This is a genomic window from Pseudonocardia adelaidensis (assembly GCF_039543345.1).
GTDB classification, from domain to species: Bacteria; Actinomycetota; Actinomycetes; order Mycobacteriales; family Pseudonocardiaceae; genus Pseudonocardia; species Pseudonocardia adelaidensis.
The window spans coordinates 113,019-161,260 of sequence record NZ_BAABJO010000018.1 but is presented as its reverse complement, the minus strand read 5'-3'; the positions used below and the strand labels follow the sequence as shown (position 1 = coordinate 161,260).

The following is a 48,242-nucleotide window of genomic DNA, read 5'->3' as shown; positions in this document are numbered from 1 at the left end:
CCAGGTTCTCGCTGCGTGTGCCGGGCGGCGGCCCTCGTACCGGGCGTACTCGGGACGTCGGCCGGTGCGCGCAGCGTGGGGCTGGGCCGCCGAATTGTTCGGCGGACTTCCGGCGGGGGGCACTAGCTCGCCACACCGGTAGCGCGGGCGGCCGAACGCCGCACCGGCTCAGGACGCGTCGAGGACGTCGCACATCACTTCGGAGCCGGGGCGCCGATCGGCAACCGCGGTGCACCGTGCCGCATCGACAGCGTCGGCGCGTCCTGCCACCGTCGGCGCGGTGAGCACCTTCGACGCGGGCCCGGACACCGAGCTGTGCCCCGCCCGGGGTGAACCGGTGATCTCTGCCATCATGGACCGCGCGGTTCCGTGAACCGTCCACCGATGGATCTGCAGGGGGGCAGGATGCGAGCGGCAGGTATCGCGGCAGGCTCTGCGGTGGTGGCGGCAGGGCTGTTCCTCGGGTCGGGCACCGCAATGGCCGCCCCGGTCACGACGGCACCCGTCGCGGCCACGGCGACCTCGGGCGGCGGCACGGGCGGTGACGCATGCGCGCAGCTGCCGGCAAGCATGCAGGACCTGCTCTGCCCGAGCGCGGACGCGGAGGACCAGGGCAGCTCCGACAGCGGCAGCGGTGACGGCGGCGGCGCCGCGGCCGGCGGCACCGGCGGCGGCTCCGCGTCATCCGCACCCACCGGCGGCACGGCCGGCACCGCTGCGACGCCCGCTGCTCCAGGGTCCGGTGCGGCCGCCCCGGGCGGGCCGGTCAGCAACTTCCTGACCTGGCTCGCGGGCCTGTTCCAGTACATCGGCCTGTGACCGACGTCGGCGTGTCCGTCCAGCGGACATAGGAGTTCCGCCGCGGATCAGACGCGCGCCGGGTGCTCGTCGAGACGTTTCCCGGGACGAGGCCCGCCGATGGTGGGCTCAGGCCTACCGACTTCGTCGGTACTCGCACGTATGTTCGAATCATGCCGCGGGTGGTGGAGCTGATCGATCGGGCGGTGGGGTTGCCGCCGGGCCCGCGGCTGTCCGCCGTGCTGGCCGAGTTGCCCTGGTCGCGGCTCCCGAACGCGCGGCTGGTGGAGGTGTTGGGGGGCCCGGTCCCGGCAGCTGGCGCACGAGCAGGCGAACCTGTGGGCCGGGATGGTGGAGATCGCCCGCGCCGTCCCGGTGGCCGGGCTCTCGGATGGGGCGGTGGCCCGGGCCGGGGATGATTTCGAGTGGGCCTCGCTGGACCTGCGCATCCTGTGGAGAGAGGCCCGCGACCCGGCGCCACCGCCACCCGACGCCGAGGGAGCACCGCCCTTCCAGTGCTACCGCTGGAGTTCGTGATCGTTACTCCCCATGAGGCCGGTCGGACCCGGGGCGGACGGAGGGGGTGACCGGCCGGATCGCGACCCGAACCGCGCCCCCCGCGGCTCAGGACCCGATCCCGACGATCACCAAGACGCCGCTCACCTCCCGCGGTCGCCACAATCGCGACATCCGCTGCACCGGCGTGAGCTCGCCGGGTCAGGTACCCGAGCACGCTCAGATGTGTGGCGCCCGACCGTGGCGGTCTCGTCGGGAACGGGCGTGCCTGCGGGTCGGGACGGCGCCAGGGCGACCACGGAGTTCGCGGATCAGGAATCGCGCTTGGCGGACACGGGTGGCGTGGGCAGCCAGGCCTCGCCCGGCTCGACGACGAAGGTGTACTCGAGGCTGTACCAGGGCTCCGCCACGTCCGGGTCCGGCGCGGACTCGTTCTCGTGGCGCACGTACGTGCCCACGAGGGCCTGCACCACGCCGAACTGGGCGTCGGTCTCCAGCATCGGGTCGTCGTGGCTGTAGAGCTGGGACGCGATCGTCTTGAAGCCCGGCTTGTAGATCAACGCGTGCAGGTGCGCCGGCCGGAAGGGATGGCGCTGCAGCGCGGTCAGGAACTCGCCGACCGGCCCGCCCATCGGCACCGGATAGCCGGACGGCTTGACGCTGCGGAAGGAGAACACGCCGTCGGCGTCGGTGCGGAACGTGCCGCGCAGGTTCCACTCGGCCTGCTCGGGGTCCTGGTTCTCGTACCGGCCACTCGGCGACGCGTGCCAGACGTCGACCTCCGCGCCGGAGACGACGGCGCCGTCGGTGTCGACGACGCGGCCGGTGAAGAACAGCGGCGGCCCGGGCGTGGGGGAGCGGACGATCGAGTCCCCGTTCTCCATCGCCGGGCTGCCCTTGCGCCAGAACGGGCCGAGCAGGTTCGCCGAGGTCGGCCGGTCGTCGGTGCCGTTGTTCATCAAGGACACCAGCGTCGACAGGCCCAGCGACCCCGCCATCAGCCGGACCTCGTTGTGGCTCGGCGTCGTGAGTTGACCGAGCCTGGCCACGGTGGTGATGGCTGCGTCGAACTCGGCCTCGGTCAGGCGCACCTCGCGGGCGAAGTCGTGCAGGTGGCGCACCAGCGCCTGGATGATCTCCCGGAAGCGCGGGTCGCCCGCCTTCTCCGTCTCGGCGAGCACCGCGGCCGTGAGCTGGTGCTCGTCCCGGATGATCATGTCAGCGTCCCGTTCACCCGGGCCGAGTGTGCCAGCACGCCACCGGCCGGGCCGATCAATCGGGGCAGAACTCGTTGCCCTCCGGGTCGGCCATCACGATGTGGCCGGCGGCCAGCGGGGGTTCGGGCTCGTGGCGCTGGAGCCGGGTGGCACCGTGGGAGACGAGCCGCTCGGCCTCCGCCTCGAGGGCCGCCATCCGCGCCTGTCCGTCGAGCCCGGGCGCGGCGCGCACGTCGAGGTGGACGCGGTTCTTGGCCTGCTTGCCCTCCGGCACGCGCTGGAAGAACAGCCGGGGCCGCGAGCCGTCCGGGTCGATCACCGCCGCGGCGTCGTTGCGGCGCTCGGGCGGCACGCCGAACGCGTCCAGGGCCTGCTCCCACGAGTCGAAGCCCGGTGGCGGCGCCTGCAGCCGGTAGCCGAGTGCCTCGGCCCAGAACGCCGCCAGCGCGGCCGGGTCGGCGCAGTCGAACGTGAACTGGACGTCGCGGGCCACGTCAGCTCGCCTCCCGCCGGGTGTGCAGGTACAGGTCCCGGAGCACACAGACCTCGGACAGGTGGTGGATCATCTCGCGGTTGATGTGCAGCACCAGCGCCGCCAGCGGGAGCTCGGCGTACGCCCCCTCGGCCTCCCCGCACGGGCGGGAGAGGCCGTCCTCGCCGAGGGACTCGACCCCGGCCATCCACGTGGCGTACTCCGCGTCGAGCTGGGCCAGCGCGTCGGCCGCCGTCGGGGCGTACTCGAACGACTCGTAGTCGGTGGGACGGCGGCCGAAGTGGGAGGCGTTGCGCATGGCGAGCACGCCGACGATCACGTGCCCGAGCCGCCACGCGATCGTCGTGAACGGCGGCGGGTCGGGGACCGGGAACGCGAAGTCGATGGTCACCGCGCCGGATCCGGCCTGCACGGGCGCGGTGCCGGTGCCGCGTCGCCGCACGTTCCAGCAGCCGGGCACCGGCTCCCAGAAGTACTCGTCGTCGGTGAGCCCGTCGAGGCGGTCGCGCAGCTGGTGGGTCCAGTGCCAGGAAAGCTGGTCCCGGAGCAGGGAGTTCCAGGTCTGGTCGGTCATGTGATCAGCCTGCCTCGGATAGCGGACAGGATCGTTCCGTGATTCGTGGAACTATGAACATGTGACCGTCGAGGCGACCACCGAACGGGTGCTGCGGTTGCTGGCCCTGCTGCAACGGCGGCCGTCCTGGACGGCCACCGAGCTCGCCGCCGAGCTCGGGGTCACCGACCGGTCGGTGCGCCGCGACGTGGAGCGGTTGCGCGCGCTCGGCTACCCCGTGCACGCCACGGCGGGCGTCGGTGGCGGCTACACGCTCGGCGCGGGCACCCGCCTGCCGCCGCTGCTCCTCGACGACAAGGAAGCGATCGCGACGGCGGTCTCGTTGCTGTGGGCGGGGTCGTCGGGCGGCACGGTCGCCGGGGCGGGTGAGGCGGCCCTGCGGGCGCTCGCGAAGCTCGACCAGGTGATGCCGCCCCGGCTGCGCGCCGAGGTCAGGGCGGTGCACGGCGCCACCGACACCCTCGTCGGACCCGGGATCCAGATCGACGGTGAGCTGCTGGTGACGCTCGCACGCGCCTGCCGCGACGCCGTGCGTCTCCGGTTCCGGTACGCCCCGCGCGACCGCGAGGAGCACGAGCGCACGGTCGAACCGGTGCGGATGGTCGCCACCGGCCGCCGCTGGTACCTGATGGCGTGGGACGTCGATCGTGCCGACTGGCGCACCTTCCGGCTGGACCGGATGCGCGACGCGGTGGCGACCACATGGCGCTTCCGCCCGAGGGAGCATCCGGACCCGGCCTCGTACGTACAGCGGTCCGTGACCGAGGCGCCGTACCGGTACCTCGCCAGGGTGCGGCTGCGCGCCGCGGCCGAACGGGTGCGGGAGCTGGTGCCGCCACAGGTGGCGCGCGTCGAGGACGACCGCGACGGGTGGTGCGTGCTCAGCGCGGGCGGGGACAACCTCGACTGGCTCACCGTGCACATCGCCCGGCTGGGCTTCGAGACGGAGGTGCTGGAACCCCCGGAGCTGCGGGAGGCCGCCGCCGTCCTCGCCCGCCGCGTCGCGGCGATGGCGGGGACACCGCATCAGACGGAGGGGATCTCCTCGTCCTCGGCGTCGTAGGCGTAGATCCAGCCGTTGGCGACCAGCGGGTCGGCCTGCGCCAGCGCGGCGTCCCTGGCTTCCTGTTCCGGCCCGTCCGGCAGGTGGTTGACGTGCGCCCGGGCGTGGCTGACCTCCTGCAGCCGCGTCGTGCGTCCGATCCGGAGCGACTCGTAGCGCCGCAGCGCGTCCGCCGGCGACGACGGGGCCCGCGCCAGGCAGCGGGCGAGCACCGCCGCGTCCTCGATCGACTGCGCGGCTCCCTGGGCGAAGAACGGGAACATCGGGTGCGCGGCGTCGCCGAGGAGGGTGACGGGACCCGCACTCCAGCCCCTGAGGGGTGCGCGGTCGAGCAGGGCCCACCGCCCGGGCGTGCCGACGCCCAGGATCAGCTCCCGCAGGCGCGGATCCCACCCGGTGAACTCGGCGAGGAACTCCGCCCCGCTCGCGGTGGCGCTCCACGACTCGACCGCGTAGTCGCCGGCCGGGGCGAAGGCGACGAGGTTGATCGCGGCCCCGCCGGAGATCGGGTAGTGCACCAGGTGGTGGGCCGGGCCGATCCACAGCGTCTGGGCGCGCCTGCGGGCGAACCCGGGTGCCCGGTCGGTCGGCACGATGCCCCGGAAGGCGCATACGCCCGAGTAGGTCGGGGGCACGGGTTCGGTGACCGCGCCGCGCACCGTGGAGTGCACGCCGTCGGCGCCGACCACGACATCGGCCTCGGCGGAGGTCCCGTCGGCGAACGACAGCAGCGCGGCGTCGGCGAACACCTCGACGGAGGTGCAGCGCTTCCCCAGCCGGAGTGACCCCGGAGGGACTGCCGAGGCGATCGCCTGGGCGAGGTCGGCCCGGTGGACGGTGTAGGTGCGCTCGCCGTACAGCTGTTGGCACGATTCGGCCAGGTCCTCCGCCGACAGGACCTGCCCGTCCTCCCAGCGGCGGAACTCCCACCCCACGTCCAGCGGGACGGCGCGTCCGACCAGCCGGTCCATCACGCCGATCCTGCGCAACAGCCGTACCGCGTTGGGCGCCAGCACCAGCCCGGCGCCGACCTCCGTCAGCTCGGCGGCCTGCTCGAAGACGACGCTCCGCACGCCCCCGCGGTGGAGGAAGGCGGCCGCGGCGAGCCCACCGATCCCGCCGCCGACGACCGCCACCCGCGATCCGATCACGGGGACATCGTCGGCGAAACGCCGGCCGGTGGCGAGGGTTGCCTACCCGTCGATCTCCGCCAGCGCCTTGCGGGCCTGCTCGAGCTCGGCCTCCAGCGCGGCGACGCGGGCCTGGCGCTGTTCCCGCGCGGCGAGGATGACGGCGTCGATGAGGCCGGCGAGCTCGGCGTGCAGCTCCTGCGCCGCCCGGGACACGGCGGAGGCCGACACCGGCAGGCCGCGGTTGAGCCACGTGTTGCCCTGCTTGAGCTCGGCCTGCCAGTCACCGTCGGCGGTGCCGGTGACCGTGAGCGTGAGCTCGATGGTGCGGGTGGAGCGGGCGCTGGATCCCTTCGGCCGGCCGCGGCGGGGCGTCGCGGGCTCGGGGGTGTCGGGCGCTTCCCGCGAGGGCTGTGGTGATGATTCGCTCGCAAGCTCGCTCATCGCTGCGGCGTGCTCCTTCGTGACGGCGTGGGGTGAGCAGATCGTAGAACACATGTTCGGTACGCCGGTCGTCGGGCCGAGGCGGTCGGATGCCGCGACCCGTGCCCGAACTAGACATGCAGAAGTGCGCATGTTTCGATGTATGTGTCCGGGGGGCGATCGGAGGCGTGATGGGGCACGGGCACGGGCATTCGCCGGAGGGCGACCGCACGCGGCTGGGCATCGCGCTGGTCGTGACGCTCGGGGCGACGTTGCTCGGCGCGGTCGGTGCCCTGCTGACCGGGTCGTTGGCCCTGCTCGCCGACCTCGGGCACCTGCTCACCGATGCGGGCGCGCTGGCGGCCGCGCTGGTGGCGTCCGTGCTGGCCGCGCGTCCGGCGAACACGCGCCGCACCTACGGACTGGGCCGGGTGGAGGTGCTGGTCGCCGGGCTGAACGGCATCGCGCTGATCGCGGTCGTCGTCTGGGTCGGCTACGAGGGCGTCAACCGGTTGTTCGAGCCCGTGCGGATCCCCGGCCTGCCGCTGCTGGTCATCGGTGCGCTGGGTCTGGCCGGCAACCTCGTGTCGCTGTTGGTGCTCGCCGGTGGGGACCGGCGGAACATGAACTTGCGGGGCGCCGCGCTGCACGTGCTGGGCGACGCGCTCGGCTCGGTCGGGGTGCTGGTGGCGGCGGCGGTGCTGCTCCTCACCGGCTGGCCCTACGCCGACACCGTCGCGTCACTGTTCATCGTCGCGCTGATCGTGCCCCGCACGGTCGGGCTGCTGCGCGAGGTCGGTCACGTCCTGCTCGAAGGCGCGCCGAAGCACATCGACGTGGGTGAGGTGCAGGAGGCGCTGCGCGGCGTGCCGGGCGTGCGGGACGTGCACGACCTGCACGTCTGGGCCATCAACGACCGCAAGCCCAGCGTCTCGGCGCACGTCGTGGTGGACGAGGACGGCCACGGGCCGTGCGGGGAGGGCTCGGTCCTCGACCGGGCGGCGCGTCTGCTGCGGGACCGGTTCGGCCTGGCGCACAGCACGCTGCAGGTCGAGCAGCACTCCCACTCCGGGCACGAGGAACGCTGCGACTGACGGATCCCACCTGCGCGCGCGGCCGGATCAATTCCGGCCGCGAATTGTCGTTTTCAGCGCTCGCCGGCGTCGTCGGCGGGGCACTCGCCCCGATCATCGCGACGGCGCTGCTGAGCAGCTTCCAGAACTCGGTCGCCGTGTCCGTCTACTCGGTGGTGGTTCTGCTGCTGACGCTCGCCTGCGTCGCCCTCGCGCGCGAGACCGCCAATGTCGACATCGACGCCGTCGAGGCGGACGCGGTGGCCGGAGAGCACGTCGTCGCGGCGCAGCCCGGCTGACCGGACCGTCCACACCGGCCGACCCGGCCGACTCCCGCCCGGTCCACGCCCAGCGCGTCGGCGGGCCGGTCGGGCAGCCCCTGCCGCGGCACGCCGAAATCCGAGGCCGGCGTGCCGCGGCAGCGGGCTCTTCGGGTGGGAGCGCGCGTCCTTCCCGCGATCGTGGACAGCCGTGCGGCACGCCCCGTATGGTGAACGGCGAGTTCGCATTTCGAACGATGCGGAGGCCGAACATGCGTCCAGATCGAGGGGAGCCGGCGTGATCGCCGCCGACCGGGTGATCATCAGCACCGCGGTGACGGGGTCGGTCCACGTGCCGTCGCAGAGCGACCACCTGCCGATCACGCCGGAGGAGATCGTCGCGGAGTCGCTCGCCGCGGCGGAGGCCGGAGCCGCGGTCATCCACCTCCACGCCCGGCATCGCGAGGACGGCAGACCGGCGTTCGAACCGGCCGTCTTCGAGGAGATCATCCCGCCGATCGCGGCCGGGTGCGACGCGGTCGTCAACATCACGACCGGCGGGGCGTCGTCGATGACGATCGAGGAGCGGCTCGCCGCGGCCACCCGGTTCGGCCCCGAGCTCGCCTCGCTGAACATGGGATCGATGAACTTCGTCTTCTCGGGCATCGCCGACCGGGTGACCCGGTGGAAGCACGACTGGGAGAAGCCGTACGTGGAGAACACCTACGGCCATCCGTTCATCAACTCCTTCCAGCAGATCGAGTACGCGTTGCGGGAGCTGGGGGAGAAGGGCGGCACCCGGTTCGAGTACGAGTGCTACGACATCGGGCACCTGTACACGCTCGCCCACTTCGCCGACCGCGGGCTCGCCAGGCCGCCGTTCCTCATCCAGGGCGTCTTCGGCATCCTCGGCGGTATCGGCGCCGACCACGCCAACCTGACGCACATGGTCGCCATCGCCGACAAGCTCTTCGGGGCCGACTACCACTTCTCCGCCTTCGCCGCGGGGCGCCACCAGATGCAGTTCTGCACCCACAGCGCCTGGCTGGGGGGACACGTGCGGGTGGGCCTCGAGGACAACCTCTACATCGGCAAGGGCGAGAAGGCGAAGAGCAACGCGCAGCAGGTGAGCAAGGTCCGGGAGGTAGTCGCGGACCTCGGCAAGCAGATCGCGACCCCCGCCGACGTCCGGCGGATGCTGGCGCTGAAGGGTGCGGACAAGGTGGGGCTGCAGCGATGACCGGAGCAGGGCTGCTCACCGGCAAGGTCGTCCTCGTGGTCGGTGGGAGCACCGGCATCGGGGCCGACTCCGCCCGGGTGTTCGCCGAGGAGGGCGCCTCCCTCATGCTCGCCGCGCGGTCGGAGGACGCGCTCGCGGCGCTCACCGGCGAGCTGGCGAGCGGGGGGTGCGACGTCGCGTACACCGCGGGCGACGTCAGCGTCGCCGCCGACGTCGCGCGGTTCGTCGACGCCACGGTCGAGCGGTTCGGCCGGCTCGACGGAGCGTTCAACAACGCGGGGATCAGCCAGCAGGGCCGGCTCGACGAGGTGCCGGAGGAGGACTTCGACCGGGTCATGGCCGTGAACGTCAAGGGCATGTGGCTGTGCCTGCGCGAGGAGATCCGCGCGATGCGCGACTCGGGCGGGTCGATCGTCAACACGAGCAGCGTGGGCGGGTTCCGGGGCAACACCGGGCTCGGCGCGTACCAGGCCACGAAGCACGCGGTCATCGGCTTCACCCGAACCGCGGCCCACGACAACGGCCCGCTCGGCATCCGCGTCAACGCCGTCGCCCCCGGGCCGATCGAGACCCCGATGCTCACCCGGTGGCGGGAGAGCGACGCCGCCGCCGTGGAGCGCCGGATCGCCGCGGTCCCGCTGCGGAAGGCCGGCACGACCACCGAGGTCGGCAATGCCGCCGCATGGTTGCTGAGCGACCGCGCGAGCCAGATCAGCGGCGTGGTCCTGCCGGTGGACGGCGGGTACTCCGCCTGATCGGCCCTGCCCGAACGGCACCCCCATCGGACAGGGGTGCCGTTCGGGCATCCGGGAGCGGACGGCGAACTACCCCTCGGGCGGAACCACGCCGAACACCGACAGCTGCGTGGCGACCTGGTCGTAGTAGCCCACCAGTGCCACGAGCTCGAACAGCTTGCGCCGCCCCAGCCCGGCGACGGCCGCGGCGTACTCCGCGTCGTCGAGGGTCTGCCGGTCGAGGATCGCGAGGGTCGCGGTGAAGACGTGGCGCTCCTCGTCGGAGGAGAACGACGGTGGGGTGCGGGTGGCGAGCCCCTCGACCTCGGCGTCGGTGAGGCCCGCGGCGCGACCGGCCCTCCGGTGCGCGTACAGCTCGAAGGGGCTGTCGCGGTGGAAGGCGACGAGCAGGATCGCGATCTCGCAGGCGCGGTCGGAGAGCTCCAGCCCGTACCGCATCGTCCAGCCGACCCGTTCGAACACGCGGGCCAGCGGAGGGCTGAGCAGCCAGGCGTTCGGCGGCCCGATCAGCCCGCCCTCGGGGTGCAGGAGCGAAAAGGACGCCCCGGGAGCGGCGCGCTTGCCGCCGGTGAACTTCGCGTAGACCTCCGCCTGCTCCGGTGTCATCTCGTCCGGGGTGATGCGGGACAGGCGCTCGGTCACAACGGTTCTCCCTCGACGATCTCGTAGCGGTAGCCGCCCGCCGGGTCCGTGACGACCCGGCCCGGTGCGGAGTCCGGGAAGTGCGCCGGGAAGAGCAGGACGTCGCGGTCGGCGATGTCGCGCAGCAGCTCCTGGCGAGCTGCGCTCGCGCGTGCGTGGTCGACGCAGAAGTCGGTGCTCCGCTCGGGGAAGGCGAGCTGCAGCGCGTGGTGCACCATGTCGCCGGCGAACACGGCCCGCCGCCCGTCCGAGTTGACCTCGACGCAGACGTTGCCCGGCGTGTGCCCCGCCGCCGGCAGCAGCCGGATCTCCTCGTAGATCCGCAGGTCGGGCTCGACGAGGTCCAGGAGGCCCGCGTCGCGCAGCGGGAGCACGCTGTCGCCGACGTAGTCGCCGAGGCGGGCGACGTCGCCTGCCGCCGCCGCGCCGGTCCAGTGCGCGAGCTCGGCCGCCGTGGTGAGGTGCCGGGCGTTCCGGAACGCAGGCACCCAGGCAGACCCGTCGAAACGGGTGGCGAAGCCGACGTGGTCGACGTGCAGGTGGGTGAAGACGACGGTGTCGACCTCGTCCGGCGTCGCGCCGGCCCGCTGCAGCGCGGCGAACCACTCGTCGTCGCGGCCGGTGAAGAGCGGGTTCGGCCGGCTCTTGCCGTTGCCCACACCGACGTCGACGAGAACGGTCCGGTCCGGGGTGCGGACCAGGAAGCCGCCCATGTCGATCACGAGGAACCCGTCCTCGCAGTACGGCGGCCGCCAGTACCAGCCGTCCCCGTCGAACGTCTCGAGGTCCGGGAAGAACCTCAGCGGGTGGACGCGGTAGTGGAACTGCACGAGCGGCGTGATCGTGACCGCGCCGACGCGATACCGGCGCAGCGGGGCCGCGCCGTCGCGGGCGCGCGCCCTGGCGGGCGCCGTCACCGCTCGACCGCCGTCTCGCGGATCCCGATCCGGGCGAGCAGCCGGGTGACGAGCAGGTACTCGAGGTGGGTGCCGGGCCACTGGGTGATGTTGGCGCCGCCGGGTGAGTGGTAGTAGTTGCGGCAGCCGGACTCCATCGCGTTGGCCTTCCTGGCGATCTGGTCGTCGATCCACCTCACGTACCGCTGCTGGATGCGTTCGTCGGTGTCGACGTAGCCCGTCCCGAACTCCAGCCTGCGCACCGCCTTGGCCGCCACCTCGGCCTGCCGCTCCAGCTGGGCGATGATCGAGAACCCGCCGTTGGTGTTGGGGCCGTACAGGATGAAGAAGTTCGGGAAGCCGGCCACGGTGACGCCGAGGAACGCCGATGCCCGGTCCTGCCACGCATCGTGGATGCTGCGCTTGTCCAGGCCGCGGACGTCGAGGCCGGCGAGGAACCTCGTCGGCTGGAAGCCGGTGCTGGTGATCAGGACGTCGATCTCGTGGTGGACGCCGCGGGCGTCGACGATGCCGTTCTCGGTCACCGACGTCACCGGGTGCGGGACCAGGTCGACGTGGGGCAGGTTGAACGCCTCGTAGAAGGTCGAGGCCAGCACCGGGCGCTTGCATCCCCACGGGTAGTCCGGGGTGACGGCGTCCCGGACGGCCGGGTCCCGGACCGTGCGGCGGATGTGGTCCAGGCAGCTGCGCCGCTTCTCCTCCTGGGCCCGGCTCGTGGCGTCGTAGGCCTTGAAGCGGGCGATCGACTGGTAGAACAGCCAGCCCCGGTGCAGCCACTGGGCCCCGGGCACGTGGCGGTAGACCCAGCGTTCGCGCGCGCTGAAGGCGCGTTCCCGCTTCGGCTCGACCCACCCGGGCTCGCGCTGGAAGACGAGCAGGGACGCCACCGAGCCCGCGATGCCCGGCACGATCTGGGCTGCGGTGGAACCCGTGCCGACCACGGCCACGCGCTTGCCGGCCAGGTCCAGTTCCTCGGGCCACTGAGCGGTGTGGAACCGGGTGCCGCGGAACCGGTCGAGGCCGGGCCAGTCCGGGTGGTTGGGGACGTTGAGCAGCCCGAGCGCGGAGATCACGACGTCGAACGTGTCGCTCTCGCCGGTGGCCGTGCGCACCTCGTACGTGAGCTGCGCCTCGTCCCAGAGGACCTCGGTGACCTTCGTGTTCAGCCGGATGTGCGGCCGCAGCCCGAAGGTGTCGACGATCTCGTTGGCGTAGCGCAGCAGCTCCGGTTGCCGCGCATGGGTGTGCGACCAGTCGTAGCGCAGGAACGAGAAGCTGTAGGCGTGCGAGGGGATGTCGACCTCGCAGCCGGGATATCGGTTGTCGTACCAGGTGCCCCCCACGCCCGCCGACTGCTCGAAGATCACGAAGGTGGCCGATGTCCGCTGCCGGAGCTTGATCGCGGCGGCGATCCCGCCGAAGCCCGCACCGATGATGGCGACCCGGATCGACCGCCGGGGCACGCGACTCATGATCCGGTCCCGTTCGTCTCGGTGCCGTTCGTCTCGGTCCCGTTCCTTTCGGCGAGCACCCGCTCCGCGAGCCGGAAGGCCTGCAGGGCGGCGGGCGCGCCGCAGTAGGGCGCGGTGTGCAGGAGCAGCTCCTGGATGTCGGAGACGGAGCAGCCGTTGGCGAGCGCGCCGCGCACGTGGGACTCGAACTCGGTCGTGCGGCCCTGCGCGGTCAGGATCGCGAGGGTCACCAGGCTGCGGGTGCGCCGGTCCAGCCCGTCGCGCGTCCAGACGTCCGCCCACACCGCGCCGCTGATCCAGTCCTGCACCGGCCGGTGGAAGTCGGAGGCGTTCGTGTGGTTCCGCTCGACGAGCTCGTCACCGAAGATCGCGCGGCGGACGGCCAGACCGTCGGAGATGCCCGCGTCGTCGCCGTCCCGCATCAGCTCACGCCGATGCGGGAGACGGCGGCCACCAGCTGTTCGGAGACCACGTCGTCCTCCTCCTCGGGCATGAACACGGCGAGGCCGACGACGGCGAGCGTGGCGACGATGGATCCGTCGGCGGTGAGGATCGGGGCGGCGACCGTCTTGAACCCGCCGCCCGCGTAGACCTGCCGCGCCGTCATCAGTCCGCCGACCGGCCGGAGGTCCTCGTCGTCGATGGTGCGCAGGCGTCCGGCGCCCCGGCCGAGCTTGTGGTAGGCGGCGAAGAGGCGCGACTGCGCGGCGTCCGGCGGCAGCGAGCGGCCCACCTCCACCGAGATCGTGGTGATCCGGCTGTTGTCCGGTACCACGCGCGCGATGACCGGGGCCCGGCCGCCCCACACGCTCAGCACCACGGTGTTGCGGATCGCCCGGCACAGCTCCTGCATCACCGGGCCCGCGGCGTCCAGCACCCCGAGCCGGGACAGCGCCAGGGTGCCGAGCCGGGACAGGACCGGGCCGAGCTCGTACGTCGTGGCGTCGCGCCTGCGCAGGAGGCCGCGCTTCTCCAGCGACACCAGGTACCGGTGCGCGGTGGAGCGCCCGACGCCGAGCGCCTTGGCCGTGATCTGCGTGTCCAGGTACGGCGAGTCCGGGTCGAGGCAGTCGAGCAAGGTGGCGATCCGGGCGACGACCTGGATGTCGCCGCCGGACGCCTCGCCGTCCACGGGTACCTCGGCGTTCCCCACACGGACCTCCGCGCCGTCGCGTATTCCGGGACCATCGTCGCGCGATACGCGACGACCGATGACGCTAGTTCAGCCCATCGCCATGGTCAATGCTCTTCAGGCACTATTTGTCAGGCAGTCCGACGATCTGGAGGAAGCGAATGAGCGAACGAGTCGCGCTGGTGACCGGGGCAGCGGGTGGGGTCGGGAGCGCTCTGGTCGAGCTGCTCGCCGGCCGCGGCTACGTCGTGGTCGCCGCGGACATCTCGCCGGACGTCTCGTCGACCGTGGGGGAGCTCGCGGGCGTCGTGCCGGTGGTGGGCGACGTCGCCGACAGCGCGTCGGCCGAACGGGCCGTCGCCGTGGCGGATCGCGAGTTCGGCCGCCTCGACCTGCTCGTCAATAACGCCGCGCGGTTCCTGCGGAAGCCGATCGGGCAGTCGACCGACGCCGACTTCGACCTCCTGTTCGCCACGAACGTGCGCGGAGCCTTCGTGCACTCCCGCGCGGCCGCCGAGCCGCTCGCCCGGACCCGGGGCGCGATCGTGAACGTCACGTCGATCTCCGGGCTGGTGGGCATGCCGAACCAGCGTCCGGGTGAACGCCGTCGCCCCGGGTGCCGTGGACACCGACTTCATCGCGGAGGCCAGGGCTGCCGACCCGGACCCCGAGGCGACGGCGGCCGCCGTGCTGGCCCGCCATCCGCTGGGCCGGATCTCCACGCCGCTGGACGTCGCGAAGGCGATCGCCTTCCTCGCGTCGCCCGAGGCCGAGGGGATCACCGGCACGATCCTCGGCGTCGACGGCGGATACGTGGCCCAGTAGCCGCTCTGTCGCGCATTGCGGGACACGAGCGGGCACTGAATCGATCCGCGCGGCGGACTCCGGGCCGGCCCTTGCGCAACGGAAGTGCAGGATGCCAGTCTGCATCGCGAACACGCTGTTCGTAAATTGAACAACAAGTGAGCCGGCGCGCAATCGATGGAGATCTGCCCATGGCCATGTTCCGAGAGCTGCTCCGGTCCTCCGACGGGCCGGTGGTCGGCACCTTCGTCAAGATCCCGGCGCTCGAGGTGGCGGAGATCGTCGGCGAGGCGGGGTTCGACTTCGTCGTGATCGACACCGAACACGCCCTGCTCTCGGTGCGGGACGTCTACTCCCTGGTGGTCGTGTACTCGCGAATGGGCGTCGCGCCACTGGTCCGCATCACCGACCACGGCTACGGCGACGCGCAGCGCTACCTCGACGCGGGTGCCGCGGGTGTCCTCGTGCCGCACGTGTCGAACGCCGGGCAGGCGAGGGACACCATGCGCCAGTTCCTGTTCCCGCCCGAGGGCACCCGCGGCATGGGGTACGCGTCCCGCGCCGGGCTGTGGGGGAGCCTGCCCGGCGGTGCCGGCGAGTACGTGCGCGTCGGACGGGAGGACGTCGCCCGGATCGCCATGGTCGAGGAGAAGGAGTCCGTCGACGACATCGCGGGGATCCTGGCGGCCCCGGGCGTCGACGCCGTCTTCATCGGCCCCGGCGACCTGTCCCTCTCGATGGGGGAACCGGGCGGCTCACCGGCCGTGCACGACGCGGTCACCAAGTGCATTGCGGCGGCGGTGGAGGCCGGGGTTCCGGTCGGCACCGTGGTGGCCGGCGAGGACCAGATCCGGCTGCGCGCCGAACAGGGCTGCCGGTTCGTCCTCGTCGGGAACGACACCGGCATGCTCGGCGCGGCCGCCCGACGAACGATGGCGACGGCCCGTTCCGCCCTCGCCGCCCTCACCGTCGACGAGGAGGACTGAACACCGATGGCCTACACGAAGGACGACCCGCGCTCGGCACTGGCGGCGCCCAGGGCGGCGGCACCTGCCGCGGGGGACGGGATCGCCGCCCCCCAGTTCCTCGACTTCTCCGTGCTCCCGCCGGACGCGGTGTCCGCCGACGGCAGCAGCCAGTGGATCGTCCGGGGCCAGAACTTCGTGCTGATCTACACGGAGCCAGCTGCGGGCGACCTCGTCTGGAAGTCCACGCTCCGCTCCGAGCAGGTGCTGCTCCTGATCGACGAGAACAGCGCCGTCAGCGGCACGACCGGCACCGGTGACTCCCACGAGGTGACGGGTCCGGCCCTGGTGGTGGTGCCGCCGGGCGAGAGTGCGATCACGAGCACCGGCACCGGCCCGATCGCCGCGCTGCTGCAGTCCGACGAGGCCGAGTGGGCCGCGAAGGCGTCCAACGCCGCGGCGTACGAGACCCCGGCCCCGCACGTCGCGCCGCTCGAGCCGTGGCCCGAGCCCGTGGACGGCTACCGGTGGCGGACCTACCTCATGTCCGACGTGCCGGACGACCCGAAGCGCTTCGGGCGGATCTTCCGGACCCGCGCCTTCATGGTGAACTTCATGCCCGCCAGGCCCGGTCCGCGTGATCTCTCCGCGATGTCTCCGCACTTCCACGACGACTTCGAGCAGGCCAGCCTGGTGGTGGCGGGCACGTACATCCACCACATCCAGACCCCGTGGGGCACCGACGGCCGGAAATGGCGGCCGGAGGACCACGCGCAGGTCGGCAGCCCCTCGGTGACGATCATCCCGCCGCCGACGATCCACACGTCGCAGGGCATCGGATGGCGGACGAACCACCTCATCGACATCTTCTCCGGCCCGCGCCGCGACTTCTCGGCCCGACCCGGGTGGGTGCTCAACGCCGACGAGTACCCGGGCCCGGACGACTGATTCCGGCGCAGTTCCCGAGGTAATTGCGGTCGGGCTGGAAAAGGCCCGGCGAAGTCAGCGGTAGTAATCGGCAGTAGAAATCGGCAGTGCCTTGCGCGGTCAAGCTGTCTTTCAGCGTTGAAGGAGACTTGTCATGTCCGAGAGCACGTCCGGCCCGGCGGCCGAGCTGGATCCCGCCTTCCGGGCGCGGCGGAAGCGGGCGGTCCTGAGTGCGTGGGCCGGCTTCGCCGTCGACTCGTACTCGATCTACATCGCATCGTCGGTGCTGCTGCCCGCGCTCGTCTACTTCCAGGGCGACATGTCCGCGGAGGCCAAGTCGATCTTCGCGGGCATGACGCTCGCCGTGACCCTGCTCGGGCGCCCGCTCGGCGGCCTGATCTTCGGGCACTTCGCGGACCGGATCGGCCGCCGCCGCATCGGCGCCATCACGATCTTCGGGTTCGGCGCGGTCTCGCTGCTCATCGCCTGCCTGCCGGGCGCGGAGCTGATCGGCGCGATCCCGGCGACGACGCTGCTGCTCGCGCTCCGGTTCATCGAGGGCATCTTCCTGGGTGGCGAGTACACGGCGGCCACCCCCATGGCGCTCGAGTACACGCCGGCCCACCGCCGCGGCTTCGTCGGCGCGTTGATCCAGTGCGCGGCCAGCGGTGGCCCGCTGCTGGTGGCGGTCTCGATGGCCCTGACCCTGATGATCGCGCCCAGCGGCGGCGTCGACTCGCCCTACGTGCAGTGGGGCTGGCGCCTGCCCTTCGTCCTCGGCTTCGTGCTGTCGTTCCTGGTGGCCTGGTTCCTGCGCCGCAGGGTCGACGAGTCGGAGATCCAGAAGGAGGCGGTGGCCCAGGCCGGGACGCAGACGAAGTCGCCGCTGCGGATCATCCTGCGCGGCAAGCCGGGCCGGGCGTTCGTCCAGGCGTGGGTGACGATGACCGGCCTCTTCTTCGTGGTCACGATCAACAGCAGCGTGCTCAACCAGTTCCTGCTCGGGAACGAGGGCTACACGCCCGCGGACCTGGCCAACACGCAGCTGATCATCCCGGTCGCGATGGCCTCGTACGTCCTCTTCGGATGGCTCTCCGACCACATCGGCCGCAAGCGGGCCCTGTACATCGGCAGTGCGCTGCAGATCGTGCTGTACCCCGTGGTGATCACGGCCATCGGGTCCGGGACGGTCAGCGGCTGGTTCAACCTGACCCTGCTCGCGGTGGCCGGGCACTGCCTCACCGTCGCCCCGTTCGGCGTGCTGCCCGCGTACATCAACGAGCGCTTCGCGACCATCGTCCGGTCCACCGGGTGGGGCGTGGCCTACGGCACCGCGGTGATCATCCCGTCCTTCTTCTCGTACTACATGATCTGGCTCAGCGCCGTCGTGCCGTTCGTCTACACCGCGGGCATCCTCGCCTCGTTCGGCGGGATCCTGATCCTGGTCGCGACCCTGTGCGGCCCCGAGACGCGGGGTGTCGACCTGCGCGAGGCGGGCCGGGACGAGGAGCCTGCGCCCGTCGTGGCACCGCTCGCCGCCGCGTCCACCCCGTCCCTCACCCCGGCGAAGGAGCAGGGGTGACACCGACCTACGAGGAGCTCACCCGGCGCGTGGACGCTCCACCCGGGTCGTCCTGGGGGCTGTTCGGCCGGTGCGACCAGCTCGGGACGCTGAACTTCCTCACCGAGGACCGGACCGCGGCCGCCGCCGGCCTGGTGCGCCGGGGCGCGACGTTCAACCTCGACTACCCGCTCAACACGTTCGTGCCGAGCATCTCCGGCACCCGGCCCGCCACCGAGCACCACATCTTCTCCAACAACCCGCACCACCGCGACGACTGGCTCGACTCGTTCTACCTGCAGTCGACGTCCCAGGTGGACGGCCTGCGGCACATCCGGCACCCGCGTCACGGCTTCTACGGCGGGGTGCCCGACGGTGCCGTCGCCGAGGGCACGGCCGACCTCGGCATCCACCTGCTCGCGGAGAAGGCGATCGCCGGGCGCGGGGTCCTGCTGGACGCCGTCCGCTACCACGACAGCATCGGCGACCCCCTCACGCTCGGGAAGCTGACCAGGTTCACCCCCCACGACCTCGACCGCGTCGCCGAGCACTGCGGCGTGACGGTCCGGCCGGGCGACATCGTGCTCCTGCGCACCGGGTTCGCCGAGAGCTGGCTGCAGCTGCCGCCCGAGCGGCGCGGCGATCGGGGCGGCGGCGGGGCGGGCCTCGACCAGTCCGAGGAGATGCTCGCCTGGCTGTGGGACCACCGGATCGCGCTGATGGCCTCCGACAACGGGGGCCTGGAGTCGTACCCGGTGAACCGGGCGTCGGGATGGGTCGACCCGGACGAACCGCCACCCCCGCGGGGCCCCTCGCACAACGGGATGCTGCACCGCCCGCTGCTCGCCCTGCTCGGAATGATCATCGGGGAGCTGTGGAAGCTCGACGAGCTCGCCGCGGACTGCGCCGCCGACGGCACCTACGAGTTCCTGGTGACGGTGAAACCGCTGAACCTCGTCGGCGGGGTCGGCTCCCCGCCCAACGCCATCGCGATCAAATGAGAAGGGGAGTCCTATGACCCAGACAGCTTCCGGCCTGTGGGACGAGACGCTCGACGCCGATCGGCTCGTGCCCGACGCCGAGGCCGACGGGTTGCTCGCCGGTGGCGTCGACCTGCACACGCACCCCGGCCCCAGCCCGTTCCCGCGCCGGATGTCGATCCTCGACGCGGCCAGCGACGCGGCAACGGTCGGGTTCCGCGCCATCGTCTGCAAGTCCCACCACCACAGCATGCAGACCGACATCCTCGCGCTGCAGTCGGCGGGGCTCACCGAGACCGGCGTGCAGGCCTTCGGCGGCATCGCGCTGAACCGGACCGTCGGCGGGCTCAACCCGTACGGGGTCGAGCTGGCACTGCGGATGGGAGGCCGGGTCGTGTGGTTCCCGACGATCTCCTCCACCGCGCACCTCGAGTTCCACCAGCACAACCACAACAGCGGCTTCCCGGTGGCAGGCATCCCGCTGCGCGACAACGAGCCGATCAGCGTGGTCGGCGACGACGGTGCGCTCGTGCCGGAGGCGCAGGACATCCTGTCGGTGATCGCGGCGGAGTCGGCGATCCTCAACTGCGGGCACCTGCCTGCCGACGAGATCGACGTCCTGATCCCGGCCGCGATCGCGGCCGGCGTCGAGCGGATCGTCGTCAGCCATCCCGACTTCATCGTCGGGGCCTCGCCGGAACGGGTCGGAGGGTGGTGCCGCCAGGGCGCCAACGTCGAGCACTGCCTCGCGATGGTGGTCAAGAACCCGGCCGACGGGTCCGGTGCGGAGAAGGTCGCCGCCTTCCTCCGCGAGACGGGCGTCGGGCACACCATCTTCTCCTCCGACCTGGGGCAGAAGAACAACCCGCTGCCGATCACCGCGTACCGGCGGATGGTGCGCAGGTTGCTGGACGCCGGCACCGCGGAGGACGACATCAGGGCGATGGTGGGCGGCAACGCGGCGCAGCTGCTTTTCCGATGACTGCTGCGACCGCGAGCGCCGGGTCGTGCTGGGTATAGTCGCTGGACCCGCACGCGGAGGAGGACGGTTGACCAGCGGCTCGGGCGGCACCGGCGAGATCCAGGCGGTGCAACGGGTCGGTCAGCTGCTGGCCCTGTTCACCGTCAACCGGCCCCGGCTCACGGTGGCCGAGGCGGCGTCCCTCGTCGGGCTGAACCGCAGCACCGTCAGCCGCTACTTCGGCTCCCTCGTGCTGGCGGGCGTCCTGGAGCGCTCACGCGATGAGCAGGCGGCCTACGAGCCCGGCCCGTTGCTGATGCAGCTCGGCGCCGTGGCGCAGGGACAGCGCCGGGTGCTCGACCTGGCGCCGACCCACATGCGCAGGCTGGCCAACGAGACCGGGCTGACCACCGTGCTCTCGCTGCGGGGCTCGGACGGCCCGGTGGTCTCCCTCGTCAGCGAGGTCGGCACGAGCCCGATCCTGGTCACGGTGCGGGTCGGCACCACACTCGGGATGGACTCGGCCCAGGGACACCTGTTCCTGCGCTTCTCCAAGGACCGCGAGGCGATCGCGCGGTACTGGGAGGGCCTCGACCCGGTCAAGCGGCGGCGCGTCGAGGCCGAGGTGGAGGCCGCGGGGGCGGCCGGGCTGGCCCGCGCACTCGCGCCGATGGGCGGCCTGGGCATCCTCGCCGCCCCCGTGTTCGACGATCACGACGTCGCCGCCACCATCGCGCTGGTCGGCGTGGAGCCCGAGGCCCCCGAGATCGCCACCGCGCTGCGCCGCTGCGCGTTCCGGATCACGGCGGAGATGGGCGGCACCGACGTCTGGCGGTCGCTCATCCCGGGCGACTTCGACGAGGTCGCCCGCTCCGTCGAGGCCTCGTAGCCAGCGCGGACCACCCGGGCTGGCTACCCGCCCCGTCTTGATTCGTTCAAGGGACTGGGCCACGCTGGGACGGGTGCCAACGACGTCGGACTTCGAGCACATGCTGCGCGGGGCCGCGCTGCGAGTCACGCGGCCTCGGCTGGCGGTGCTGTCCGCGGTGCACGATCACCCCCATTCCGACACGGGCTCGATCATCGGGCTCGTCCGGGACGACGTCGGCGAGGTGTCCCACCAGGCCGTCTACGACGTGCTGCGCGCACTGACCGCGGCGGGCCTGGTGCGGTGCATCGAGCCGCCGGGCTCGGTGGCGCGCTACGAGGCTCGGGTGGGGGACAACCACCACCACGTCGTGTGCCGGTCGTGCGGCGCCATCGCCGACGTCGACTGCGCCGTCGGTGAGATGCCCTGCCTGACCCCGTCCGAGGACCACGGCTTCGCGATCGACGAGGCCGAGGTCATCTACCGGGGCCGGTGCCCCGAGTGCGTCGCGGCACGCGGCTGAGCGCAGCTTGCGGAGCGAACGTCGAGACAGCGCGAGACCGACACAGCGCGAGACAGCGCGAGATAGGAGATGTAGCGGACGTGACCGAGAGCATCAGCGAGACCGAGAACCCCTCGATCCCCTCCCCGACCCCCGAGGTGACCCGGCCCAGGACGAACCGGGACTGGTGGCCGAACCAGCCGGACCTGACGGTGCTGCACCAGCACTCGGCCCGGGCGAACCCCTTGGGCGCGGACTTCGACTACGCCGAGGCGTTCAGCACGCTCGACGTCGAGGAGCTGAAGCGCGACGTCGTCGAGGTGATGCGGACGTCGCAGGACTGGTGGCCCGCCGACTACGGCCACTACGGGCCCCTCTTCATCCGGATGAGCTGGCATTCCGCCGGCACCTACCGCATCCACGACGGCCGGGGTGGCGGCGGTCAGGGCGCCCAGCGCTTCGCGCCCCTCAACAGCTGGCCCGACAACGCGAGCCTCGACAAGGCGCGCCGGCTGCTGTGGCCGGTCAAGGAGAAGTACGGCCGGAAGATCTCGTGGGCCGACCTGCTGGTCTTCGCCGGCAACGTGGCCATCGAGGACATGGGGCTCCCGACGTTCGGCTTCGCCTTCGGGCGGGAGGACATCTGGCAGCCCGAGGAGATCTTCTGGGGCTCGGAGGACACGTGGCTCGGGGACGAGCGCTACAGCGGCGAACGGGACCTGGCCGAGCCGTTCGGCGCGGTGCAGATGGGCCTGATCTACGTGAACCCGGAGGGGCCCAACGGCAACCCGGACCCGCTCGCGTCGGCCCGTGACATCCGGGAGACGTTCAAGCGCATGGCGATGAACGACGAGGAGACGGTCGCGCTCATCGTCGGCGGCCACACGTTCGGCAAGTGCCACGGTGCGGTCGACCCGCAGTACATCGGCCCGGAGCCGGAGGCGTGCCCGGTCGAGCACCAGGGCATCGGCTGGAAGAACCGGGTCGGGACCGGCGCCGGTCCGCACGCGATGACCAGCGGCCTCGAGGGTGCCTGGACCACCGCGCCGACCACGTGGGACAACGGCTACCTGGACAACCTGTACGGGTACGACTGGGAGCTGACGCGCAGCCCCGCGGGCGCGCACCAGTGGACGCCGAAGAACCCCGAGGCCCAGGGCACGGTACCGGATGCGCACGACCCGTCGAAGCGGCACGCGCCGATGATGCTGACCTCGGACATCGGGCTGAAGGTGGACCCGATCTACGGACCGATCACGAAGCGCTTCCACGAGAACCCCGCCGAGCTCGCGGACGCGTTCGCGAGGGCCTGGTACAAGCTCCTGCACCGCGACATGGGGCCCGTCTCGCGCTACCTCGGCCCGTGGGTGCCGGAGCCGCAGCTGTGGCAGGACCCCGTCCCGGCGGTGGACCACGAGCTGATCGGGGACGCCGAGATCGCGGCGCTCAAGGAGAAGGTCCTCGCCTCGGGGCTGTCGGTCTCCCAGCTCGTCTCCACCGCATGGGCGTCGGCGGCGAGCTTCCGCGGTACGGACAAGCGCGGCGGGGCCAACGGCGCCCGGATCCGCCTCGCGCCGCAGAAGGACTGGGAGGTGAACAACCCGGACGAGCTGGGCGAGGTGCTGCAGACCCTCGAGCAGATCCAGCGGGACTTCAACAGCACGCAGGCGGCCAAGCGGGTCTCGCTCGCCGACCTCATCGTCCTGGGTGGGGGCGCGGCCGTCGAGAAGGCGGCGAAAGACGCCGGGCACGAGGTCACGGTCCCGTTCGCGCCGGGTCGCACCGACGCCTCGCAGGAGCAGACCGACGTGGACTCGTTCGCCGTGCTGGAACCGAAGGCGGACGGTTTCCGCAACTACCTGCGGGCCGGGGAGAAGCTGCCGCCGGAGACGCTGTTGGTGGACCGCGCCTACATGCTGACGCTCTCCGCTCCGGAGATGACGGTGCTCGTCGGCGGCATGCGGGCCCTGAACGCCAACGTCGGGCAGAGCGCGCACGGCGTCTTCACCGACCGCCCCGGGACGCTGACCAACGACTTCTTCCGCAACCTGCTCGACATGCGGACGGAGTGGAGGGTCTCGGACGCGGAGAACGTGTACGAGGGGCGGGACCGGGCCACCGGCGAGCTCAGGTGGACCGCCACCGCGGCCGACCTCGTCTTCGGCTCGAACTCCCAGCTGCGCGCGATCGCGGAGGTGTACGCGTCCGCCGACGCGAAGGAGAAGTTCGTGCGCGACTTCGCGGCCGCGTGGGACAAGGTGATGAACCTCGACCGGTTCGACCTCCGCTGACGGTGCCCGGGCCGGCCGCTCGCCGGCCGGCCCGGCGCCGCGCGGCACGTAGCCTCGAACCATGAGTGTCACCGCCGGACCGCAGCTCGAGCTCGACAGCTCCTTCGCCCGCGAGCTGCCCCGCCTGTCGGTGCCGTGGACGGCTGCTCCGGTCCCGGCGCCCACCCTGCTCGCACTGGGCGAGGAGCTGGCCACCGAGCTGGGGCTCGACGCCGCAGCGCTGCGGGAGCCCGCCGGTCTCGCGCTGCTCGTCGGCGCGGAGCTGCCCGGCGGCGCGCGCCCCGTCGCGCAGGCCTACGCCGGTCACCAGTTCGGCTTCTACCAGCCGCGGCTGGGGGACGGGAGGGCGTTGCTGCTCGGCGAGCTCGTCGACCGCCGCGGGCAGCGCCGCGACCTGCACCTGAAGGGCTCGGGCCGCACCCCGTTCGCCCGCGGCGGGGACGGCAAGGCCGCCGTCGGCCCGATGTTGCGCGAGTACCTGATGGGCGAGGCCATGCACGCGCTGGGCATCCCCACCAGCCGGGCGCTCGCCGTGGTCGCCACCGGCGAACAGGTCGTGCGGGAGACGCTGCTGCCCGGTGCGGTGCTCGCGCGGGTCGCGGCGAGCCACCTGCGCGTCGGCACCTTCCAGTACGCGGCCGCGGCCGGCGACCCGGCGCTCCTCCGGGAGCTCGCGGACCACGCGATCGCGCGCCACCACCCCGGCGCGGTCGACGCGGACACCCCCTACCTGGAGTTCTACCGCCGTGTGGTCGACGCGCAAGCGTCGCTCGTCGCGCGCTGGATGCTCGTCGGGTTCGTGCACGGAGTGATGAACACGGACAACACAACGATCTCCGGGGAGACCATCGACTACGGCCCCTGCGCGTTCATGGATGCATTCGACCCCGCCACCGTCTTCAGCTCGATCGACCACGGCGGCCGCTACTCCTACGGCAACCAGCCGGGCATCGCGCAGTGGAACCTCGCCCGGCTGGGCGAGGCGCTGCTGCCGCTGATCGACGAGGACACCAACGTGGCGGTCGAGGCCGCCACCGAGGTGGTGCGCTCCTTCGCCGAGCGGTACGAGTGGTACTTCGCGCACGGCATGGCGGCGAAGCTCGGGCTGGAGGCACCGGACGAACCTCTCGTCCGGGACCTGCTTTCGCTGTTGCACGCCCAGCACGTCGACCACACGCGGTTCTTCCGGGCGCTGTCACGAGGTGACGCGCGCTCGCTGTTCGCCGAGCCGGAGGCGTTCGACGCCTGGGCGCAGCGGTGGGAGGCCCTGCTGCCGCCGGACCGCGCCGCTGCGGCGGCGGCCATGGACCGGGTCAACCCCGTCTACATCCCGCGCAACCACGTGGTGGAGGAGGCGTTGACGGCGGCCACCGCGGGGGACATGGCGCCGTTCCACCGCCTCGTCGAGGTCGTCTCCGACCCGTTCGCCGAACGCCCTGGTCTGGAGCGCTACGCCGAGCCGGCGCCGGCGGGTAGCCGGCCCCACGTCACGTACTGCGGGACCTGACGAACCGCGCAGATCGGGTCCGGCCGGCACCTCGCACCGCAGCCGCCGCGCGGGCCCAAAACCCACACTTTCCGGGCAAATGGGGTAATAGCTCCAATTCACGCAGGACGGCGGCCGAAATGCGTTTCTCCGGCCCCCGCGGGTACCCCTCCATCCTCTCCATGCGCAGTCGGCAACGAAAGGGGCTGACGATGGCTTCCCAGGGGACGGAAACACACGCGGGCTTCGTGCCGCGCCAACGTGAGCCCGAGGCCGGCCCACCCTCGGCGCCGGGTCCGGAGGCCCCGCCGACCAGGATCGAGCCCACTCCCGTCGCCGATCCCGCCGGCCTGGGGCTGGCGGCGTTCGCGCTCACGACATTCCTGCTGTCCGCGGTGAACGCGGGCTGGACCGCAGCGGCCGTCTGGGTGGCTTTCGCCGCCGCCTACGGCGGCCTGGTGCAGTTGCTCGCCGGCATGTGGGAGTTCCGCAACCGCAACGTCTTCGGGGCGGTGGCGTTCTCCACCTACGGCGGGTTCTGGCTGGGCATGGCCTTCTTCGCCCGGCTCATCGAGCCGACGCTCGCGCCGGGGCAGGCGGCCGTCAACATCGGCTGGATCCTCATCGCCTTCGCGATTTTCAACACGTACATGTTGTTCTGGAGCACGCAGGTCAACACCGCCGTGTTCCTCGTCTTCCTCACCCTGGAGGCCACCGAGATCGTTCTCGCCGTCGCGGCGTTGGCCGGCGTGGCCGTCCTCACCGTCGTCGGCGGATACCTGGGGGTCCTCACGGCGCTCGTCGCCTGGTACACCTCCGCAGCGATCGTGATCAAGGGGACCGCGGGCCGGACGATCCTGCCTGTCGGCGGGAAGATCTTCGACCTGAGCCCGATGGCACGCCCACCGGCCGCGACGCGGGCGGGTCAGCCGCTTCCGCAGTGAACCGGCGAGCAGCGAGAAGGCGGTGACCCGTGACCACCGAGTCGACGAACATCGATGCCCTGCTGCGCGAGGAGCGGACCTACCCCCCGCCCCCCGATTTCGCGCGCGAGGCCAACGCGCAACCCGACATCTACCGTCGTGACCCCGATGAGTTCTGGGAGACCGAAGGGCGGGAACGGGTCACCTGGTTCACGCCTTTCGAGCAGCTCAAGCAGTGGGATCCGCCGTACGCCAAGTGGTACCTCGGCGGAAAGCTGAACGTCTGCTACAACTGCGTCGACCGCCACGTCGAGGCCGGCAACGGGGACAAGATCGCCTACCACTGGGAGGGCGAACCCGCGGACACCCGCCGCGACATCAGCTACGCCGATCTGCAACGCGAGGTGACCCGCTTCGCCAACACGCTGCGCAAGCTCGGTGTTCAGCGGGGGACGCCGGTCGCCATCTACCTCGGAATGATCCCGCAGCTGCCGATCGCGATGCTGGCCTGCACCCGGATCGGTGCTCCGCACACCGTCGTGTTCGGGGGCTTCTCCGCGGAGTCGCTCGCCGCCCGGATGAACGACATGAAGTGCCAGATCCTCATCACCCAGGACGAGGCGCTTCGCCGGGGCAGACCGGTGTCCCTGAAGTCGATCTCGGACGAGGCGATGGCCGCGGCATCCGGCGTCGAAACCTGCGTGGTGGTGCGGCGCACCGGCACCGAGGTCGCCATGACCGACGGCCGCGACGTCTTCTACGACGAGGCCGCCGCCGACCAGTCCGACGACCCGGCGTCGTGCCCCTGCGAACCGATGGACGCCGAGGACCTGCTGTTCCTGATGTACACGAGCGGGACGACGGCCACACCCAAGGGGATCGTGCACACCACGGGCGGATACCTGGTCGGCACCAGCACCACCCACCATTACATCTTCGACATCAAGCCGGACACGGTGTACTGGTGCGCCGCGGACATCGGCTGGATCACCGGCCACAGCTACATCGTCTACGGCCCGCTGTGCAACGGGGTGACGAGCGTGCTCTACGAGGGCACCCCGGACTTCCCGGACAAGGACCGGTGGTGGGACATCGTGCAGCGCTACGGCGTCACGGTGCTCTACACCGCGCCGACCGCGATCCGCAGCCACATGAAGTGGGGCCCGGAGTACGCCCAGCGGCACGACCTGTCGACGCTGCGGGTGCTCGGCACCGTGGGCGAGCCGATCAACCCGGAGGCCTGGATCTGGTACCGGGACCACATCGGCGGCGGGCGCATCCCGGTCGTCGACACCTGGTGGCAGACCGAGACCGGGCAGATCCTGATCACCCCGCTGCCGGGCGTGACCACCCTCAAGCCCGGCTCGGCCACCAAGCCGTTCCCGGGCGTGGAGGCGGCGGTCTACGACGAGCAGGGCAACGAGGTGGGACCCGGCGGCGGCGGGTACCTGGTGCTCACCGCCCCGTACCCGGCCATGCTGCGCGGGATCTTCAACGACCCGCAGCGGTACCAGGAGACGTACTGGTCGAAGTACCCCGGAGGCGTCTACTTCGTCGGCGATGGCGCCCGCATCGACGACGACGGCGACTTCTGGCTACTGGGCCGGGTCGACGACGTCATGAACGTCTCGGGCCACCGCATCTCGACCATCGAGGTGGAGAGCGCGCTCGTCGACCACCAGGACGTCGCCGAGGCGGCGGTCTGCGGGCGGGCCGACGCGCAGACCGGGCAGGCCATCGTGGCGTACGTCAGCCTGAAGGGCGGACAGGAGGGGACGCCGGACAAGCTCGCCGAACTACGCGACCACGTTGGCCGCAAGATCGGCAAGATCGCAGCACCGGCGAACATCGTGTTCACCCCGGACCTGCCCAAGACCCGATCGGGGAAGATCATGCGACGGTTGCTGCGTGATGTGGCGGAGAACCGCTCGCTCGGCGATACCACCACGCTCGCCGACCCGGACGTGGTGAACGAGATCAAGGATCGAGCGACGGCGGAGGCCGCCAAGGAGGAGTGAAGGGGCACCGCCGGGGAGCCCGGCCCCACGTCACGTGCTGCGGGACCTGACGAACCGGAGTGTCGGTGCCGCCCGGAGCCCCGAGCTCATGGGCCGGTGCGCGCGGTCCAGGTCCTGCATGCGGAACCGCCTGCCGTACGCCCGGGTCACCGCCGCGACGGTGGCGTCGAGGTCGGTGGCGGCGCGCAGCGCGCCGAGCCCGGTGTTCAGCACGCGCACGGCGATGGTGTTCTCGCCCGGCCGCAGCGAGCCGGTGATGTCGACGGTGTACGGCGGCGCCCACGCCCACCCGCGGTCGTCGCCGTTCACCACGACCTGCGCGACGTCGCCGACCGGGGCGTCGACCTCGGCGCGGAACGACTTCCCGCGGATGCCCGCCTCGCCGGCCGCGTCGGAGGAGGCGGTGCGCACGGGACCGAGGTCGAGCAGGACCGTGCCGCCGAGCCGGTCCGCGGTCAGCACGACGGTGGTCTCGTAGGTGGCGCCACCCGAGAAGTCGGCCCGCTCCGGGTCGTCCTCCCACCGGTGGGGCACGGCCACCTCCCGGCGCGCGTCCGGGGCGTCGCCGTAGGCGACCGTCCAGCCCGCGGCGAGCTCCACCGTCTCGACCGGGCCGATCGCCGGGGCCGCCGGGACGCCCGGGTCGGGTGCGGGCAGCGCGACGAGCACGGCCGCCTCGTACGGCTGGAGCTCGAGCGGCACGCCGCCGTCGCGCAGCTCGACCCGGTGGGCGCGCCCGGTGCGCGCGTCCCACCGCTCGAACGCGGCCCCGGCGTCGCGCGGGCGCAGCGTGAACGCGCGCGGGGACGGGCCGGTGTTCGCGACGAGGTAGACGTCGGCCCCGCCCGCCCTGCGGTGTACGACGCCGACGTCATGCGTGGTCGGGGCGTCCGGCGGCACGAGCGCGGCGAGGGCGGGCAGCAGCGCGTCGACGTCCGCCACGGCGGTCCACCCGTCCCGGTGCACGGTGCCGCCGACGGTCACGACGGTGCCCTGCTTCTCCAGCAGGCGGGCGGTCTCCTCGGGCAGGTCGTGCACGAACGGCAGGACGACGACGCGGTACCGGCTGCAGTCGGCCTCCCGCAGGGCCGTGTCGTCGACGAGGTCGTAGTCGTACCCGGCCTCCCGCAACGCAGCGGGCAGCGCCTCGCCGATGTGCGTGCGCGTGGCGTGCCAGAGGTCGAGGTAGCCGCGGGTGCCGGGGGTGAAGTGCTGCGCGGCGTCCCGGCTCGGGGCGTAGAGCGCGACGTCGACCACGGGCTCGCCCTGCCGCAGCAGCCAGCACAGGCGGTGCAGGTAGCGGGTGAGCTCCGGCATCGCGGGCCACCACGGGTTCGCGTCGCCGAGTGCACCGGAGGCGTAGAAGATCCACCCGGGGGCCGGCGCGTCGGGCGGCGAGTACGGCCAGCCGTGCCCGATGAGCTGGTTGACGCCGAGCAGCAGGTGCTCGTGCGCCTCGCCCGCGAGGTCGAGCGGGGTGGCGGCGAGGGACGGCGAGTGCACCCACGTCCAGGTCTCGGACGAGACCACCGGTCGCTCGTACAGGTGCGCGGCCGACGTGGCCCACTTGGTCTGCGTGACCGATCGCCATCCCCAGCCCTCGCCCTCGGGCAGGTCGGCGTGCCGGTAGGCCGACAGCGGGCCGGGCGGCTGCCCGTAGCTCTGGATCCGGAACGCGACGCCGTGCCGCTGCGCCCACTCGCGCACGACGGCGACGAAGTTCTCCTCGTAGAGCTCACCGAGGGTCATCGCGACGTCGGCCCGGACCCGCTCGGAGCCCTCCCCCCGGGTGTGCAGCAGCGGCAGGTCGGGCAGCAGGTCGTAGCCGCGGCGGGCGTGGAACTCGGCGGGCAGCTGCGGGGTCCAGTCGGCTGCGTAGACCTCGAGGCTGTCGCAGAACACCGCGGTGACGAGGTCGCTCGGCACCGCGGCGAGGATGGGTTCGGCGACCGCCCGCAGGTGCGCCTCGGTGGCGGTGCGGCTGCAGTGGTCGAGCACCGGGCCCTCGGCGCCCGCCGCAGCCCGCTTGACGTTCTGGCCGGTGGGGCTGGAGACGGCGAGCAGCACCGTCCGCGGGCCGGAGCCCGCAGGCACCTGGACGGCGCCGTCGCGGACCGGCAGCCGGTCGAAGCGGGTGGGCGGCTCCTGCTCGGAACCGTCGCCGATGTACGCGGCGACGAGCTCGTCACCGGGCCACGGCTGCGCGGCGGCGATCCGGAACGGGCGCGTCGGCACCTCGCGCACGTCCCACCGCAGGCGTCGCGCGGCGGTCTCGTCCGTGATGTGCGGGCCGCCGAACGACCAGCCGCTGCCGATGGTGACGTCGAAGCGCAGGCCGAGCCGGTTCGCGGTCTCGGCGGCGAACCGCAGCCGGGACCGGTGCCGCTCGGACAGGAACCCCCCGGCCTCCCGGTCCGCCTCGGACACCGAGAGCGGGTACACCGACGCGACCTCGACCCCGCCGATGCCGGCCGCCGCCATCGCCTCCAGCTCGCGGGCCAGCTCGGCCTCCTCGACGAAGGGGCCGAACCACCACCAGCGCATCATGACCCGGCCATCCGGCGGGGGAGCGGCGAAGCCCGCTCGCAGCGTGCGTACGGCCTGCCCTGCTGACGGCATCGTCTCGACTCCCTCGGGTCGCCAGGTCGGATTGGAACGTATCAATGCCCGATCTCGGGTACAAGGCGACGCCGGGAAGGCGGCGTTGTTGAAGCGATTCAGGACACGAGCCGGAACACCGGCCCGTCCCGGCAGACCAGCGGGGACTCCTCGGCGTCCGCCGCCCCGCCGGTCGAGCACCCGTGGCAGTACCCGAGGCCGCAGGCCATGTGCGCCTCCAGGGAGACCTGGACCGAGGCGCCCCACCGCTCGCCCAGCTCGCCGCAGAGCCGGGCGAGCCGTTCCGACCCGCAGGTGAGGATCTGCTGCGGGGGACGGCCGTCCAGCTCGCCCTGGAGGCGGGCCCGCAGCGCGGCCACGTCGCTGGTGCCCTCGGCGTCGTTCACCGCCCAGACCGCGGCGGCGCCGTGGGCGCGGAACAGCTCCTCGCCGATCACCGAGTCCGGGTCGCGGCCGCTGGTGACGGCGAGGAGGTCGGCCGGACCGTGCGCGAGGTCCTGGGCCACGCAGGTGAGGGAGCAGGTACCGATGCCCCGGCCGACGACGAGCACCCGGTCGGTCTCCGGGTGCACGGTGAAGCCGCGGCCGAGCGGGCCGACCATGACCATGCGCTCGCCCGGGGCGAACGTGGACAGCGCCCGCGTGCCCTGCCCGACGACGGCGTAGCGGATGTCGACGACCCCGCCGGCCGGGTCCCGGGTGTAGATGGCCATGGGGCGGGGGAGCACCGGGCCCGCCGACTCGTCCTTCGCGGCGGTCAGCATGACGAACTGGCCGGCCCGGGCCGACGCGGCGATGCCGGGGGCGGCGAGCCGGAGGTGGTGGTACCGGTCGGTGAGCCTGCGGTTGACGAGGACCTCGGCGCGGTACCACGCCGGGGCCGGCCGGTCGTCGTCCGTGCGTTCGAGGGACTGGATGCTCATCACAGCTCGCCGTCCAGGCGCAGCAGGCTCTCGGCCAGCACGGTGGTCCCGAGTGCGACGTCGTCGATGTCGGTGTGCTCCGCGGGGTCGTGGCTGATCCCGTCCCGGCTGGGGATGAAGATCATGCCGGTCGGGGTGACCTCGTTGACCTGCTGCGCGTCGTGGCTCGCCCCGCTGGGCAGGACGGTGGGCTCCAGCCCGAGGTCCGCGCAGGCGGCCACGAGCGTGTCCCGCACGGCCGCGGGCAGCGGCACCGGCGGCGTCTCGGCCAGCGGCGTGGTCGTGCACCGCACCCCCCGGCGGGCGCACGCGGCCGTGGCGCTCTCGACGATCTCGGTGGCGGCCCGGTGCTGCCGGTCTCCGTCCAGCCCGCGGACGTCCACCCAGAGGCTGGCGCTCCCGGCGATCGTCGTCATCGACCCGGGCGCCACGTCGATCCGCCCGACGGTCGCCCGCGTCCCCCACGCGGCGGCCCGCAGCGCCACCGACTCGACGAGCAGCACGATCTCGGCGGCCGCCGCGGCGGCGTCGGCGCGCAGGTGCATGGGGGTGCCCCCGCTGTGCGACGCCCGCCCGGCGAGGTCGATCCGCATCCGGGTGCTGCCCGAGATCGCGTCGACGACGCCGACCCGGCGGTCCGTGGACTCCAGCACCGCGCCCTGCTCGATGTGCAGCTCGACGAAGGCCGCCCAGCCCGCGGGGTCCCAGCGGGCGTCGGACACCCGGGTGGGGTCCAGCCCGACGCCGGACATCGCGTCGGCGAGGGAGACGCCGTCGGCGTCCCGCTTGCCGGGCAGGTCGTCCGGTCCGGTCAGACCGGCCACGATCCGGCTGCCGGTGCAGGCCTGGCCGAAGCGGGCGCCCTCCTCCGCGGCGAACACGACGAACCGCAGCGGGTGCCGGTGCCCGACCCGGTGGGTGGTGACGAGCCGGGCGGTCTCCATCGCGGCGACGACGCCGACGATGCCGTCGAACCGGCCGCCGTTCGGCACGCTGTCCAGGTGGGAGCCGGTGCCGACCGCGGGGGCGGCGGGGTCGGTCCCGGGCAGCTCGGCGAGCGTGTTGCCGGCCGCGTCGGTCCACACCGCCGCGCCCAGCCCGGTCATGTGCGCCGCGAACACGGCGTGCGCCTCCCGCTCGAGCCGGGAGTAGGCGAGCCGGGTCACACCCGGTCCGGAGTCCGGCTCGGAGAGCCCGGCGAACCGGTCGAGCAGCGTCCGGAGGCGGTTCGGGTCGGCCCCGAGCGCCTCGTGGGCGATCGGGACCGCGGTCACGAGGGCACCCCCGTCACCTCGTCCGAGCTCGCCAGCGCCGCGGTGGGCACGTCCGTCACCGCGGCGAGCGCCGGGGACGTGAGCGCCGCGGCCACCGCGACGGTCTGCCCACCGCGGTTCGCGACGAGCGTGCGCAGGCCGGCCAGCCGCCGCTCGCCCCACTGGGTGGCGAGCAGGGCCACCGGGGCACCGGCCGGGACGTCCGGGCTGACCCGGAGCAGCCCCTCGACCTCGAACGCCCGCAGCACGCCGATGTCGAGGTTCCGGGCGACGACGTGGGCGAGGACCGCCTCGTCGCTGGTGTCCCAGACGACGAGTGCGGCCGGCGCGGCGACCGCGCGGATCTCGCCGGCCAGGCCCTCGCCGACGACGTCGACGTCCCGCGGCGACTGCGCGGTGTTGAGCGTGGGACCGTAGGCGTCCGGTGCGACGCCGACGGCGCGCAGTGCGGCGATCACGGCGGAATGGGCTGTTGGTGCCACGGTTGTCCTCCTCCGGCGCTCAGCGCGGGGTGGTGTCGAGCTCTTCGGCCGCCCGTTCCGGGATCAGGAACATGGCCGCCATGTCGACGATGTAGATCAGGGCGAGGAAGCTCAGCGCGCCGGGGAAGCCGAACGAACCGGCGAGCAGCGCGACGACGAGCGGGGCGAGCCCGCCGACGCCGCGACCGATGCCGAACAGCACGTTCTGGGCCGTCGCACGGGCCGACGTCGGATAGCTCTCGGCGATGACGGCGCCGTAGCCCCCGAGCATGCCGTTCGCGAAGATCCCCATCACGGCGCCGCCCGCGAGCACGGCCAGCGGGGCGGTGAGCTGGGCGTAGCCGAACAGGGCGAGGCAGGCGCCCGCCTGGAAGATCCAGAAGGCGCGCCGGCGACCGATCCGGTCGGCGAGCTGCCCGAACACCAGGATGCCGAAGATCATCCCGCCGATGGTGACCGCGGTCCACGCCGCCGAGGCGGTGAGGCTGAGCCCGATCTGCTTCGACAGGTAGGTCGGCAGCCAGGTCATGATGCCGTAGTAGCCGAAGTTCTGGATCGAGCAGATGATGACGATGCCGAGGCTGGTCCGGGCGGTCCTGCGGTCGGCGACGAGCAGCCGGAAGGGGTTCGGCGGCTTCGTCACCGCGGCCGCCGCCTTCTGCCGGACGAACGCCTCGGGTTCGTGCAGGCGCGACCGGAAGACGGCCGCGACGACGGCCGGGAAGATCCCGATGACGAACAGGCCGCGCCACCCCCACAGCGTGATCACCGGGGCCGAGATGATCGCCGCGAGCAGCACGCCGAGCTGGAAGCCGACGCCGACCACCGACGTCGCCCTCGCCCGCTTGAGCGCCGGGAACGCCTCGGCCGCGAGGGCCATGCCGATGCCGAACTCCCCGCCGATGCCGGTGCCCGCGACGAACCGGAAGATCGCCATCTCGACGAAGCCCTGCGACAGGGCGGTCAACGCCGTGAACACGGCGAACAGGACGATCGAGTAGGTCAGCATCTTGACCCGGCCGTACTTGTCGGCCAGCGTCCCGAACACCATCGCACCGGCGACGGTGCCCACGAGCGTGATCGTCGCGAGCCAGCCGGCCTCCGTGGTGGAGAGGCCGAGGCTCAGGGTGATCGCGGGCAGCGCGAAGCCGAGGATCTGCAGGTCGAACCCGTCCATCGCGTAGCCGAGCGTGGCCGCGAAGACCGCCTTGCGGCCGTACGGCGTGACGCGCTCGTCGTCCGCCCCGGCGGGGTCCGGGGTGGCCGCGGCTGCGGTGTCGGCCGCACGGCTGTCCGTGCGGTTCTCGGTGCGGTCGTCGAGGCCCATGAGGCGGCTCCTGCCGTCAGAAGGAGAGGGTTCCCACAAGGTCGGTGAGACGCGTGACGCCGAGCTCGGCCGCCAGCGCGGGGAGCTCGCGGACGATCTCGGTCATCACGAACGGTCGGGCGAAGGTCGCCGTCCCGATCTGCACGGCGCTCGCACCCGCGACGAGGAACTCCGCCACGTCGCGCGCGGTGCCGATGCCGCCGCAGCCGACGACCGGGATGGTCACGGCCTGAGCGGCCTGCCAGACCAGCCGCAGTGCGAGGGGCTTGATCGCCGGGCCGGACAGGCCCCCGGTGCCGTTGCCGAGCGTGGCGCGCCGGGTCCCGGGGTCGACGGCGAGGCTGGGAAAACTGTTGCACACGGTGATCGCGGCCGCGCCGGCGTCCTCGGCGGCCCGCGCGGCGGAGTCGATCGAGGCCAGGTCCGGGCTGAGCTTCACGAGCACTGGCACCTCGGTGCGGGCGACGACGCCCGCGACCACGCGCCGGACGGCGCCGACGTCGGCACTGAGGGTGGCGCCGCCGCGTTCCAGGTTCGGGCAGGACACGTTGACCTCGAGCGCCGCGACCTCCGTGCCGGCCAGCTCCTCGGCGACGTGGAGGTACTCGTGCTCGGAGAGGCCGCCGATGCTCACCACCACCGGCACGCCGAGGCGCTGGTAGGCAGGCAGCCCGGATCGGGCGAACTCCCGAGCGCCCCGGCTGGGGATGCCCACGCTGTTGAGCATCCCGTGGGCGCTCTCGCCCAGCCGGTGGGCGCGGTTGCCCGACCGCGCCTGCGCGAAGACCGTCTTCGTGACGACGGCACCGAGCCGGTGCACCGGCACCAGCTCGGCGAGCTCCGGTCCGAAGCACCCCGAGGCCGGCATCACCGGGTTCGCGAGCAGGAGGTCTCCCAGCCGCACGGACAGATCGACCGGCCGTGCGGGCGCGGTGACGCCCCCGACGGCTCCGTCGACGAGACCGGACATAGTGGAAACCTCTTTCCAGTGAGGAAGTGGGAGAGCCTGCACCCTGCTCGGGACCCTGTCAAGCGTCCCGGAGCGGCTCGAGGACGCGGGCCACGTCGGGCTCCCGGTCGAGCCCGATGAGCCGGTCCCACAGCTGCGGGCCGGGCGCGTCGGCGAGGGCGAGGAACTTCGCGCGCAGTTCGTCGGCGGTCAGCGGGTCGTGGTGGTGGCCGCGCGGGTCGGACACCGACGCCTCCAGGCGTTCCCCGGCGTGCACCACGACGCGCGTGGGTGAGTGGCGCGGCCACTGCCGCTCGAGCTCGGGGTCCACCGTGACCCTGACCCGCCGGGCCAGCTCCGCGACGGGAGGCCGGTAGTCGAAGGTGCTCACCTCCGAGGCCCGCGTGAGCAGCGTCGCCGCCACGGCGTAGGGCAGCGAGAAGCGGGCGGACAGGTCGTTCGGTGCGGCCTGCCGGTCCAGCTTCAGGTTGTTCGTCACCGTGCGCACCTCCACCGCGGAGATCTCGTCCACGGGTACCGCCGGCAGGGACAGCACGGCGTCGATCGCGCCATGGGTGAGCGCGCAGGCGCTGTGCCGCTTGAAGTAGTTGCGCAGGATCGCCGGGCTTGCCGGGTCGAGCTCGGCCGTGAGCGCGTCCGCTGCCACGGCCTTCCCGGTGACCTGCCCGAACAGGGCTCCGACCGACTCCGGCGAGCCCCGGAAGCCCGCCCGGTGCAGCCGGACGGCGCGCAGCGCGTTCTGCGCGGCGAGGCCCATCGCGGTGTTGCGGGCGGTGGCCCCCTCGTAGCAGGCGTTCCAGACCGGGACGTTCGGGGTGGTGGCGGCGATGGCCGCGACCGCCTGGGGGTCCTCTTCGAGCAGGAGGGCCACCGCGACCGCGGCGCCCACCCCGGCGAGGTGGCCGTGGGGGTGGGTCGGTGGCGTGAGCCGGAACGCGGTGAGGAGTCGCGCGGCGACCTCGTACCCCGCGACGACCGCCGTGAGCAGCTCGGCGCCCGAGCGGTGCGCGACCTCGGCCGCCGCCAGCGCCGCCGGCACGATGTGCATGCCGGGGTGGCCGGTCGGGCGCATGCCCTCGTCGAGCTCGAGGAACGACCCGGCGGTGGCGTTGAGGAAGGCCGCCTCCTCGGCCGTCGTGGGAGGTGCGCCGGGCGCGAGCACGGTCGCGCCCGGCGCCGCCACGCCGGGGAGCTGGGCCTCACGCAGGCGGGTCATCTCGGGGGTCCGCCCGCCGCCGAGGCTCACCCCGACGGTGTCGGCGACGACGTGCAGCGCGTGCCGGCGCACCGGTTCGGCGAGCGGGCCGGGGAAGAGCGTGACCGCCTGCCCGATCGCCGCCGACACGCCCCGGGCGAGTGCGCCGGTGCCGGTCACCCGGCCACCGCCTCCGCGGTCGTCGCGCTGTGGTCGGCGGCGAGGAAGCGGCCGCGGCGTGGCGCCACGATCTCGCGGTCGCGCACCACGACCTCGCCGCGCAGCACCGTGGCGACCGGCGCGCCCTGCAGCTCGAACCCGTGCCACGGGCTCACCGGCTGCTTCGCGATCAGCTCCTCGTTGCGCACCGTCCGCCGGGCCTCGGGGTCGACGACGACCAGGTCGGCGTCGCTGCCCGGGCGGATGACACCCTTGCGCGGGTAGAGGCCGTAGAGCTTGGCGGTCTCGGTGGCGGTGACCTCGGCGAACCGGGTGGCGGTGGTCTTGCCGCGCAGCAGCGCGTCGATCAGCACCGGGCCGAACGTCTCGCACCCGACCGCCCCGGCCGGCTGGGTCTCGAACCCGCGGCTCTTCTCCTCGACCGTGTGCGGCGCGTGGTCGGAACCCAGGGAGACCAGCGTGCCCTCGTTGACCCCGGTCCAGAGGGCGTCCTGGTCGCGCTGCTCGCGCACCGGCGGGTAGACCTTCATCACCGGGCCGACGCGCGGGTAGTCGGCGTCGGTCAGCGTGAGGTACTGCGGGCAGGTCTCCGCGGTGAGCCGCACGCCCCGCGCCTGCGCGGACCGCACCGCCTCCAGCCCGGCCTCCGACGCCAGGTGCACGACGTGGAAGCGGCACCCGGTGGCCTTGGCGAACTCCGTCGCGATGGCGATCGTCGTTGCCTCGGCGGCCGCGGGCCGGGCGGCCAGCAGGTCCTCGTAGGTCTCGATCGGGTGCCCGAGCAGCTCCTGGCTGGTGGCGAGCACGTCCTTGTCCTCGCAGTGCGCCGCCAGGAGTCCGCCGTGCCGGGCCACCTCCTCGAACAGCCGCATGACCTGGCCGTTGGGCGGCGGCATCAGCAGGTTCTCCGGCGGCTCGTCGCCGAGGTTGTAGACCAGGGACCGGGTCTCGCGGTGCAGCGCGTACCCCCAGAAGAGCTTGACGGCCACCGCGCCCGCCGCGAACAGCGGGCCGATCTGGTCGAGGTTCGGCTCGCCGAGCGCGAGGCCCCACAGCCCGAAGTCGGTCCACGCGGACGCCTCGTGCTGGGCGCGCCGCGCCTCGAACACCTCGACCGAGTCCACCGGGGGGATCGCGTTGGGCATCTCCAGCACGGTGGTCACGCCGCCGACGAGCGCCCCGCGCGTCGAGTGGTCGAAGTCCTCCTTGTGCGTGAGGCCCGGGTCGCGCGAGTGGACGTGCGGGTCGATGAAGCCGGGGAGGACGAGCTTGCCCGCGGCGTCGTAGCGCTCGTCGCTGTCGACCCGGGCGCCGGTGTCCAGGATGCCGGCGATGACGCCGTTCTCGCACAGGAGGTCGGCGTTCAGCAGCCCGCTGGGCGTCACGAGCCGGCCGTTGGTCAGGTGCAGTCTCACTCGTTCGCTCCTCGAACGTCGGTGGGTAGGGGCGCCCAGCTCTCGGGGTGGACGGTGGTGCCGAGGTCCGCCGCGGCCGCCGCGTCGATCACCCGCACGGCGCAGACCAGGTCCTGCAGGGCGAGCCCGTGCGACTCGTAGACCGTGATGTCGTCCGGGTGGGTGCGGCCGGGGACGCGACCGGCCTGCACCGAGGCGAACGCGGTCGCCTCCGCCGGGTCGAGGCCGTTGGCCAGCAGGTCGCCGCACTCGGTGCGGGCGACCTCGACCGAGTCGACCACGACGTGCGCGGCCCGGCGGAACACGGTGGCGTCCAGCTCGCGGCGCCCGGCGGCGTTGCTGCCGACGGCGTTGACGTGGGTGCCGGGGCGCAGCAGTGCCCCGTCGAAGAGCGGCTCGCTCGCACCCGTCGCCGTGACCACGACGTCGGCCTGCGGCACCGCCCGCTCGGGGCTCGTCCCGGACTCCACCCGCAGCCGCGGGTGCGCGTCGCGCAGGGCGCGGGCGGTGGCCTCGGCCCGCTCGGCGGTCCGGCCCACGACCAGCACCGTGTCGAGCTTCGGCAGCACCTCGGCCAGCGCGGTGACCTGGGCCGGTGCCTGGAAGCCGGTGCCGAACACGCAGACGGTGGAGCTGTCCGGGCGCGCCATCGCCCTGGTCGCGACGGCGGACGCCGCGGCCGTGCGGCTCCGGCCGAGCAGGTCGCCCTGCAGCAGCGCGCGCAGCTCGCCGGTGCGGTGGCCGTAGACCAGGATCGTGATCACGCTCGCGCGGTTCGTGCCGGAGCGCACAACCGGGTAGGACTTCACGGCGACCGCGTCGAGCGTCGGCGCGATCGCCGACATCACGTTGAGCGTGACGCCGCCCGCGGAGCTGCGCTCGCGGGGCCGGTCCTGCGCGGCGCCGGCCGCGAGCAGGTCGAACGCCGTCTCCACGGCCGCCACCGCGGCGGCCGGAGGCAGCACCCTGCCGACGACGGCGTCGTCGATGATCCGCGGCAAACGCGCTCTCCCCACTATGCTGGCCAAGAAGTGAAAACTTCTTTCCACTCCGATGGAAGGGTCCGAGCATGGGAGTCCTCGACGCCGTTGTCAAGGAGCGCGGCGCCGGGCCTGCGCGGGGAAACCGCGTGTTTACAGTGGGCGGGGTACACCGACGGCGGCCGAAGGGGAGGAGCTGGTCGATGGGCGTGGCCAAGCCGGTCGAAGTGGTCGTCCGCGCCGTCGAAGTGCTCAACGCGGTCGCCTCGGCGCGGGGCGGCCGGACGCTCCAGGAGCTGCACGACGAGCTCGAGATCCCGCTCGGGAGCCTGCACCGGATCCTGACCACGCTCAGCCAGAGCGACTACCTGCGCCGGTCACCGGTGACCAAGCGGTACTTCGTCGGACGGGCGGCGCGCGCGCTCGGCGGGGGCACCGGCTCCCCGAGCGCCCGGCTCATCCAGCCCCCGCCCGCCCTGGTGGAGGCGGCAACCGAGACGGGGGAGACCGCGTTCCTCACCGAGCTCGTCGGCGACGTCCCGGTGTGCGTCTCCATCGTCGAGGCCGAGCACGCGTTGCGGCTGTTCGTCCGCATCGGCCAGGAGATGCCGCTGCACGCCGCGGCGTCCAGCCGGGCGATCCTCGCCCACGTCGACGAGGAGGTCGCCCGGACCCTGCTGACCGGCTCCGCGCCGCTCACCGGCTACACGGAGGGCACGCCCCGGGACGTCGAGGACGTCATGCAGGTGCTCAGGGAGGTCCGCACGCAGGGCTACGCCGTGTGCGACAACGAGCTGGACCCGAACGCGTGGGCCGTGGCCGCGCCGATCCGCGACGGCGAGGACCGGGTGACGTCCAGCGTCACGATCACCGCTCCCGGGCCGCGGGTCGCCGACCCCGCCGTGCGGGCGCGGGCCACCCGCGCCGTGCTGCGCGCCGCGGAGGCCCTGTCCGCCGAGCTGGGCTCGGCGCGGCGGGAGCTGTCCGAGAGCCCCGTCTGATGCCGGGCCCGAGGTCGGTGGGCCTGCTCGGCACCGGGGGCACGATCGCGGCGATCGCGTCCGAGTCGGGGGCCAGGGGGCACCGCGGGGCCGGCGACCTGGCACCCGCGGACGGTGCGGCACCGGCCGGGATCGAGGTCCACCCGCGCGACGTGCTGCGCCGCTCCTCGCGGGCGATGACCCTCGACGACCTGTGGGCGCTCGCCGAGGCCGTCCGCGCCGAGATCGCGGCCGGCCGCGACGGGGTCGTCGTCACGCACGGCACCGACACCCTCGAGGAGACGGTCTACGCGCTGGGCCTGCTGGTCGAGACCACGGCGCCGGTGGTCGTCACCGGCGCGATGCGTGCCGCGCACCTCGCCGGACCGGACGGCCCCGCGAACGTGCGCGCCGCCCTCGTCGCCGCGGCGGAACCCGCGCTGGCCGCCTACGGCCCGGTCGTCGTGTTCTCCGACGAGGTGCACGTGGCCCGCCTGGTGACCAAGGTCCACGGCACCCGCATCGCCGCGTTCGCGTCCCCGGCGGCCGGGCCGGTGGGCTCGGTCGTCGAGGACCGGCTCGAGCTCCTGCTCGGCCCGCCGCCCACCCCGGACCGCCTCCCGCGCACCGCCGCCCCCAGCCGTCGCGTCGCCATCGTGCCGACCGCCACCGAGGTCGACGGGTCGTGGGTCGAGGCGGCCGCGGGGGAGGCCGACGGCCTGGTCGTGGCCGCGCTCGGCGGCGGGCACGTCTCGCCCGCCCTCGGCGAGGCGCTGATCCGGGTGGCCGAGTCCGGCCGCCCGGTCGTCGTCACCAGCCGCTGTCCGGACGGCGCGCTGCTCGCGCGCACGTACGGCGGCGCGGGCTCGGAGATCGAGCTCCGGAAGGCGGGCCTGCTGTTCGCCGGGGGTCTGACGGCGCCGAAGGCGCGGCTGCGGCTGGTGTTCGGCATGTCGGCCGGCATCCCGGCGGATCAGCTCTTTCCCTAGGAGGGTCCTGAACAACTCCGGCCGTAGCGCCGTAGGCCCGACTCGGGACACTAGGGCGCGGGCGGCAGGCGCGCCTCGATCGCGTCGAGACGGGTCATGATCTGCTCCAGTGCGAAGCCGACGTCGACCCGGCGGGCGACCTCGATGCCCTCCCGTCCCGATGGCGGGACCGGGGCGGCGGCGGGGTCCTTCCCGAGGTGCGACATGATCTGGTCCCGCGCGAAGCCGAGGTCCCCGCGCGAGGCCAGGGCGTTCAGCTTCGCGCGGTCATCGGGCGTGAACATGTCGTCCTCCAGGTGGTCGGCGACGGCCGCGCGGAACGCGGCCATGTCGAAGTTGGGGTCGATCTTCCGGCCGGTCGGGGCGGCCACCTCCTTGTGGCCGAGCACGCGCGCCACCGGGAGGCGGTAGTGCTCGGCGAGGGAGGCGCAGAGGCGGGCGTACGCGTCGTACTGGACGGCGGGCCAGGCGGCGGTGCCCGTGGCCTCCGCTTCGATCCCGACGGCCCAGGCGTTGCCCGTGCTCGGCTCGTGGACCACGCCGGCGTGCCAGCACAGGCCGGCCGCGACGACGTAGACCGTTCCGCTGCGGCCGAGCACCAGGTGGGCCAGCCCACCGTCGCGGACGTGGTTCAGCGACGGTGCCTCACCGGTGGGCGGCCCGGCGGTGTGGTGGCAGACGATCGTCCGCACGCCCGACATCTGGCCGTGGCCCCTGTTCCGCCAGCCATCGACCTCCACGACGCGCAGCCCGGAGCCGCGGCAGGCGTCCACCAGATCGAGCAGGATCATCGCGGGACAGCCTCGCACGTCCTGGCCGGCCGGTCAGCCATCGCGCCACAGCGTCGCGTAGAACATCTCCCGGCTGGGGTAGCGGTCGACGCCCTTCACGTGGGCGCGGGTGATCGTCGCGAGGTACGCCCGGCTGAGCCAGCAGACCGCGAGGTCCTGGTTCACGATCAGCTCCACCTGCCGGTACGCCTCGGTCCGCCGGGCCTCGTCACTGGTGCTCGCCGCCTCGTCGAGCAGCGCGTCGACCTGCGGGTTGGAGTACTTGCCGTAGTTCGCGCTCCCTCCGGTGCCGAGCAGCCGCTGCACCGGCGGGAACGGCGTGTCGAACGAGCTCACCGTCGTGGTGAGGTCGAAGTCGCCGCTCTGCACGACCTCCGCGGAGTAGCGGGCGAGGTCGAACAGCTCCACCTTCACGTCGATCCCGACCGCGGCGAGCTGGGCCTGCACGAGCTCGCCGAACTGCCCGCGCGCGGTGGTGGTCTTCAACGAGATCGCGGTGCTGCCACCGCCCGCCCGGTACTCGTCGACGAGCTGCCGCGCCTTCTCCTGGTCGAACGCCGGCCACACCTGGCTCGCCTGCTGGGAGTGGAAGGGGCTGCTCTCCCCGAACAGGCTCTGCGCCGTGACGAGCTGGTTGTTGTAGAGGCTGGCGGACAGCGCCCGCAGGTCGAGCGCGCGGACCACCGCCTCGCGCATCCGGCGGTCGTCGAAGGGGGCGCGGCCGAAGTTGAAGTAGAGCAGCTCCCCGCTGTCGCCCGGCCCGTAGTACACCCGCAGGTTCGGGTCCTGCAGCGCCCGGACCAGCTCCTGGTTGTAGGCGGCCAGTATCACGTCGACGTCGCCGTTCTGGACCGACGCGTAGCGGCTCTCGGTGTCCGAGAGCGGCCGGAACTCCAGCCGGTCCAGGTAGGGCTTGCCCTGTTGCCAGTAGGTCGGGTTGCGCTCCAGCACGATCTGCGAGTCCCGCACCCACTCGACGAACCGGAACGGGCCCGCCCCGACCGGGTGCTCCCCGATCGCGTCCCCGTACCGCTCCAGCGCCTCCGGCGAGATGATCATGCCGAGGCTGCCGGCGAAGATCGGCTGCGCGAAGACGGCGGGGAACGCACCCAGCGGGGACTTCAGCGTGAACTCGACGGTGAGCGGGTCCACCGCCCGCATCGACGCGATGCTCTGCGCCGCGGTGCGGGCGGGCGTGGACGGGGCGTCGATGTGGCGCTGCACGTTGACGATGACGGCATCGGCGTCGAGGTCCGTCCCGTCGGAGAACGTCACCCCCGGCCGGAGCTTCATGCGCCACGTCAGACCGCCGTCCGCGGAGTCCATGGACTTTGCGAGGTACGGCTCCGCCTTCCCCTCCGGCGTGAGCCGCATCAGTGTGTCGTACACGGCGAACGCCGCCGGGTTGGCGTTCTGGACCGTGGGGTCGAAGCTCGCGGGCTCGCGGTCCATCCCGATCCGCAGGACACCGCCCGGCTTCGGGGTGCCCTCGGCCGCGAGGTCCCCGCCGTAGGCGTCGACGGCCTGGATCTGCACCCCGCCGGTCCGGACGTCCGCCGCACCGCAGGCGGCGAGCGCGAGCACGCCGAGCACCGCGGCCATGGCCGCGAGGACCGACCGGACCCGGGGTGTCGCGCCGGGAGCTGGCACGGCCTACTCGCCCGCTGCCGGTTGCGGCGCCAGCTCCCCCCGCTGGAACGCCGCAGCCTCCTGGACCACCGGGTCGTCGTCGGTGCCCAGGTAGCGCCAGTCCTCGCCATCCTCGAGGATCTTGTCCGCCCCGCGCAGCCGCGTGAAGTCGTGGTCCGGGCCGGCGAGCGCCGGCGGGGGCGTGCCGTCGGCCGACAGGCTCTTGGCCGACCGGATGAGCAGCGAGCGCATCTTGATGATCGCCTTGTCGATGGTGCCCAGCCGTTCCTGCGAGCGGTCGTAGATCGGGCCCATCGACTCGGTGACCATCAGGTCCTGGCTGACGAAGTCGCGGATCCCGCTGAACGTCTCGGTGCGCTGCGCCTCGCGGTCGATCTTGTAGAGGTTCTCCGCGACGTAGTCGCGGGGGGTGATCCCGCCTGCCTGCCGGGTGAACGGTGTCTCGAACGGGCTGAAGTCGTGCAGCGGCGCGCCGCCGTATCCGCGCGGGTTCGCGTCGACCTGCGCGTTGAACGTGTAGCGCCAGCAGTTGTGGTCGTCGATGGGGACGACCATCAGGTGGCGGGTGTTGAACGGGACCGCGGCGATGATGGTGCTGTACGGGAAGATGTACTCCGTGATCCGGACGTTCGTGTGCTCGTTCGGCGTGGTGCGCAGGCCCGCGTAGCGGAATCCGTACCACGTGTCCTGCACTTCCAGGCGTGGTGCGCGGTCGTGGATCCAGAACTTCCACGTCGTCGCGTTGGTGGGATATCCCGGCTTGTCCGAGCCGTCGTCCGGAATGTCGGCGGCGGCGTCGAACATGTGCAGCCAGGAGATGTGGGCGGTGTCGACGTTGCCCTCCATCGTCTGCATCCAGTTGCACGACGATCCCAGCTTCGTGGCGAGCTGGTGCTCCGCGGGGAGGCTCTCGGTGCCGAAGTCGCGGAAGGGCGTCATCGTGTCCCGGGGGCCCATGTAGGTCCAGACGATCCCGCCGGACTCGTGCACCGGGTACGCCTTGGCGCGGACGCGTTCCTTGAACGTGCTGGTGGGCGGCTCGCTGGGCATGTCGATGCACGCGCCGTCGGCGTCGAACTGCCAGCCGTGGTACGGGCAGCGCAGGCCACAGACCCCGGGCCCGGGTGTTGCGGGCGACGTGACGGTGCCCTCGTTGCGGCCGTAGAACAGCGACGCGCCGCGGTGCGGGCAGTTCTCCTGGATCAGCCCCACGCGACCGTTGAGGTCGCGAAAGGCCACGAGGTCCTCGCACAGCAGCCGCACCCGCACCGGATCGCCGCCCGGTTCCGGTATTTCGCTGGAGAGCAGGGCGGGCGTCCAGTAACGCCGCAGGAGATCCCCCATCGGGGTGCCGGGACCGACTCGCGTGAGAATCTCGTTGTCCTGCTGGGACAGCATCGTCCACCCTCCACGCCCCGCGCCGGAACCGCCGCCGTATCGTGGCGGCCACCGGCGCCGGATCGAATCGAGATGATCATTCCGGGCGCCACGCGAAGATCTGCAGAAATGTGCGGGCCTGGCCTCGACGTTATCGTCGACCCGGGCCCGGGACGAAACTCCGATTGTTTCTACCCGGCCATCAGCACCGCTGATGGTGCCCGGTCAGCAGGCCACGAAGTGGTCGGTCCGCCCGCCGGTCGCGTCCCAGACGAGGCGGAACCGCGCCCGCCCGCCGTCCCCGGCCGGGAACTCGATCTCGTGGGAGCCGCCCTGCCGGAGGTCGTCGAGCGCGCGGGCCCGCCCGTCGGCGGAGTCGCCGTGGGCGCTGACCCAGTCCCCGACGATCTGCCGGTAGAAGCCGGCCGCGTCACGCCAGTCGGGGAACCGGTGTTCCTCGTCGATCCCGGTCACCAGCCACATGTCTCCTCCATCGACGGCCGGTCGTCGCACTTCATGTCAGGGCGGGGGGAGCCGCGCTCGTGGACACGCCGACCCCACCCCGCGTGGTCGCCCCGTACCGGGCCTTCTCCTTCGAGATGTCCAGTGGCCTGCCGCGCTGCGTCCGCTGCTCGAACGCGGCGTCGTCCAGCAGGTCCGCGGGAACGAGCCACGCGACCTCGAACTCCAGCCCGTCGGGGTCCTTCGCGTAGACGCTCTTGGAGGTGCCGTGGTCGGTGGCGCCGACGTACGCGCCCGCGGCCGCCAGCGTGCCCGCGATCTCCTCGAGCTCGGCGAGGGTGCCCACCTCCCAGCCCAAGTGGTAGAGGCCGACCGCTCCGCGCCCGGCGGGGGAGCCTGCGGCGTCGTCGCCGATGGCGAACAGGCCGATGTCGTGGTCGTTGGTGGAGTCCGGGGCCTGCAGGAACGCGGCCCGTCCCGGCCGCTCCATCTGCACGGTGAACCCCAGCAGGTCGCGGTAGAACGCGACGCTGCGGTCGACGTCGCGCACGTACAGCACGGCGTGGTTCAAGCGGTGGATCCCCATCCGCACGGAGGGTAAGCGATCTCGGCGACCGCGGGAAACAACGATTGTTTCTGATCGCGCATCGGCGTCGCTGATGGCCGTGCGTGAAGGGGTGGCGGCCGATCCGTCGCTGCGTTTCCATGAGCGGGTGAAGTCCGCAACGTCGCGTCTCACGCGGCTCGATCTCAACCTCCTCGTCGTCCTGCGGGAGCTCCTCAGGGAGCGCAACGTGACGCGGGCGGCGAAGCGGGTAGGGGTGTCCCAGCCCGCCGCGAGCGCCGCCCTGTCGCGCCTCCGCCGCTACTTCGACGACGACCTGCTCGTGCGCCGGGGTGGGAAGTACGAGCTGTCCGCGCTCGCCTTCCAGCTCGTGGACCAGGTCGAGGCGGTGTGCGAGGGCGTCGAGCGGCTCATCGCCACCGGCTCGGGGTTCGACCCGGCGACGACCCGCCGCGAGTTCGAGATCGTGATGTCCGACTTCGCGATCACGGTGATGGGGGAGCGGCTCGCCGGCCTCATGAACGTGCACGCGCCGGGCGCGCGCCTCAACGTCGTGCTGGTGCGGGAAGCCCTCTCCGCGCACATCGGGCACACGATCCAGGTTGCCGACTGCGTCGTCTCCCAGGCGACCAGCCGGTTCCTGATCCCCGAGATGTGCTCGAGCCCGCTCTTCGAGGACCGGTGGGTGTGCGTCGTCGCGGAGGGCAACACGCGGTTCGGCGAGGACGTCGCCGACATGGACGCGCTGATGGACGCCACCTGGGTGGTGCCGTACCACGACGACGCGAAGTTCCCCTCCATGGTGCCGGTGAGCAGGCAGTTCGCGCGGCTCGGGGTGCGGCCGCGGGTGGCCGTGCGCGTGGACAGCTTCCACGCGGTGCCCTACCTCGTGGCCTCCACCGACCGCGTGGCGCTCATGCAGGGGCGGCTCGCCGCGGCGTGCTCGCGCTACCTGCCGTTGCGGGTCCTCGACTGCCCCCGACCCCTCGAACCGCTCGAGATCCAGCTCTGGTGGCACGTCCGGCACGACGTCGATCCCGGGCACCGCTGGTTCCGCCGCATCGTCGAGCGCGCGGCCCGCGAGGGTGCGGGCGAGCCGGTGGGCACGGATCCGGCCGGCACGGATCCGGTCGGCGGGGAGGTGGACTGGCTGCGCGACGACCCGGCCTAGTCACGGCCGGTCGCGTACCCGGCCGAGGAGCGTGGGCGCGTCACCACCGGGTCTGGCTCGTCGCGAGCTCGCGCAGGGCGCCGACCACGCTGAGGAGGTGGGTGCGCATCGTCTGCTCGGCGAGGTCGGCGTCTCCGGAGCAGACCGCCTCGATGACGCCGAGGTGCTCCTTGAGCCCGACGGCCGGGCGGCCGGGCAGCAGGGCCACCCGGTAGTGGTAGCGCACGCTCTGGGTGCGCAGGCGGTCGAGCATCAGGCCCGCGGTCTGGTGCGCGGAGATCTCCCGCACGGCCCGGTGCACGAGCTGGTTCGTCCGGCTGTAGGTCGGGATGTCGGCGCACTCGACGGCGGTGCGCATCTGCTCGCCCAACTCGCGCAGGCGCGCGCGGTCGGCCGCCGTGGCGCGCTCGGCGGCCTTGGCCGCGCAGAGCCCTTCCAGGACCGCGCGGGTCTCGGTGATCTCCACGGCCTCCTCGAGCGAGATGGGGCGTACCCGGGCGCCGCGGTTGCGTTCGCGCTGCACGATGCCCTCGTTCTCGAGCTGCGCGAGCGCGGTGCGGACGGTGCCGCGCGAGGCCTGGTACAGCGAGACGAGGTCGGCCTCGGGCAGCCGTTGGCCCGGGGCGTACCGGCCCTGCATGATGCCCTCGCGCACGGCTGACACCACCTCGGCCACCGCCTCGCTGGGGGCCGTCTCCCCGTCAGCCGCCATGGGCTTCCTCTCGCGCCGGTCCGGTTCCCCGTAACCCTTACACGCACCGCACGTCGACCAGTGCGGGCCTGCGCTCGTGCCGGACGGTGCGCATCGCCTGCTCGAGGGCGGGCCCGAGCTGTGCGCGCCGGTCGACCCGCAGACCGAGGCCGCCGGACGCCTCCGCGTACGCGGCGAAGTCGGGAACCG

General features: G+C 72.7%; 47 protein-coding genes and 1 pseudogene (1 of these 48 only partly in view). 22 read left to right on the top strand and 26 right to left on the bottom strand.

Annotated elements, in window-relative coordinates; all coding sequences use genetic code 11:
* Positions 1-384: 384 nt before the first annotated feature.
* Positions 385-819, top strand: coding sequence for a hypothetical protein (locus tag ABEA81_RS23795; RefSeq protein ID WP_345607522.1), 435 nt, complete (start codon positions 385-387; stop codon positions 817-819).
* A 327-nt stretch (positions 820-1,146) separates the two neighbouring features.
* Positions 1,147-1,335, top strand: coding sequence for a hypothetical protein (locus ABEA81_RS23790; protein ID WP_345607521.1), 189 nt, complete (start codon positions 1,147-1,149; stop codon positions 1,333-1,335).
* A gap of 290 nt (positions 1,336-1,625) precedes the next feature.
* Here the strand turns inward: ABEA81_RS23790 and ABEA81_RS23785 are convergent, their stop codons facing one another.
* Genes ABEA81_RS23785 through ABEA81_RS23775 form a run of 3 tightly spaced genes read right to left on the bottom strand, consistent with a single transcriptional unit; the run spans position 1,626 to position 3,598 of the window.
* On the bottom strand, positions 1,626-2,531 hold the full coding sequence (locus tag ABEA81_RS23785) for a dioxygenase family protein (protein WP_345607520.1): 906 nt from the start codon (positions 2,529-2,531) through the stop codon (positions 1,626-1,628).
* A 55-nt stretch (positions 2,532-2,586) separates the two neighbouring features.
* Positions 2,587-3,024 (bottom strand): VOC family protein, encoded by a 438-nt coding sequence (locus ABEA81_RS23780; protein ID WP_345607519.1) that lies wholly within the window; start codon positions 3,022-3,024, stop codon positions 2,587-2,589.
* Between the two features lies 1 nt (position 3,025).
* A complete protein-coding gene (locus ABEA81_RS23775) occupies positions 3,026-3,598 on the bottom strand; it encodes a DinB family protein (protein ID WP_345607518.1) in 573 nt (190 codons plus the stop codon).
* Between the two features lie 61 nt (positions 3,599-3,659).
* On the opposite strand from ABEA81_RS23775, the gene ABEA81_RS23770 reads away from it, so the two are divergent.
* Positions 3,660-4,661: a helix-turn-helix transcriptional regulator gene (locus tag ABEA81_RS23770; RefSeq protein WP_345607517.1), complete on the top strand. Its 1,002-nt coding sequence runs from the start codon at positions 3,660-3,662 to the stop codon at positions 4,659-4,661.
* Here the strand turns inward: ABEA81_RS23770 and ABEA81_RS23765 are convergent.
* On the bottom strand, positions 4,625-5,812 hold the full coding sequence (locus ABEA81_RS23765) for an FAD-dependent monooxygenase (protein ID WP_345607516.1): 1,188 nt from the start codon (positions 5,810-5,812) through the stop codon (positions 4,625-4,627). The two genes, ABEA81_RS23770 and ABEA81_RS23765, sit on opposite strands and share 37 nt — an antisense overlap.
* 42 nt (positions 5,813-5,854) lie before the next feature.
* A complete protein-coding gene (locus tag ABEA81_RS23760; protein WP_345607515.1) occupies positions 5,855-6,235 on the bottom strand; it encodes a DUF6319 family protein in 381 nt (126 codons plus the stop codon).
* Positions 6,236-6,405: 170 nt separating this feature from the next.
* On the opposite strand from ABEA81_RS23760, the gene ABEA81_RS23755 reads away from it, so the two are divergent.
* The 4 genes from ABEA81_RS23755 to ABEA81_RS23740 all read left to right on the top strand — a co-directional run bounded on the left by ABEA81_RS23755 (position 6,406) and on the right by ABEA81_RS23740 (position 9,542).
* Entirely contained in the window at positions 6,406-7,308 is a 903-nt protein-coding gene (locus ABEA81_RS23755; protein WP_345607514.1) for a cation diffusion facilitator family transporter, read from the top strand.
* A gap of 44 nt (positions 7,309-7,352) precedes the next feature.
* The gene (locus ABEA81_RS23750; protein WP_345607513.1) at positions 7,353-7,586 is read left to right on the top strand and encodes a hypothetical protein; all 234 of its coding nucleotides are present in this window, start codon (positions 7,353-7,355) and stop codon (positions 7,584-7,586) included.
* Positions 7,587-7,845: 259 nt separating this feature from the next.
* On the top strand, positions 7,846-8,787 hold the full coding sequence (locus ABEA81_RS23745) for a beta-keto acid cleavage family enzyme (RefSeq protein ID WP_345607512.1): 942 nt from the start codon (positions 7,846-7,848) through the stop codon (positions 8,785-8,787).
* Positions 8,784-9,542: an SDR family NAD(P)-dependent oxidoreductase gene (locus ABEA81_RS23740; RefSeq protein ID WP_345607511.1), complete on the top strand. Its 759-nt coding sequence runs from the start codon at positions 8,784-8,786 to the stop codon at positions 9,540-9,542. Before ABEA81_RS23745 ends, ABEA81_RS23740 begins: the two co-directional genes overlap by 4 nt.
* 69 nt (positions 9,543-9,611) lie before the next feature.
* Here ABEA81_RS23740 and ABEA81_RS23735 read toward each other — a convergent pair whose 3' ends face one another.
* Genes ABEA81_RS23735 through ABEA81_RS23715 form a run of 5 tightly spaced genes read right to left on the bottom strand, consistent with a single transcriptional unit; the run spans position 9,612 to position 13,726 of the window.
* Positions 9,612-10,184 (bottom strand): carboxymuconolactone decarboxylase family protein, encoded by a 573-nt coding sequence (locus tag ABEA81_RS23735; protein WP_345607510.1) that lies wholly within the window; start codon positions 10,182-10,184, stop codon positions 9,612-9,614.
* Positions 10,181-11,101 (bottom strand): MBL fold metallo-hydrolase, encoded by a 921-nt coding sequence (locus ABEA81_RS23730; protein WP_345607509.1) that lies wholly within the window; start codon positions 11,099-11,101, stop codon positions 10,181-10,183. Before ABEA81_RS23730 ends, ABEA81_RS23735 begins: the two co-directional genes overlap by 4 nt.
* Positions 11,098-12,564, bottom strand: a complete 1,467-nt coding sequence (locus tag ABEA81_RS23725; RefSeq protein WP_345607508.1) for a flavin-containing monooxygenase — start codon at positions 12,562-12,564, stop codon at positions 11,098-11,100. The genes ABEA81_RS23730 and ABEA81_RS23725 overlap by 4 nt, the downstream gene beginning before the upstream one ends.
* A gap of 5 nt (positions 12,565-12,569) precedes the next feature.
* Positions 12,570-12,995, bottom strand: coding sequence for a carboxymuconolactone decarboxylase family protein (locus ABEA81_RS23720; RefSeq protein WP_345607507.1), 426 nt, complete (start codon positions 12,993-12,995; stop codon positions 12,570-12,572).
* The gene (locus ABEA81_RS23715; RefSeq protein WP_345607506.1) at positions 12,995-13,726 is read right to left on the bottom strand and encodes an IclR family transcriptional regulator; all 732 of its coding nucleotides are present in this window, start codon (positions 13,724-13,726) and stop codon (positions 12,995-12,997) included. The genes ABEA81_RS23720 and ABEA81_RS23715 overlap by 1 nt, the downstream gene beginning before the upstream one ends.
* Positions 13,727-13,815: 89 nt before the next feature.
* On the opposite strand from ABEA81_RS23715, the pseudogene ABEA81_RS23710 reads away from it, so the two are divergent.
* From ABEA81_RS23710 to acs, 12 genes and pseudogenes are all read left to right on the top strand, one after another.
* Positions 13,816-14,530 (top strand): annotated as a pseudogene (locus ABEA81_RS23710) (SDR family NAD(P)-dependent oxidoreductase).
* A gap of 170 nt (positions 14,531-14,700) precedes the next feature.
* Positions 14,701-15,495 (top strand): HpcH/HpaI aldolase family protein, encoded by a 795-nt coding sequence (locus tag ABEA81_RS23705; RefSeq protein WP_345607505.1) that lies wholly within the window; start codon positions 14,701-14,703, stop codon positions 15,493-15,495.
* Between the two features lie 6 nt (positions 15,496-15,501).
* Positions 15,502-16,422: a hypothetical protein gene (locus tag ABEA81_RS23700; RefSeq protein WP_345607504.1), complete on the top strand. Its 921-nt coding sequence runs from the start codon at positions 15,502-15,504 to the stop codon at positions 16,420-16,422.
* A 133-nt stretch (positions 16,423-16,555) separates the two neighbouring features.
* The gene (locus ABEA81_RS23695) at positions 16,556-17,983 is read left to right on the top strand and encodes an MFS transporter (RefSeq protein ID WP_345607503.1); all 1,428 of its coding nucleotides are present in this window, start codon (positions 16,556-16,558) and stop codon (positions 17,981-17,983) included.
* Positions 17,980-18,963, top strand: a complete 984-nt coding sequence (locus ABEA81_RS23690) for a cyclase family protein (protein ID WP_345607502.1) — start codon at positions 17,980-17,982, stop codon at positions 18,961-18,963. Before ABEA81_RS23695 ends, ABEA81_RS23690 begins: the two co-directional genes overlap by 4 nt.
* A 13-nt stretch (positions 18,964-18,976) precedes the next feature.
* Positions 18,977-19,924 (top strand): DUF6282 family protein, encoded by a 948-nt coding sequence (locus tag ABEA81_RS23685; protein ID WP_345607501.1) that lies wholly within the window; start codon positions 18,977-18,979, stop codon positions 19,922-19,924.
* Positions 19,925-19,991: 67 nt separating this feature from the next.
* Positions 19,992-20,792 carry an IclR family transcriptional regulator gene (locus tag ABEA81_RS23680; RefSeq protein WP_345607500.1) on the top strand — a complete coding sequence of 267 codons (801 nt, stop codon included), beginning with the start codon at positions 19,992-19,994 and terminating at the stop codon, positions 20,790-20,792.
* A 73-nt stretch (positions 20,793-20,865) separates the two neighbouring features.
* Positions 20,866-21,294 carry a Fur family transcriptional regulator gene (locus ABEA81_RS23675; RefSeq protein WP_345607499.1) on the top strand — a complete coding sequence of 143 codons (429 nt, stop codon included), beginning with the start codon at positions 20,866-20,868 and terminating at the stop codon, positions 21,292-21,294.
* 80 nt (positions 21,295-21,374) lie between these two features.
* Positions 21,375-23,564, top strand: coding sequence for a catalase/peroxidase HPI (katG, locus tag ABEA81_RS23670; RefSeq protein WP_345607498.1), 2,190 nt, complete (start codon positions 21,375-21,377; stop codon positions 23,562-23,564).
* 61 nt (positions 23,565-23,625) lie between these two features.
* Entirely contained in the window at positions 23,626-25,071 is a 1,446-nt protein-coding gene (locus ABEA81_RS23665; protein WP_345607497.1) for a protein adenylyltransferase SelO, read from the top strand.
* Between the two features lie 227 nt (positions 25,072-25,298).
* Entirely contained in the window at positions 25,299-25,994 is a 696-nt protein-coding gene (locus ABEA81_RS23660) for an acetate uptake transporter (RefSeq protein ID WP_345607496.1), read from the top strand.
* A 29-nt stretch (positions 25,995-26,023) separates the two neighbouring features.
* Positions 26,024-27,991, top strand: coding sequence for an acetate--CoA ligase (gene acs, locus ABEA81_RS23655; protein ID WP_345607495.1), 1,968 nt, complete (start codon positions 26,024-26,026; stop codon positions 27,989-27,991).
* Positions 27,992-28,021: 30 nt separating this feature from the next.
* On the opposite strand, the gene ABEA81_RS23650 is transcribed toward acs, so the two are convergent.
* From ABEA81_RS23650 to ABEA81_RS23610, 9 genes are all read right to left on the bottom strand, one after another.
* On the bottom strand, positions 28,022-30,610 hold the full coding sequence (locus tag ABEA81_RS23650) for a glycosyl hydrolase (RefSeq protein ID WP_345607494.1): 2,589 nt from the start codon (positions 30,608-30,610) through the stop codon (positions 28,022-28,024).
* Positions 30,611-30,708: 98 nt separating this feature from the next.
* A complete protein-coding gene (locus ABEA81_RS23645; RefSeq protein ID WP_345607493.1) occupies positions 30,709-31,533 on the bottom strand; it encodes an iron-sulfur cluster-binding protein in 825 nt (274 codons plus the stop codon).
* Positions 31,533-32,807, bottom strand: a complete 1,275-nt coding sequence (locus ABEA81_RS23640) for a Zn-dependent hydrolase (protein WP_345607492.1) — start codon at positions 32,805-32,807, stop codon at positions 31,533-31,535. Before ABEA81_RS23640 ends, ABEA81_RS23645 begins: the two co-directional genes overlap by 1 nt.
* Entirely contained in the window at positions 32,804-33,289 is a 486-nt protein-coding gene (locus ABEA81_RS23635; RefSeq protein ID WP_345607491.1) for a hypothetical protein, read from the bottom strand. The genes ABEA81_RS23640 and ABEA81_RS23635 overlap by 4 nt, the downstream gene beginning before the upstream one ends.
* A gap of 19 nt (positions 33,290-33,308) precedes the next feature.
* Entirely contained in the window at positions 33,309-34,616 is a 1,308-nt protein-coding gene (locus ABEA81_RS23630) for an MFS transporter (RefSeq protein ID WP_345607490.1), read from the bottom strand.
* Positions 34,617-34,632: 16 nt separating this feature from the next.
* Positions 34,633-35,586: a dihydroorotate dehydrogenase gene (locus ABEA81_RS23625; protein WP_345607489.1), complete on the bottom strand. Its 954-nt coding sequence runs from the start codon at positions 35,584-35,586 to the stop codon at positions 34,633-34,635.
* Positions 35,587-35,644: 58 nt separating this feature from the next.
* The gene (locus ABEA81_RS23620; protein WP_345607488.1) at positions 35,645-36,961 is read right to left on the bottom strand and encodes an MmgE/PrpD family protein; all 1,317 of its coding nucleotides are present in this window, start codon (positions 36,959-36,961) and stop codon (positions 35,645-35,647) included.
* A complete protein-coding gene (locus ABEA81_RS23615; RefSeq protein WP_345607487.1) occupies positions 36,958-38,376 on the bottom strand; it encodes a dihydroorotase in 1,419 nt (472 codons plus the stop codon). The genes ABEA81_RS23620 and ABEA81_RS23615 overlap by 4 nt, the downstream gene beginning before the upstream one ends.
* Positions 38,373-39,377, bottom strand: a complete 1,005-nt coding sequence (locus tag ABEA81_RS23610; protein WP_345607486.1) for an ornithine cyclodeaminase family protein — start codon at positions 39,375-39,377, stop codon at positions 38,373-38,375. Before ABEA81_RS23610 ends, ABEA81_RS23615 begins: the two co-directional genes overlap by 4 nt.
* Before the next feature lie 182 nt (positions 39,378-39,559).
* Here ABEA81_RS23610 and ABEA81_RS23605 point away from each other — a divergent pair, with 182 nt between their 5' ends.
* On the top strand, positions 39,560-40,357 hold the full coding sequence (locus ABEA81_RS23605) for an IclR family transcriptional regulator (protein ID WP_345607484.1): 798 nt from the start codon (positions 39,560-39,562) through the stop codon (positions 40,355-40,357).
* Positions 40,357-41,325 carry an asparaginase gene (locus ABEA81_RS23600; RefSeq protein WP_345607483.1) on the top strand — a complete coding sequence of 323 codons (969 nt, stop codon included), beginning with the start codon at positions 40,357-40,359 and terminating at the stop codon, positions 41,323-41,325. The genes ABEA81_RS23605 and ABEA81_RS23600 overlap by 1 nt, the downstream gene beginning before the upstream one ends.
* A gap of 50 nt (positions 41,326-41,375) precedes the next feature.
* On the opposite strand, the gene ABEA81_RS23595 is transcribed toward ABEA81_RS23600, so the two are convergent.
* From ABEA81_RS23595 to ABEA81_RS23575, 5 genes are all read right to left on the bottom strand, one after another.
* Positions 41,376-42,116, bottom strand: a complete 741-nt coding sequence (locus ABEA81_RS23595) for an N-acetylmuramoyl-L-alanine amidase (RefSeq protein ID WP_345607482.1) — start codon at positions 42,114-42,116, stop codon at positions 41,376-41,378.
* A gap of 33 nt (positions 42,117-42,149) precedes the next feature.
* Positions 42,150-43,766, bottom strand: a complete 1,617-nt coding sequence (locus ABEA81_RS23590; protein ID WP_345607481.1) for an ABC transporter substrate-binding protein — start codon at positions 43,764-43,766, stop codon at positions 42,150-42,152.
* A 3-nt stretch (positions 43,767-43,769) separates the two neighbouring features.
* The gene (locus ABEA81_RS23585) at positions 43,770-45,164 is read right to left on the bottom strand and encodes a Rieske 2Fe-2S domain-containing protein (RefSeq protein WP_345607480.1); all 1,395 of its coding nucleotides are present in this window, start codon (positions 45,162-45,164) and stop codon (positions 43,770-43,772) included.
* Between the two features lie 204 nt (positions 45,165-45,368).
* Positions 45,369-45,626 carry a hypothetical protein gene (locus tag ABEA81_RS23580; RefSeq protein ID WP_345607479.1) on the bottom strand — a complete coding sequence of 86 codons (258 nt, stop codon included), beginning with the start codon at positions 45,624-45,626 and terminating at the stop codon, positions 45,369-45,371.
* Positions 45,627-45,657: 31 nt separating this feature from the next.
* Entirely contained in the window at positions 45,658-46,191 is a 534-nt protein-coding gene (locus tag ABEA81_RS23575) for a VOC family protein (protein ID WP_345607478.1), read from the bottom strand.
* A gap of 127 nt (positions 46,192-46,318) precedes the next feature.
* Here ABEA81_RS23575 and ABEA81_RS23570 point away from each other — a divergent pair, with 127 nt between their 5' ends.
* Entirely contained in the window at positions 46,319-47,341 is a 1,023-nt protein-coding gene (locus tag ABEA81_RS23570; RefSeq protein WP_345607477.1) for a LysR family transcriptional regulator, read from the top strand.
* A 40-nt stretch (positions 47,342-47,381) separates the two neighbouring features.
* On the opposite strand, the gene ABEA81_RS23565 is transcribed toward ABEA81_RS23570, so the two are convergent.
* Together ABEA81_RS23565 and ABEA81_RS23560 are read right to left on the bottom strand one after the other, a co-directional pair.
* Complete coding sequence (locus tag ABEA81_RS23565) at positions 47,382-48,053, bottom strand: GntR family transcriptional regulator (RefSeq protein ID WP_345607475.1); 672 nt, start codon at positions 48,051-48,053, stop codon at positions 47,382-47,384.
* Positions 48,054-48,090: 37 nt separating this feature from the next.
* On the bottom strand, positions 48,091-48,242 hold the 3' end of the coding sequence (locus ABEA81_RS23560; RefSeq protein ID WP_345607474.1) for a thiamine pyrophosphate-requiring protein. 1,579 nt of this gene lie beyond the right edge of the window; only the last 152 of its 1,731 coding nucleotides appear in the window; its start codon lies off the right edge, out of view; it ends in the stop codon at positions 48,091-48,093.

What these genes read in the sequence shown, in the direction of transcription:
- ABEA81_RS23795 (WP_345607522.1), top strand. Translation starts at nt 385, where the DNA reads ATGGATCTGCAGGGGGGCAGGATGCGAGCGGCAGGTATCGCGGCAGGC.
- ABEA81_RS23790 (WP_345607521.1), top strand. Translation starts at nt 1,147, where the DNA reads ATGGTGGAGATCGCCCGCGCCGTCCCGGTGGCCGGGCTCTCGGATGGG.
- ABEA81_RS23785 (WP_345607520.1), bottom strand. Translation starts at nt 2,531, where the DNA reads ATGATCATCCGGGACGAGCACCAGCTCACGGCCGCGGTGCTCGCCGAG.
- ABEA81_RS23775 (WP_345607518.1), bottom strand. Translation starts at nt 3,598, where the DNA reads ATGACCGACCAGACCTGGAACTCCCTGCTCCGGGACCAGCTTTCCTGG.
- ABEA81_RS23760 (WP_345607515.1), bottom strand. Translation starts at nt 6,235, where the DNA reads ATGAGCGAGCTTGCGAGCGAATCATCACCACAGCCCTCGCGGGAAGCG.
- ABEA81_RS23755 (WP_345607514.1), top strand. Translation starts at nt 6,406, where the DNA reads ATGGGGCACGGGCACGGGCATTCGCCGGAGGGCGACCGCACGCGGCTG.
- ABEA81_RS23740 (WP_345607511.1), top strand. Translation starts at nt 8,784, where the DNA reads ATGACCGGAGCAGGGCTGCTCACCGGCAAGGTCGTCCTCGTGGTCGGT.
- ABEA81_RS23720 (WP_345607507.1), bottom strand. Translation starts at nt 12,995, where the DNA reads ATGCGGGACGGCGACGACGCGGGCATCTCCGACGGTCTGGCCGTCCGC.
- ABEA81_RS23705 (WP_345607505.1), top strand. Translation starts at nt 14,701, where the DNA reads ATGGCCATGTTCCGAGAGCTGCTCCGGTCCTCCGACGGGCCGGTGGTC.
- ABEA81_RS23700 (WP_345607504.1), top strand. Translation starts at nt 15,502, where the DNA reads ATGGCCTACACGAAGGACGACCCGCGCTCGGCACTGGCGGCGCCCAGG.
- ABEA81_RS23695 (WP_345607503.1), top strand. Translation starts at nt 16,556, where the DNA reads ATGTCCGAGAGCACGTCCGGCCCGGCGGCCGAGCTGGATCCCGCCTTC.
- ABEA81_RS23685 (WP_345607501.1), top strand. Translation starts at nt 18,977, where the DNA reads ATGACCCAGACAGCTTCCGGCCTGTGGGACGAGACGCTCGACGCCGAT.
- ABEA81_RS23665 (WP_345607497.1), top strand. Translation starts at nt 23,626, where the DNA reads ATGAGTGTCACCGCCGGACCGCAGCTCGAGCTCGACAGCTCCTTCGCC.
- ABEA81_RS23650 (WP_345607494.1), bottom strand. Translation starts at nt 30,610, where the DNA reads ATGCCGTCAGCAGGGCAGGCCGTACGCACGCTGCGAGCGGGCTTCGCC.
- ABEA81_RS23645 (WP_345607493.1), bottom strand. Translation starts at nt 31,533, where the DNA reads ATGAGCATCCAGTCCCTCGAACGCACGGACGACGACCGGCCGGCCCCG.
- ABEA81_RS23630 (WP_345607490.1), bottom strand. Translation starts at nt 34,616, where the DNA reads ATGGGCCTCGACGACCGCACCGAGAACCGCACGGACAGCCGTGCGGCC.
- ABEA81_RS23625 (WP_345607489.1), bottom strand. Translation starts at nt 35,586, where the DNA reads ATGTCCGGTCTCGTCGACGGAGCCGTCGGGGGCGTCACCGCGCCCGCA.
- ABEA81_RS23605 (WP_345607484.1), top strand. Translation starts at nt 39,560, where the DNA reads ATGGGCGTGGCCAAGCCGGTCGAAGTGGTCGTCCGCGCCGTCGAAGTG.
- ABEA81_RS23600 (WP_345607483.1), top strand. Translation starts at nt 40,357, where the DNA reads ATGCCGGGCCCGAGGTCGGTGGGCCTGCTCGGCACCGGGGGCACGATC.
- ABEA81_RS23595 (WP_345607482.1), bottom strand. Translation starts at nt 42,116, where the DNA reads ATGATCCTGCTCGATCTGGTGGACGCCTGCCGCGGCTCCGGGCTGCGC.
- ABEA81_RS23585 (WP_345607480.1), bottom strand. Translation starts at nt 45,164, where the DNA reads ATGCTGTCCCAGCAGGACAACGAGATTCTCACGCGAGTCGGTCCCGGC.
- ABEA81_RS23580 (WP_345607479.1), bottom strand. Translation starts at nt 45,626, where the DNA reads ATGTGGCTGGTGACCGGGATCGACGAGGAACACCGGTTCCCCGACTGG.
- ABEA81_RS23575 (WP_345607478.1), bottom strand. Translation starts at nt 46,191, where the DNA reads ATGGGGATCCACCGCTTGAACCACGCCGTGCTGTACGTGCGCGACGTC.
- ABEA81_RS23565 (WP_345607475.1), bottom strand. Translation starts at nt 48,053, where the DNA reads ATGGCGGCTGACGGGGAGACGGCCCCCAGCGAGGCGGTGGCCGAGGTG.